Source organism: Streptomyces sp. AC555_RSS877 (genome assembly GCF_019049245.1).
Classification (GTDB): domain Bacteria; phylum Actinomycetota; class Actinomycetes; order Streptomycetales; family Streptomycetaceae; genus Streptomyces.
Window position 1 is genome coordinate 1 of sequence record NZ_JAGMUK010000040.1, and the last position, 57,671, is coordinate 57,671.

Annotated in this window: 48 protein-coding genes and 1 pseudogene (1 of these 49 running past the window's edge); 29 read left to right on the plus strand and 20 right to left on the minus strand. The window is 70.5% G+C overall.

Going from position 1 to position 57,671, the window contains the following annotated elements:
* Positions 1-138 precede the first annotated feature (138 nt).
* Positions 139-839 (plus strand): annotated as a pseudogene (locus KUM49_RS17335) (adenylate kinase).
* 337 nt (positions 840-1,176) lie between these two features.
* Here the strand turns inward: KUM49_RS17335 and KUM49_RS17340 are convergent.
* A complete protein-coding gene (locus KUM49_RS17340) occupies positions 1,177-3,123 on the minus strand; it encodes an RICIN domain-containing protein (protein ID WP_217237749.1) in 1,947 nt (648 codons plus the stop codon).
* 1,295 nt (positions 3,124-4,418) lie between these two features.
* Between KUM49_RS17340 and KUM49_RS17345 the strand changes: the two genes are divergently transcribed.
* A complete protein-coding gene (locus KUM49_RS17345) occupies positions 4,419-4,814 on the plus strand; it encodes a nuclear transport factor 2 family protein (protein ID WP_217237750.1) in 396 nt (131 codons plus the stop codon).
* Positions 4,815-5,025: 211 nt separating this feature from the next.
* Here KUM49_RS17345 and KUM49_RS17350 read toward each other — a convergent pair whose 3' ends face one another.
* Positions 5,026-8,184 (minus strand): DUF1349 domain-containing protein, encoded by a 3,159-nt coding sequence (locus tag KUM49_RS17350; protein ID WP_217237751.1) that lies wholly within the window; start codon positions 8,182-8,184, stop codon positions 5,026-5,028.
* Positions 8,185-8,400: 216 nt separating this feature from the next.
* Positions 8,401-9,168 (minus strand): FadR/GntR family transcriptional regulator, encoded by a 768-nt coding sequence (locus KUM49_RS17355; protein ID WP_217237752.1) that lies wholly within the window; start codon positions 9,166-9,168, stop codon positions 8,401-8,403.
* Positions 9,169-9,296: 128 nt separating this feature from the next.
* Here KUM49_RS17355 and KUM49_RS17360 point away from each other — a divergent pair, with 128 nt between their 5' ends.
* From KUM49_RS17360 to KUM49_RS17420, 13 genes are all read left to right on the plus strand, one after another.
* Positions 9,297-10,412 carry an enolase C-terminal domain-like protein gene (locus KUM49_RS17360; protein WP_217237753.1) on the plus strand — a complete coding sequence of 372 codons (1,116 nt, stop codon included), beginning with the start codon at positions 9,297-9,299 and terminating at the stop codon, positions 10,410-10,412.
* A gap of 94 nt (positions 10,413-10,506) precedes the next feature.
* Positions 10,507-11,871 carry an ABC transporter substrate-binding protein gene (locus KUM49_RS17365; RefSeq protein ID WP_217237754.1) on the plus strand — a complete coding sequence of 455 codons (1,365 nt, stop codon included), beginning with the start codon at positions 10,507-10,509 and terminating at the stop codon, positions 11,869-11,871.
* A 12-nt stretch (positions 11,872-11,883) separates the two neighbouring features.
* Entirely contained in the window at positions 11,884-12,804 is a 921-nt protein-coding gene (locus KUM49_RS17370; protein ID WP_217237755.1) for a carbohydrate ABC transporter permease, read from the plus strand.
* Positions 12,805-12,881: 77 nt separating this feature from the next.
* Complete coding sequence (locus tag KUM49_RS17375) at positions 12,882-13,766, plus strand: carbohydrate ABC transporter permease (RefSeq protein WP_217237756.1); 885 nt, start codon at positions 12,882-12,884, stop codon at positions 13,764-13,766.
* Between the two features lie 164 nt (positions 13,767-13,930).
* Complete coding sequence (locus KUM49_RS17380; RefSeq protein WP_217237757.1) at positions 13,931-14,302, plus strand: L-rhamnose mutarotase; 372 nt, start codon at positions 13,931-13,933, stop codon at positions 14,300-14,302.
* A complete protein-coding gene (locus KUM49_RS17385) occupies positions 14,299-15,150 on the plus strand; it encodes a fumarylacetoacetate hydrolase family protein (RefSeq protein WP_217237758.1) in 852 nt (283 codons plus the stop codon). The genes KUM49_RS17380 and KUM49_RS17385 overlap by 4 nt, the downstream gene beginning before the upstream one ends.
* Before the next feature lie 20 nt (positions 15,151-15,170).
* The gene (locus tag KUM49_RS17390) at positions 15,171-15,929 is read left to right on the plus strand and encodes an SDR family NAD(P)-dependent oxidoreductase (RefSeq protein WP_217237759.1); all 759 of its coding nucleotides are present in this window, start codon (positions 15,171-15,173) and stop codon (positions 15,927-15,929) included.
* Complete coding sequence (locus KUM49_RS17395; protein ID WP_217237760.1) at positions 15,926-16,993, plus strand: aldo/keto reductase; 1,068 nt, start codon at positions 15,926-15,928, stop codon at positions 16,991-16,993. The genes KUM49_RS17390 and KUM49_RS17395 overlap by 4 nt, the downstream gene beginning before the upstream one ends.
* Positions 16,974-17,876 carry an amidohydrolase gene (locus KUM49_RS17400; protein WP_217237761.1) on the plus strand — a complete coding sequence of 301 codons (903 nt, stop codon included), beginning with the start codon at positions 16,974-16,976 and terminating at the stop codon, positions 17,874-17,876. The genes KUM49_RS17395 and KUM49_RS17400 overlap by 20 nt, the downstream gene beginning before the upstream one ends.
* On the plus strand, positions 17,867-18,607 hold the full coding sequence (locus tag KUM49_RS17405; RefSeq protein ID WP_217237762.1) for a (Fe-S)-binding protein: 741 nt from the start codon (positions 17,867-17,869) through the stop codon (positions 18,605-18,607). The genes KUM49_RS17400 and KUM49_RS17405 overlap by 10 nt, the downstream gene beginning before the upstream one ends.
* A complete protein-coding gene (locus KUM49_RS17410) occupies positions 18,604-20,088 on the plus strand; it encodes a LutB/LldF family L-lactate oxidation iron-sulfur protein (protein ID WP_217237763.1) in 1,485 nt (494 codons plus the stop codon). The genes KUM49_RS17405 and KUM49_RS17410 overlap by 4 nt, the downstream gene beginning before the upstream one ends.
* Entirely contained in the window at positions 20,085-20,753 is a 669-nt protein-coding gene (locus KUM49_RS17415) for an LUD domain-containing protein (RefSeq protein WP_217237764.1), read from the plus strand. Before KUM49_RS17410 ends, KUM49_RS17415 begins: the two co-directional genes overlap by 4 nt.
* Positions 20,754-21,199: 446 nt before the next feature.
* A complete protein-coding gene (locus tag KUM49_RS17420) occupies positions 21,200-21,472 on the plus strand; it encodes a hypothetical protein (RefSeq protein WP_217238281.1) in 273 nt (90 codons plus the stop codon).
* A gap of 4 nt (positions 21,473-21,476) precedes the next feature.
* Here the strand turns inward: KUM49_RS17420 and KUM49_RS17425 are convergent, their stop codons facing one another.
* The 4 genes from KUM49_RS17425 to KUM49_RS17440 form a co-directional block, all read right to left on the minus strand.
* Complete coding sequence (locus KUM49_RS17425) at positions 21,477-22,541, minus strand: LacI family DNA-binding transcriptional regulator (RefSeq protein ID WP_217237765.1); 1,065 nt, start codon at positions 22,539-22,541, stop codon at positions 21,477-21,479.
* A gap of 119 nt (positions 22,542-22,660) precedes the next feature.
* Positions 22,661-25,042 (minus strand): beta-galactosidase, encoded by a 2,382-nt coding sequence (locus tag KUM49_RS17430; RefSeq protein ID WP_217237766.1) that lies wholly within the window; start codon positions 25,040-25,042, stop codon positions 22,661-22,663.
* A complete protein-coding gene (locus KUM49_RS17435) occupies positions 25,042-26,802 on the minus strand; it encodes a glycoside hydrolase family 35 protein (protein WP_217237767.1) in 1,761 nt (586 codons plus the stop codon). The genes KUM49_RS17430 and KUM49_RS17435 overlap by 1 nt, the downstream gene beginning before the upstream one ends.
* A gap of 76 nt (positions 26,803-26,878) precedes the next feature.
* Positions 26,879-27,997: a sugar MFS transporter gene (locus KUM49_RS17440; RefSeq protein WP_217237768.1), complete on the minus strand. Its 1,119-nt coding sequence runs from the start codon at positions 27,995-27,997 to the stop codon at positions 26,879-26,881.
* 247 nt (positions 27,998-28,244) lie between these two features.
* On the opposite strand from KUM49_RS17440, the gene KUM49_RS17445 reads away from it, so the two are divergent.
* From KUM49_RS17445 to KUM49_RS17455, 3 genes are all read left to right on the plus strand, one after another.
* Complete coding sequence (locus KUM49_RS17445) at positions 28,245-28,946, plus strand: transcriptional regulator (RefSeq protein WP_217237769.1); 702 nt, start codon at positions 28,245-28,247, stop codon at positions 28,944-28,946.
* A complete protein-coding gene (locus KUM49_RS17450; RefSeq protein WP_217237770.1) occupies positions 28,943-29,920 on the plus strand; it encodes a pyridoxal-phosphate dependent enzyme in 978 nt (325 codons plus the stop codon). Before KUM49_RS17445 ends, KUM49_RS17450 begins: the two co-directional genes overlap by 4 nt.
* A 159-nt stretch (positions 29,921-30,079) precedes the next feature.
* The gene (locus tag KUM49_RS17455) at positions 30,080-30,439 is read left to right on the plus strand and encodes a cupin domain-containing protein (RefSeq protein ID WP_217237771.1); all 360 of its coding nucleotides are present in this window, start codon (positions 30,080-30,082) and stop codon (positions 30,437-30,439) included.
* Between the two features lie 20 nt (positions 30,440-30,459).
* Here the strand turns inward: KUM49_RS17455 and KUM49_RS17460 are convergent, their stop codons facing one another.
* The 11 genes from KUM49_RS17460 to rhaI form a co-directional block, all read right to left on the minus strand.
* Positions 30,460-31,434: an NAD(P)-dependent alcohol dehydrogenase gene (locus KUM49_RS17460; RefSeq protein WP_217237772.1), complete on the minus strand. Its 975-nt coding sequence runs from the start codon at positions 31,432-31,434 to the stop codon at positions 30,460-30,462.
* Positions 31,435-31,548: 114 nt separating this feature from the next.
* Entirely contained in the window at positions 31,549-32,910 is a 1,362-nt protein-coding gene (locus tag KUM49_RS17465; RefSeq protein WP_217237773.1) for a VWA domain-containing protein, read from the minus strand.
* Positions 32,907-33,764, minus strand: a complete 858-nt coding sequence (locus KUM49_RS17470) for a MoxR family ATPase (protein ID WP_217237774.1) — start codon at positions 33,762-33,764, stop codon at positions 32,907-32,909. Before KUM49_RS17470 ends, KUM49_RS17465 begins: the two co-directional genes overlap by 4 nt.
* 137 nt (positions 33,765-33,901) lie before the next feature.
* Complete coding sequence (locus KUM49_RS17475; protein ID WP_217237775.1) at positions 33,902-35,212, minus strand: FtsX-like permease family protein; 1,311 nt, start codon at positions 35,210-35,212, stop codon at positions 33,902-33,904.
* 3 nt (positions 35,213-35,215) lie between these two features.
* A complete protein-coding gene (locus KUM49_RS17480; protein WP_374200166.1) occupies positions 35,216-36,007 on the minus strand; it encodes an ABC transporter ATP-binding protein in 792 nt (263 codons plus the stop codon).
* A 221-nt stretch (positions 36,008-36,228) separates the two neighbouring features.
* Positions 36,229-36,873 (minus strand): LUD domain-containing protein, encoded by a 645-nt coding sequence (locus KUM49_RS17485; protein WP_217237776.1) that lies wholly within the window; start codon positions 36,871-36,873, stop codon positions 36,229-36,231.
* The gene (locus KUM49_RS17490; RefSeq protein ID WP_217237777.1) at positions 36,870-38,357 is read right to left on the minus strand and encodes a LutB/LldF family L-lactate oxidation iron-sulfur protein; all 1,488 of its coding nucleotides are present in this window, start codon (positions 38,355-38,357) and stop codon (positions 36,870-36,872) included. The genes KUM49_RS17485 and KUM49_RS17490 overlap by 4 nt, the downstream gene beginning before the upstream one ends.
* Entirely contained in the window at positions 38,354-39,109 is a 756-nt protein-coding gene (locus KUM49_RS17495; protein ID WP_217237778.1) for a (Fe-S)-binding protein, read from the minus strand. Before KUM49_RS17495 ends, KUM49_RS17490 begins: the two co-directional genes overlap by 4 nt.
* 74 nt (positions 39,110-39,183) lie before the next feature.
* The gene (locus KUM49_RS17500) at positions 39,184-40,632 is read right to left on the minus strand and encodes a rhamnulokinase family protein (RefSeq protein ID WP_217237779.1); all 1,449 of its coding nucleotides are present in this window, start codon (positions 40,630-40,632) and stop codon (positions 39,184-39,186) included.
* Positions 40,629-42,668 carry a bifunctional aldolase/short-chain dehydrogenase gene (locus tag KUM49_RS17505; protein ID WP_217237780.1) on the minus strand — a complete coding sequence of 680 codons (2,040 nt, stop codon included), beginning with the start codon at positions 42,666-42,668 and terminating at the stop codon, positions 40,629-40,631. Before KUM49_RS17505 ends, KUM49_RS17500 begins: the two co-directional genes overlap by 4 nt.
* Positions 42,669-42,818: 150 nt before the next feature.
* Positions 42,819-43,988, minus strand: a complete 1,170-nt coding sequence (gene rhaI, locus KUM49_RS17510) for an L-rhamnose isomerase (RefSeq protein WP_217237781.1) — start codon at positions 43,986-43,988, stop codon at positions 42,819-42,821.
* A 273-nt stretch (positions 43,989-44,261) separates the two neighbouring features.
* Between rhaI and KUM49_RS17515 the strand changes: the two genes are divergently transcribed.
* The 10 genes from KUM49_RS17515 to sigJ all read left to right on the plus strand — a co-directional run bounded on the left by KUM49_RS17515 (position 44,262) and on the right by sigJ (position 55,060).
* Complete coding sequence (locus tag KUM49_RS17515) at positions 44,262-45,779, plus strand: sugar ABC transporter ATP-binding protein (protein WP_217237782.1); 1,518 nt, start codon at positions 44,262-44,264, stop codon at positions 45,777-45,779.
* Positions 45,776-46,816, plus strand: coding sequence for an ABC transporter permease (locus KUM49_RS17520; RefSeq protein WP_217237783.1), 1,041 nt, complete (start codon positions 45,776-45,778; stop codon positions 46,814-46,816). Before KUM49_RS17515 ends, KUM49_RS17520 begins: the two co-directional genes overlap by 4 nt.
* Positions 46,809-47,840: an ABC transporter permease gene (locus tag KUM49_RS17525; protein ID WP_217237784.1), complete on the plus strand. Its 1,032-nt coding sequence runs from the start codon at positions 46,809-46,811 to the stop codon at positions 47,838-47,840. Before KUM49_RS17520 ends, KUM49_RS17525 begins: the two co-directional genes overlap by 8 nt.
* A 69-nt stretch (positions 47,841-47,909) precedes the next feature.
* Positions 47,910-48,995: a rhamnose ABC transporter substrate-binding protein gene (gene rhaS, locus KUM49_RS17530; protein WP_217237785.1), complete on the plus strand. Its 1,086-nt coding sequence runs from the start codon at positions 47,910-47,912 to the stop codon at positions 48,993-48,995.
* A 41-nt stretch (positions 48,996-49,036) separates the two neighbouring features.
* On the plus strand, positions 49,037-49,357 hold the full coding sequence (locus KUM49_RS17535; RefSeq protein ID WP_217237786.1) for an L-rhamnose mutarotase: 321 nt from the start codon (positions 49,037-49,039) through the stop codon (positions 49,355-49,357).
* A gap of 65 nt (positions 49,358-49,422) precedes the next feature.
* Positions 49,423-50,853, plus strand: coding sequence for a BNR repeat-containing protein (locus KUM49_RS17540; RefSeq protein ID WP_217237787.1), 1,431 nt, complete (start codon positions 49,423-49,425; stop codon positions 50,851-50,853).
* Between the two features lie 115 nt (positions 50,854-50,968).
* A complete protein-coding gene (locus tag KUM49_RS17545; RefSeq protein ID WP_217237788.1) occupies positions 50,969-51,994 on the plus strand; it encodes a LacI family DNA-binding transcriptional regulator in 1,026 nt (341 codons plus the stop codon).
* A gap of 101 nt (positions 51,995-52,095) precedes the next feature.
* Positions 52,096-53,397, plus strand: a complete 1,302-nt coding sequence (locus KUM49_RS17550; protein ID WP_217237789.1) for an alpha/beta fold hydrolase — start codon at positions 52,096-52,098, stop codon at positions 53,395-53,397.
* A gap of 114 nt (positions 53,398-53,511) precedes the next feature.
* On the plus strand, positions 53,512-54,084 hold the full coding sequence (locus KUM49_RS17555) for an FxLYD domain-containing protein (RefSeq protein WP_217237790.1): 573 nt from the start codon (positions 53,512-53,514) through the stop codon (positions 54,082-54,084).
* Positions 54,085-54,166: 82 nt separating this feature from the next.
* Positions 54,167-55,060 carry an RNA polymerase sigma factor SigJ gene (gene sigJ, locus KUM49_RS17560; RefSeq protein ID WP_217238233.1) on the plus strand — a complete coding sequence of 298 codons (894 nt, stop codon included), beginning with the start codon at positions 54,167-54,169 and terminating at the stop codon, positions 55,058-55,060.
* A 1-nt stretch (position 55,061) separates the two neighbouring features.
* Here the strand turns inward: sigJ and KUM49_RS17565 are convergent, their stop codons facing one another.
* Positions 55,062-55,262, minus strand: a complete 201-nt coding sequence (locus KUM49_RS17565; protein WP_217237791.1) for a DUF5999 family protein — start codon at positions 55,260-55,262, stop codon at positions 55,062-55,064.
* Positions 55,263-55,461: 199 nt separating this feature from the next.
* Here KUM49_RS17565 and KUM49_RS17570 point away from each other — a divergent pair, with 199 nt between their 5' ends.
* Positions 55,462-56,292 carry a pentapeptide repeat-containing protein gene (locus KUM49_RS17570; protein ID WP_217237792.1) on the plus strand — a complete coding sequence of 277 codons (831 nt, stop codon included), beginning with the start codon at positions 55,462-55,464 and terminating at the stop codon, positions 56,290-56,292.
* Here the strand turns inward: KUM49_RS17570 and KUM49_RS17575 are convergent.
* A protein-coding gene (locus KUM49_RS17575; protein ID WP_217237793.1) for a cytochrome P450 crosses the window boundary here: on the minus strand, positions 56,254-57,671 show its 3' portion. 103 nt of this gene lie beyond the right edge of the window; only the last 1,418 of its 1,521 coding nucleotides appear in the window; its start codon lies off the right edge, out of view; it ends in the stop codon at positions 56,254-56,256. The genes KUM49_RS17570 and KUM49_RS17575 overlap by 39 nt on opposite strands.

The following is a 57,671-nucleotide window of genomic DNA, read 5'->3' on the forward strand; positions in this document are numbered from 1 at the left end:
GCCCCGATCTTCGACCTCGTCGACTACGGCGTCGTCGGCGACCTCTTCGACGTCGTCCCCCAGCTCACCGAGGAGATCACGACCCGCAAGGGCTGATCACGGCCAACTGCCGCACGACCATGAAGGAGTTCTCCGCTGATGCGCATCGTGCTGGTCGGGCTGCCCGGCGCAGGGAAGGGTACGCAAGCCGCGTACCTGGCCAAGAACCTTTCCGTTCCGCACGTCTCCACGGGAGACCTGTTCCGGGTGAACATTCGTCAAGGCACGGAGCTGGGCAAGCAGGCGCAGGAGTACATGCGAGCTGGGCAGTTGGTACCGGACGAGATCACGATCGGCATGGCGAGGTCCCGGATGAAGCAGCCGGACGCCGTCGACGGCTTCCTGCTGGACGGCTTTCCACGCAGTGTGTTCCAGGCCGAAGCGCTCGACCAACTGCTGAAGGACGACGGCACTCGCTCGAGGTGGTCCTGGATCTGGTACTGCCGCACGAGGAGGCCGTCACGCGCATTGCCGGCCGGCGGGTCTGCCGGGACGACAGCAGCCACCTCTTCCACGTGACGCACCACGCGCCGCAGGAGCCCGGGCTGTGCGACGTGTGCGACGTGTGCGGCGGCGGCCTGCACCAGCGACAGGACGACACCGAGGCAACGGTTCGCAAGCGGCTTGAGGTGTTCGACCGTGTTTCCTCGCCGATCACCGAGTACTACCGACTGCGGAATCTCGTGGTCGGGATCTCCGCGCTGGGTTCGGTGGCGGAGGTCACGGAGCGCTCGATGGTGGCTCTGCGTGAGCGTGGTCTGGGAGCGCACAGGGAAGACACACGTGACTGTTATCGGTGAGCTCGGCATCTCACTGGTGAACGTATGGCATATCCGGGAGCGGGTGGTGAAAGATCCGGATCGACCGACCCCGCCGCACTTTCGACGTGTGCGAATTCCCCGGAGGAGTCGGTCGAACGAACATCAGGTCACGCGGAAGGCGCTCCGGTAAGCACCTCCACCCGGCCGGAGTCGAGCGAGTGTTAGGCGCTGACCACCGCAAGAGAGCCCTTCCTCACGAGCGGGCCGAGATATCTGTTGAAGTACCAGGCGCCCAAAGCCCGTCGAGCACGATCGCCTTGTGGCCGTTCGCGTTCAGCAGGGCAGGCCGTGGCGGGGGAGAGGGGCGGAGGGCAGGTCAGGACGGGATGATCTGCCATTGCTGCCGCGTCTGTGACGCGTACGGCTGCTGTTCGATGTTGGCTCCGTCGGCGGTGCTGCCCTCGTCGACGCCGAGGCAAAGCCCGCTGTAGCGGTTGATGAGGAAGTAGGTTCCGTCACCGGTGGGCGTGACGGCCCAGTGCTGCTGGGGGGCGCCGGCGTCTCCCCAGATGCCGACGTTGCCGCCGTCCGCGCGCGAGAGGCCCGCGACCTCCAGAAGCTTGCCGCTGCCCACACCCTTGATCTTGTAGTAGCCGTCGCCGGTACCGGTGAAGGTCCACTTCTGGTTCGTCTGGTTGAGCCATGGCCACTGATCGACGTTGGTGCCGTTGGCGGTGCGCGCGCCCTCCACGTCGGCGACCTTGCCACTGTGCCGGGCGACCAGCCGGTAGACGGTACCGTCGCCGGGCAGCGTGGTGGACACCAGCGCCGGCCTGACCGACCGGCCGCCGATCCTGACGCCGCTGATGTTGGCGTAGCCGCCGGTGGCCGCGTCGACCCGAATCCGTACGAAGCCCACGTTCCGGTTGGGCCACTCGACCAGCTTGGTCTTACGGTTGCCGGCCCAGGTGCCGGTGGCGACCTGAGCGAAGGTGACACCGTCGGTGCTGGTCAGGATGGTGTACGAGGTGATGTCGCCGTCGGTGGAGTCGTCGCGGTTCCACTGCTTGGGCAGGTACTCCAGGGTGGAGACGTTGCTCCACACGCCGCCCAGGTCGATGGTGATGGTCTGCGGTAGTGACAGGCCCCAGGTCGACCAGCAGGTCTCGTAGCGGACGTCGCTGAGTCCGTCGATGGCGTGGAGCGGTCCCTCGCCGGTGTGGAAACCGGTGGCGTACGCGCTGACCGGTGTGACGGGGTGCTCGGCGCGCAGCAGTTGGGCGGGCAGCGGCGGCCGAGAGGTGTTCGGGCTCCAGGCCGCGCCGACCTCGGTGAGCCGGTTGACGACGTTGGTGTCCAGCAGGCCGTTGCGGTTGGGCGGGCAGTTGAGGATGAACGAGGTGTACTTCGGCTCCAGATCGGCCAGGTGCGACAGAATCGCGGCTCTGCTCATCAGGCCCTCGGTCGGGGTGGAGGGGTGCCAGAACCAGCCGTTGCTGATGGTCTGTCCCTGCATGCCGGCGTAGGTGTTGCCCGCCGGCGCCGTGACGCCCAGCGGCTCCTCGAAGAAGATCGCGTCGCTGAGGAAGGGCTCCGACAGCCCGCCGATGTCGATCATGACGCAGTCCGGCTGCAGCTCCTTCACCAGCGAACGGATCCTCTGGTAGGAGACGGCCTGCTGACCCATCTGCCATGCGTAACCATCAGTCATGAACAGGTCGACGGTGCCGTAGTTGGTGAGCAACTCGCGAATCTGGCCGAGCATGAAGGTCATGTGGTCGGGCTTGATGGCATCGGTGATGTCCAGCCCGGTCACCTTGTGCCGGCTCTCCCACGCCTCGACGCCGAAGGTACGGTCCCAGATCGAGTAGTAGAACCCGACCTTCAGCCCCTTCGCCCGGAACGCATCGCAGTACGCCCGCACCACGTCCTGCTTGTAGGAACTGTTCGCGACGTTCTGGGTGCCATAGGCGCTCGGCCACAGGGCGAAACCGTCGTGATGCTTGGTGGTCAGGATGCCGTACCTCATCTTCGCGGCGACCGCCGCGTCAGCCCACTGCGCGCAGTTGACGCTCGGGGGAGCGAAAAGGGTGGGGCTCTGGTGGGGTTCGGCCCACTCCTGGTTCGTGAACGTGCCCAGGCTGAAGTGGTTGAACATGCCGAACCGCATGTCGACCATCTTGCCCAGGTTGGTCTGCGCGTCCGCGGCGGCCGCCTGCGACAGGAGGCCGGAGAAGCCGGGGATGATCGGCAGGGCGGTCGCGGTGGTCGCCGCACCCGCCGCGGCGAGAAGCGTACGGCGAGTCATTCTGCGTGAGGACATGGCCCACTCCTGTGGATCGATGGCATTGACTGCGGTGACGACATCCCAGACGGCAGTCGACGGCCTGGGCGCCGGGGCATGCACGGTGGTCAGAGTTGCTGTGAAACGGTGCTCCGCAGGAACCTGCCGGCCGGGCGGGTGCCTGGCGGAAGCCGCATGGCCGGGTTCGGTCACCGTCGGCGGTGCCGGTGAAACCGGGATGCGCGGTCACGGTGACGGAGCGGCCTGGGCGGACCATCCGGCGATGTGTCGGGAGCGCACTCAGGGAGGCGGTCGGTAGGAGCATGACGGCGCGCAGGGCATCAGGAGCTCCTGCACGGATAAAGGGCACGGATGGAGAGCGAAGCCCGCCCTCGGCGGACCGCCATGCCGGCGGGCATCCCCTCTACGGCTGATCGGCTCTGACAACGTGCCTTCCTAACTCTTCGCGTGACAACGCACCGTGCTGCGGCTCGACAAACCGGGCTGAACGGAGTGGCTAGTCACCTCAGACGGGGAGCAGGGGGGGAGACCACCCGCATGGTGTGTTTCGCCGGAGTGACATCGGATCTATTAACAAGCTTAAGGGCTGAGTCTGTCTAGAGGATCGACAGAAACCTCTTGCTCATGGCCTGTGACCCACTCAATCCTCTGGACCAAGCAACCGGGACACAGTGTGCGAAGGAGTCAATAGATCGGATGAATGGAGGGGGTGAGGCCGTTATGGACGCACCTCGGGATGCGGTAGTCGCCCGCACCGGGCAGCGGCGGACCGGACCCGGGCAGGGTGATGACGCGTCCCCGCGGAGGTCTGCTCCTGAGCCACGAACTGGCGGCGCGCCGGGCCCGGTCGGGGGTGCTGCAAATCCCTGTCACCCGGCGCTTGTTGTCGTCCACGTCTTCGCGCGGGCAGGTGGTCATGGCCTGAGCGCCTTCCGGCCGGTGCTCGCGTCGGCCTGGGCACTGCCGGCGAGTACTCCAGGCCGTCGGAGTCGATGTGTCGTGCGTCACACCACCCCATTGGTTACGTTGAGGTGACTGGTTACCGATGGTGAGTATGGAGCTGCAGCAGGAGCTCGCAGGTCGCGGCACATGTCTACTTCAACGGTGTCGACCTGCTGCGGATCGAGGGCGCGCGCATCCCAGGGTCACGCTCTTCTCGGCGGGCAGGCCGGTCGAGGACGAACCGAGGAGCAGGTCTGCCGAAACCTGACCGCGCGTCGTTGATCCATCCCGAGTCGCGCACGTCGCGCCTCGCACCCCACCCGTAACGGTAGTTGTACCGCCTCCATGTCAGAGGCCTAAGGAGTGTTGTCATGACCAGCAAGAACGTCGACATCGCGCGTGAGTACTTCCAGGCCGTCCAGAAGGGTGACCTCGCCAAGGTGGGCGAGCTTCTGGACGAGGAGATCGTCTGGCATCAGCCGGGCGCCAACCAGTTTTCCGGTGAGCGCAAGGGGCGCGACGCCGTCTTCGCGATGCTCGGCGGGATGATGGAGGCGAGCCGGGGCTCATTCGCCATCGACGCCATCCACGCCCTCATGGGCAACGGCGACATGGTGGCCGCCTCGATCCACTTCGCCGGGCGGCGCGAGGACGCGTCCATGAGCATGGACGGCGTGGATGTTCTGCGCGTCAAGGACGGCAAGATCGTCGAGATGTGGCTGTTCTCCGGCGACCAGGTGGCCGAGGACGCCTTCTGGGGGAAGTAGGTAGCCCGCGTCCTTCCGAGGCGAAAGCCGTCCGGCGAACTCCGGGCGCGCGGGCCGTGGCGGGCCGCTCGGCGTCGGCGCATCCGCTGTCGGCGATCAGGATCCGCCCTGTTTGAACAGGCCGACTCGCCCGGCCGCTGCGGTGGGCCACGCGCGCACCGCAGCGGCCCACGCGGAGCACGTTTCGGGGCTCGTGACCCGGACCGCTTCGTCAGCTGACGGAGAACTGGCTGAAGGTCGCGGTGCCGATACTTCCGGCGTGGGCCGTGGAGAACATGCCCGCGTCCAGGGTGCTGTTCGCCCCGGTCAGTGTCGCGGTTCCGACAGTGGTCCAGGTGGTGCCGTCGGCGGAGTAGGAGCCGGTGACCGACGTGCCGCTCCTGACCAGGCGGAGCCAGACCGGGGCGACGGTGGCGCTTCCGGTCTTGATGGTGTTGGTGTCGAGGTAGCCGTCACCGTTGGAGTCCGACGACAGGGCTATTCCGTTGCCGGGGGTGGTGGCGAGGACGAGGTACCCGGTGGACGAGCCGGCGGAGGCGATGTTGTTTCGCAGCATGAGGCCGGCTTTGGCCCAGCTGTTGGTCTTGTCCTGACTGGCGACGCGGACGGTGACGGTCGAGGACGTTCCGGCGGCCCCCGTCTGGTAGGCGGCGGCGTACTCGTCGTCGTATGCCGTGCCGGAGCGCCATACGTCGATGCCCGCGCTGGTCAGGGAGGTCACTCCGCCGCTTTGGCTGACGGCGGCCGGAATCGAACCGTATGCCTTGTAGGGAGAGGTGACGATGCGCAGGTTGCTGAAGGTCGCGCTGCCGGCGGTGGTGCTGTGGGCCGTGTGGATGACACCGGCGTCCTGGGTGGCGGCCATGGACGGCAGGGTCACCGTCGAGCCGACCTGGGTGAAGGTGGATCCGTCGGTGGAGTAGTGGGCGGACACCTGGGTGGCGGTGCGGGTGAGCCGCAACCAGACCGGTGCCTTGACGGTGGCAGCGGTGTTGGTGAGCTGGTCGAGGTAGCCGTCGGCGTTGGAGTCCCGCTGGAAGCTGACTCCGTTGTTCGGGGTCACCACCACAGCCGCGTATCCGGCGGAGGAGCCGTCGTTCGTGAGGTCGTTGCGCAGGACGACGCCGGCCTTGGCCCAGCCGTTGGTGTTGTCCAGGTTGTCGACCCGGGCGGTCACTGACGTGCCATCGACAGCTGCCCCGTTTCGGAAGACGGTGCCGTACTCGTCGTCGTGCTGTCCGCCGGCACCCCAGATGTCCTTGCCCGCGTCGGTGATCGTGAAGTGGCCGCCGCTCTGGCCGGTGTTGGCGGGGGTGGAGGAGTAGGCGCTGTAGGGGGAGCTGACGGGGTCGGTGGTCAGCGGACGGTACAGGGGCTGGATACCGGCGTTGTTCATGACCGTCTTGGCGGCTGACGGCCAGTTGCCGTTGCTGACGACGACGGTGCCGCTCACCACGTTACCGCGGCCGTCGGTGTTGGTGATGATCGAGGAACTGTTGCTCGTCCAGTTGTCGGTCAGGGTCAGGGCGCCGGTGTTGTTGACCGAGGTGCTGTTCTGCTGGGCCCAGCGGCCGGTGTTGCGGAAGACGTTGTTGGTGTCCGTGAAGTTCCGGGAGCCCTCGTCGTGGTAGAAGCCGAACCAACCGTTGTTGCTGTGGCAGTAGTTGCGTTCGAAGGTGCTGCCCGGTGACGCCGACAGGGTGTACATGCAGCCGCCGTCGGTCATCTGCTGCATGAGGTCGTGGATGTAGTTGTCGGTGACGTCGTTGTTCGCGGCGGTGGTCGCGGTGGTGTAGGTGGGCTGGTAGCTGTACAGGCCCCGGTTGACGTAGTCCTGGCTGCCGCCTATGTCGTTGACGCCCCAGCCGTAGCCGATGGTGATGCCGGAGTAGGGCAGGTTGTACACCTCGTTGTGCGAGACGGTCGCGCCGTTCACGTAGGTGACGAGGATGGCCGACATGTCGCGGTACTCCAACGCCACGTCGTGGATGAGGTTGTTGCTGAGTGTGATGTTCTGGTTGGTCATCCGGCTGTCACTGGGGTGGTGCGCGTTTGCCTGGATGCCGCCGACGACGATGCCGCCGCCCGCGTCCTGGGTGAAGACGTTGCCGGTCGCGGTGATGGTGTCGGCGCCGAGCCCCACGCCGGTGGTGTGGGCGCCCGCGTCGTTGCCGATGCCGAGGCCGCTCTGTCCGAGCTGGGTGAACTGGTTGCCGGTGAACGTGATGTGGTCGGCGGCCGAGACCTGGACGGCGGAGGGCATCTGGTCCCAGTGGGGGCGGGTTGCTTCGAAGAGCGGGCAGCCGCTCTGGCACGAGGTCAGCGCGTCCGACGGGCGGTCCCAGGTACCGGAGATGTACGCGCCGGTCTGCTGGCTGGCGTAGCCGTGGGCGGTGGGGTTCAGCCAGCTGGTGCCCGAGAACTGCAGCCCTGAGAAGGCGATGTGGGTGGCGGGGGAGGAGTACGTGCCTCCGACGCCGATGAGCGACTCCAGCTTCGGCACCTCGACGTCGGCCTCACTCATGTCCTGCCCGGTGAGCGGCTTGTAGTACAGGGTGCCGGTAGCGGTGTCGAGGTACCACTCGCCGGCCGTGTCAAGGAACTCGTAGGCGTTCTCGATGTAGAGGGGGCCGTCGTGGAAGGGGCTCGTCAGGGTGTCGTAGCCGAACGTGTTGTTGTCCCACGAGGGCTGGGCCATGGTGATGGTGCCGCTGCTGATGTTGGTCACCGGGGCATAGCGGTCGGTGAAGGATCCGATGCCGTGGATCTCGGTCCGGCCGGGGTGCGCGAGGCTGTTGAGGTAGCTCAGCGAGCTGTTGGTGAAGGTGTAGCCGTTGGTGGTCGCGGTCAGGTGGGAGCGGGTGACGTCGGCGCGGGCCCTGGTGGCCAGGACGCCGTCGACGGACAGATGGCGGGTGTCGAAGCCGGTGCCGACGTTGCTCTTCCAGATGTTCTTGGCCGAGTCCTGCACGATCCAGCCGGTGGCCTTCTGCGCTCCGGTGATGACGGGATGGGCGCCCAGGGCGGCCTTCCAGTTCACCGTGTGGCCGCCTGTGCCGGAGTCCGCCGAGGTGAAGGCGAGGGGCGAGGAGAGCCGGTAGGTGCCGTCGGCGAGCTCGACCGTGATGTCACCTGTCATGGCGTCGTTGCTCGCCCGCACCTGGGTCTTGGCCTGGGTGAGGGAGCACGGCTGGCTCGTGGAGCAGGCGGTGCCGGAGCCGTTCGGTGCGGCGTAGAGCGTCGTGCCGGCGGCGAAGGCGGGGCCGGCCTGGGTGAGGACTGCCGCGGACGAGGCAGTGAGGACGGCGGCTGTGGCCAGCCATGACCTGAGACGGTCAGGAAGCGCGGGACGTATGCGGGTGGGTCGCATGTGACACCTTCCGGGAGGTTCAGGGGGCCCGGTGCTCTTGGTGGCGGAGAGCCCAGCGGCAAGAGGGGGAAGGGGTAATAGCGATGTAACATTAGACGTCATACGAATTTCGTCAATAGTTCGCGCGCGGCCGACTCGGCCGGACCTGGACACCGGACCTGGGCATGCGAACGCCCCCGGCCTGTCTGGCTCGGGGGCGGATCGGTGGGAGTGCTCTCAGGAGGCGGGGGGGCTCACGTTCGGCAAGCGGCGGCGGCTCCACGCGGTCTGGATGTGGGCCGCCATGGCCTGCGCGGCCCCCTCGGAGTCCCGGTCCAGCAGCCGCTCGGCGACCGCGCGGTGCTCCGCGTTGGCCCGCTCGCACGCGGTCGCGTCCGGGGTGCCGTTGTACAGGAACGTCGTGCGCGCCTGGGCGTGGAGGATCCGGATGATGGAACGCCCGAGCCTGTTGTGGGACGCCTGCATGATCCGGTCGTGGAAGGCCACATCGGTCTCGATGAAGCGCGCCGGCAGGACGGTCTCCTCGTCGAGCCGGGCGAGCAGCCGCTCGATGGCGCGCAGGTCGTCGTCGGTGGCCAGCTCCGCGGCCTGGGCCGTCATCTGGGCTTCCAGCGTCGACCGGATGTCGACCAGCTGGTCGAGGACGACGAGCTGGTCGTCATGCTGGACGGTTGCGGCGAGCACGACGGGGTCGAGGAGGTTCCATTCCTCGGGCGGGGTGACGGTGGTGCCGTAGCCCTGCCGGGCGAGGACCAGCCCCTTGGCCTCCAGGGACTTGACCGCCTCGCGGACGGTGATGCGGCTGACGCCGAACGTCTCGCAGAGCTCGGGTTCGACCGGCAGGGTCGAGCCCGGCGGGATGACGCCCGACACGATCGTGTCGGTGAGGCTCTCCATGACGGCCTGGGCCAGTCGGGCCGGACGCTTGGGCCAGGGCTTGAGGACGGGAGGCTCCCCTGCTCTGCCGGCACTGTCCTTGGCCATGTGGGTCCCCCTTGCTGATGCGGATGGCGGCGAGTCTACTGCGTGGGACTTCTTGACAGCATTCGTATGACGACTTACGTTACACGAAAATTTCGCAGCAGTACTTCCCGCCACAAGGGGTGCAAGCCGTGCGCATTGCCGAAGTCGAGTGCCATCCGGTCCGGGTGCCGGGAGCCAGTCCGCCCTTCGTCTGGCGGGACGGACTCCTGGGCAGCCCGTCCGAGGGTGAGGCCGCGGTGCTGCGCATCTGCACGGACGAAGGGGTCGAGGGGGTGGCGATGTCGCCTCGGCGGGGCAGTGGGGTCATCCTGGCGGACCTGCTGGACCGCGTACTGCGCGCGGAGTTGGTGGGGCAGGATCCCCTGCAGCGGGAATGGCTCTGGCACCGCATGTGGGAGCTGGACCGCACGGAGGAACTGCCGCTCTATCTGCTGGGTCTGGTCGACACCGCGCTGTGGGACCTGGCCGGACGACTCGCCGACCGGCCCACCTGGCAGATGCTCGGCGGTTACCGCACCTCGATACCCGCCTACGCCTCCACTGTCACCTACTCCTCGATCGAGGAGTACCTGGACATTGCCGACCAGGCCCTGGAGCTCGGCTACCCGGCCATCAAGCTCCACGCCTGGGGTGACGCCCGCCGCGACGCCCGCCTCTCGGTGGCTTTGCGTGAACATGTGGGGGACGACATCCCGCTGATGTTCGACGGGTCGGCGGGCTTCGACCTCCCCGACGCGATCCATCTCGGGCACGCTCTCTCGGACGCCGACTACCTCTGGTACGAGGAGCCGATGAGGGAGTTCAGTGTCACCGCGTACAAACGTCTCGCCGACGCGGTGGCCGTCCCCCTCCTCGTGGCCGAGACCTCCGACGGGGCGCACATGAACTCGGCGGATTTCATCCAGGCCGGCGCTGCGACCTTCGGAGTCCGCGCCTCCACCCAACTGCGCGGCGGGTTCACCGGCGCGATGCGCACCGCCCACCTCGCCGACGCCTACCGGCTGCGCGCCGAGGTGCACGGGCCGGAGATCCCCAACCGGCACCTGTGCATGGCCATCTCGAACACCACTTACTACGAGTCGCTGGTCATGGGCAATCCCATCAGCCGTGAGAGCGGCATCGACGCCCACGGCCTCGTCCATGCCCCCACCGGTCCGGGCGTCGCCCTCCCGGCGGGCCTGGACTACCCTCCCGTCCTTCAGGCATTTGTCGACAAGGAGACCGTCACCCCGCCCCGGGCCTGATGACCGGAGCCCCAGGCCCGACCGCCTGTCCCGAACACCCCGAACGCGGCGCCTCTCACCGCTGTGCGCCATTTTCCAAGATCTGAGGTCAGTCATGAACGACGACGTTCCGGTTTCCTCCCGCCGCCAGCTCAGACACACGGCCGTCGCTGTCCTGGGCGCCGTCTCCCTGCTCGCGCTCGCCGCCTGCGGCAGCGCGGACCCCACACCCGCGACGACTGCCTCCCCGGGCGCCTTCAAACCCGTCGCGCAGAAGGAAGGCAGCGAGATCACGGTCTGGGCGGACGCCACCCGTGTGCCCGGCGTGCAGGCGTACCAGAAGGCGCACCCGGACGCGAAGATCAAGATCGTCACATACAGCGGGGACGCCAACGGCGCCAACGACCTGCAGACCAAGGTCCAGCTGTTCGACCGGACCGGCAGCGGGTGGCCCGACGTCGCCTTCAGCGCCAATGTCAACGACGCCAGCTGGGCCTCCCAGGGCAAGACCCCCTATGCCGCACCCGTCAACCAGGACGTGATCTCCCAGTCCACGCTGAAGGGCTTCGCGGACGGCGCGCTGAATCCCTGCACCTTCAACGGCGACACCTACTGCCTGCGCAACGACCTGGCCCAGAACGTGCTCTGGTACAACCAGAGGCTCATGGACAAGTTCGGGTACTCCGTCCCGACCACCTGGGAGGAGTACCAGGCACTCGGCAAGAAGGTCGCCAAGGAGCACCCCGGCTACCTGGTCGGAACCGCCGGGGACGCCTGGAGCCCCGAGGTGTACTTCTGGGCGAGCCAGTGCCCTGCCAGCACGGCGACCGGCGCCAAGAAGGTCAAGGTCGACCTGCAGGATTCCAAGTGCACCCGGATGGCCAAGCTGCTCGACAGCCTGATCGCCAAGGGCTCGGTCTCCAAGGACACCGTCTTCAGCGCCGGCTTCATCAAGAACAAGGCGAGCAAGGTCCTCATGCTCCCCGGCCCTTCCTGGTACGGCCAGGTGCTCTTCAACTCCACCTTCAAGATTCCCAAGGGGCAGATCGCCGCCGCCTCACCGCTGAAGTTCGAGGGCGACGCCAAGAACTACACCGGCAACGTCGGCGGTGGTCTGTGGTTCGTCTCCTCCCACAGCAAGAACCTCAAGGCGGCTTCCGACCTGGTGACCTGGATGGCGACCTCCGACGCCTACCAGAGCACCGCGGCCACCTACCCCGCGTACAAGAAGGCCGCGGTCACCTGGCTCGCCAACCAGAAGAAGACCGGCTACTTCGCCGAGGACGTCGGCCCCGTCTTCAAGGAGTCCGCGGAACTGATCTGGCCCGGCTGGTCCGCCACCCGGTACAGCCAGGAAGCGATCTACTCCTCCACCGTGATCCCGGCCCTGAACTCGGGCAAGACCCTCACCGACACCCTGGGCACCTGGCAGACGGCCATCACCGACAAGGCCAAGTCCCTCGGATACACCGTCAACTAGCGAAGCGGACCGATGACCACCCACCTAGCAACGGAGCGGAGCGGCCGCCGCGGCGGCCGCTCGGCCCGCAACCCGGTCGGACGCGCCGGTTACGTCTTCGTCTCCGGCTATGTCCTCCTCCTGCTCGCCTTCGGCGTCCTGCCCACCTGCTACGCGGTGTGGCTGGCGCTGTCCAACTCCCGCAACCAGCTCGTCGGACTCGGCAACTTCACCCGGACGTTCGCCGACTACCGCTTCGGACCGGCCTTCCTCCACATCGGCCTGTACCTGGTGGTGTGGCTGGCCAGTCTGATGATTCTGGTGGTGCTGCTCTCCCTGATGCTGCACGGCCGCATGCGCAGGGCCTCCACCACCTTGCGGTTCCTGTTCTACCTGCCGGGGGCCCTCGCCGGGGTGGCGAGCGTCCTGCTCTTCCTGATCCTCCTCGACCCGGCGGCCAGCCCCGTCGGCTGGCTGCTGCAGAGCTTCGGCTGGAACACCCTCGCCCAGGTCAACGCCCCCGGTCACCTGCCGGTGCTCTTCACCGTCATCGCCTTCTGGACCGGGGCCGGCGGCTGGATCGTGGTCATGTACGGCGCGCTCAACAGCATCCCCGACGAGATCCTGGAGGCCGCCCGCATCGACGGCGCCAACACGCTCCAGATCGCTCTGCGCATCCAGATCCCGATGATCACCAAGTGGATCGCGTACATGCTGATCCTGGCCTTCGCGGCCGGCACCCAGCTCTTCGTCGAGCCGCAACTGGTCTCCCTCGCCAGCTGGGGCATGATCCCCGACAGCTGGTCACCGAACCAGCTCTCCTACCAGTACGCCTTCCAGGCAGGCGACTTCAACGGCGCGGCGGCGCTCTCCGTCGACCTCCTCATCCTGGGCCTCGCCTGCGCGGCGCTCGTCGTCTTCCGTACCGGCCTGTTCGACAGGGACGAAGGATGACCACAGTTTCCACGGCCACAGCCCGTCGAACCCCGCCGCCCCATGCCGCCGGCGCCCGCACCAGTCCGAGGAAGCCCATGCGCCGCAAGCGCCGCCCAAGCTCACTGGCCGCCCGGCTGGCCTGGCTCATCGTCATGGGCGTGTCCCTGCTGTTCTTCTGTGTGCCGGTGGTGTGGCTCCTGCTGGCCCCGACCAAGACCGACAGCCAGATCGTGCGGGACAGCCCGTTCTCCTTCGGCTCTCTCGGCGCGGTCGCCGACACCTGGCACCACCTCTACGCGTTCCAGGACGGCGCCATCCTCACCTGGCTGCTGAACTCGGCGCTCTACACGTTCGGCGCGCTGGCCGTGACCCTGGTGACGTCGATCCCCGCCGGGTACGCGCTGGCTCTCACCCAGTTCATCGGGCGACGGATGCTGCTGACCATCACGATGCTCGTGATGCTCATGCCGACGGCCGCGATGGTGCTGCCCCTGTACCTGGGAATGAACGCCGTGCACCTGGACGGCACGATCTGGTCGGTGATCCTGCCCTTCTCGTTCTTCCCGTTCGGGGTCTACCTCACCTACATCTACTTCTCCTCCAACGTCCCCTCCGACCTGCTGTCCGCCGCGCGGATCGACGGGTGCTCGGAGTGGCAGGTCTTCCGTCTCATCGCGATGCCGCTGGCCAAGCCCGTGATCGCCCTGGTCGGCTTCTTCAACTTCGTCGGCAACTGGAACAACTTCTTCCTGCCGTTCGTGATGCTGCCCGACAGCTCCCAGTATCCGGCGCAGGTGGGGCTGAACAACCTGCTCGCCGCCTCACCGCTGTTCAACACTTCCAGCGGCACGGGAAGCCAGATCATGCGGCCCGAACTGGCGCTGGCCACCCTGGTGACCATCGTCCCCGTTCTGATCGTGTTCCTCTTCTCCCAACGCGCTCTCGTGTCCGGCATGCTCGCCGGCGCGACGAAGGAGTGAGGCGGCAGCGGCACCCTTGGCGCCGCCGCCGTATTCAACCGGCGTTCCCTGACGTCGGCGTCGTGCCAAGCCCCACGCCGTGCGGACGGCCACGCCAGTGGGTCACCAGCAGGCGCATGGCGGGCTGTCCGGCAACGCCGCCCGCACTCACCGGAAGGACCCCGATGAAACGCGTTGCCCAGACGATCCGCCTGCGGCCGGAGCACCGTGACCTGTATCTGCGCCTGCACTCCGAGGTATGGCCGGGCGTCGAGGCCGCGCTGAGGGCTGCGAACATCCGCAACTACAGCATCTTTCTGCGCGAGAACACGCTGTTCGGCTACTTCGAGTACCACGGCGACGACTTCGCGTCCGACATGGCCGCGATCGGCGCCGACGCGGCCACCCAAGCCTGGTGGAAGCTCACCGGCCCCTGCCAGGAGCCCTGGGCCGATACCGGCACCGGGGGCAACTGGTCCGACCTGACCGAGATCTGGCATCTGACCCCTCGGCGACAGCCACCTGACAACCACCCATGGCAAGGAGACGCCCAGTGAAACTTCTACGAGTCGGCGCCCCCGGACAGGAGCGTCCCGCCGTCCGCACCGACGACGGCCGGCTGCTGGACCTGTCGTCCGTGACGCCGGACATCGACGGCGCCTTCCTGGCCTCGGGCGGAGTCGACCGGGCCCGCGTGGCCGTCACGGCGGGGGAACTGCCCGAGCTGGCCCCGGCCGGCCTGCGCGTCGGCGCCCCCGTCACCCGCCCCGGCAAGATCGTCTGCGTCGGTCTGAACTACCGCGATCACGCCGCCGAGACCGGTGCGGCGATCCCCGCGCGTCCGGTGGTCTTCATGAAAGACCCGGGCACGGTCGTCGGCCCGTACGACGAGGTGCTGATCCCCCGCGGCTCAGTGAAGACCGACTGGGAGGTCGAACTCGCGGTCGTCATCGGACGACGGGCCCGCTACCTCGACGGCCCCGGGGCCGCGCGGGCCGTGATCGCGGGGTACGCGATCAGCCACGACGTCTCCGAGCGCGAGTTCCAGCTGGAGTACTCGTCCCAGTGGGACCTGGGCAAGTCCTGCGAGACCTTCAACCCGCTCGGCCCCTGGCTCGTCACCGCCGACGAGATCGGCGACCCGCGGAACCTAGCCCTGCACCTGAGCGTCAACGGTGTGAAACGGCAACAGGGCCATGCCGGCGACATGATCTTCGCGGTCGACCACCTCGTGTCGTACCTGAGCCAGTACATGGTCCTGGAACCGGGCGACGTGATCAACACCGGTACTCCCGCAGGCGTGGCCCTCGGCCTCCCCGCCACCCCCTACCTCCGCCCCGGCGACACCGTCGAGCTCGCCATCGACGGCCTAGGCGCCCAGCGTCAGACCTTCGCCCAAGCGTGAAAGGCACCCCTTTGAGCAGCATGAGCGGCCTGTCAGGACTCAAGGCCGTCGTCACCGGCGGCGCGTCCGGGATCGGGCTGGCCACGTCCCGGATGCTGGCCGAGCACGGCGCCACGGTGGCCGTCATCGACCTCGACCCCTCCGGTGCCCCCGAGCCGCTGATCGCCCTCAAGGCCGACCTCAGCGACGACGTCTCGGTACGTGTCGCCGTGAAGACCGCTGCCGAGCAGCTCGGCGGTCTGGACATCCTGGTCAACAACGCGGGCGTCGGCGCCGTCGGTACCGTTGAGGACAACCCGGACGACGAGTGGTACCGCGTCCTCGACGTCAACGTCCTCGGAACGGTGCGCACCACCCGCGCCGCCTTGCCGTATCTGCGGCGCTCGTCGCACGCGGCGGTCGTCAACACATGCTCCATCGCGGCCACCGCGGGCCTCCCCCAGCGGGCCCTGTACTCCGCGAGCAAGGGTGCGGTGCTGTCGCTGACCCTGGCGATGGCCGCGGACCATGTCCGTGAGGGCATCCGCGTCAACTGCGTCAACCCCGGCACGGCCGACACCCCCTGGGTGACCCGGCTCCTGAACGCCGCGGACGACCCGGAGGCGGAACGCGCCGCCCTCGACGCGCGCCAGCCCCTGGGCCGCCTGGTCACCGCGGACGAGGTGGCGGCGGCCGTGGTCTACCTGGCGAGCCCCGCCGCGGCGTCCGTCACCGGCATCGCCCTGGCCGTCGACGGTGGCATGCAGGGGCTCCGGCTGCGCCCGGCGGTCGGCTCATGAGAGCGACGAGGCTGGGCGGCACCGGTGTCAGGGTCACCGAGCTGTCGTTCGGGGCCGCCGGCATCGGCAACCTCTTCCGCCCGGTCTCCGACGAGGCCGCGTCCGCCGCGGTGGAGGCCGCCTGGGACGCGGGCGTACGCGCCTTCGACACCGCCCCGCACTACGGACTCGGGCTGTCCGAGCGACGCCTGGGCGCCGCGCTGCGCGGCCGCGACCGCGACACGTACACCGTCTCCACCAAGGTCGGGCGGCTGCTCGAACCGAACCCGGAGGGCGGCCGCGGCGACGATCTCGCCCACGGCTTCGCCGTGCCCGACACCCACCGGCGAGTGTGGGACTTCAGTTCCGACGGCGTCCTGCGCTCCCTGGAAGCGAGCATGGACCGCCTCGGCCTGGACCGTGTGGACATCGCCTTGCTGCACGACCCGGATCACCACGCCGAGCAGGCTCTCACCGAGGCGTACCCGGTGCTGGAACGGCTGCGTGGCGAAGGCGTCGTCAAGGCGATCGGCATCGGAGTCAACCAGTGCGCGCTCCCCGCCCGCTTCCTGCGCGAGACCGATATCGACGTGGTGCTGCTCGCCGGCCGCTACACCCTGCTGGAGCAGGAGGGGCTTGCGGAGGTACTGCCCGAGGCCGCCGCCCGCGGCAGGAGTGTCATCGTCGGCGGGGTGTTCAACTCGGGTCTGCTCACCGACCCGAAACCCGGGTCCACGTACGACTACGCGCCTGCCCCACCCCATGTGCTGGACCGGGCCCTGCGCATGACTGCGGTGACCGAACGCCACGGCGTTCCGCTGCGCGCAGCTGCTCTGCGCTTCCCGCTCGGCCATCCGGCGGTCGCGAGCGTACTGTCCGGCGCGCGTTCCGCCGAGGAGGTCCGCGACACGGTGGATCAGTTGGGGCGAACGGTACCGGCCGCGGTCTGGGACGGACTGCGCGCCGAGGGGCTGCTGCCCCCGCACGTCCCCGTCCCTGCTGCCATGCCGGTCGACGAAGCCGATCGGCCGATGGAAGGGTCGAAAAGTCGTGGGGGTGACCGCCATGGAGGGGAACACCGCTGAGGGCGTCATCGACGCGCACCATCACGTGTGGGACCTCTCCCGCCGTGACCAGGACTGGATCACCGGACGCGAACTCGCCCCACTGCGCCGCGACTTCACGCTCGCCGACCTGGAGCCGGAGGCCCGGGCAGCCGGCGTCACCGCGACGGTCCTGGTCCAGACGATCGATGTGCCGGAGGAAACGCCCGAGTTCCTGGCGTTGGCGAAGGACAGCGACCTGGTGGCCGGCGTCGTGGGCTGGACCGACCTGACCTCCCCGGATGCCGCCCGCGCGCTCGCGGTGCTGCGAGAGGGGCCGGGTGGCGGGCACCTGGTGGGCATCCGCCACCAGGTGCAGGGCGAAGCCGATCCTCGCTGGCTGGTGCGGCCGGACGTGCTGCGTGGGCTCGCCGCAGTGGCCGAAGCGGGGCTCGTGTACGACCTGGTCGTCCGGCCCCACCAGCTCGCGGCCGCGCATGAGGCCGCCCGACTGCTTCCCGGCCTCACCTTCGTACTCGATCACGCGGGCAAGCCCCCCATCGCCTCGGGCGAACTGCGGCCGTGGGCGGACACCGTGCGCCTGCTGGCCTCGCTGCCCAACACCGTCTGCAAGCTCTCCGGCATGGTGACCGAGGCCGACTGGGACCAGTGGAGCGCCGAGGATCTCCAGCCGTACGCCGACACGGTGCTGGACGCTTTCGGACCGCGGCGGCTGATGTTCGGCTCCGACTGGCCCGTCTGCCGACTGGCCGCCACCTACGCCGAAGTCCTCGGTGTCGCACGGGAGTTGACGGCCGCACTCCATCCCTCCGAACGCCACGAGGTCTTCACCGGAACCGCTCTGCGGACCTACGGCCTCACCTCCACCGGCTCCCCGGCCGCTCAGGAAGCACCATGCGCATAGCTCTCTTCATCACCTGTTTCAACGACATGATGTTCCCCCGCACCGGCCGCGCGGTGACCGAACTGCTGGAACGGCTCGGCCACACCGTGGAGTTCCCGCAGGGCCAGACCTGCTGCGGCCAGATGCACTTCAACACCGGGTACCGCTCCGAGACCCTGCCCATGGTGCGCCGTTTCGCGGAGGTCTTCGCGGGCTACGACGCCGTGGTCACCCCTTCCGGCTCCTGCGCGGGCATGGTGCGCGACCACCACCGGGTGGTGGCCGCCCAGTTGGGGGACTCCGCGCTCACCGAGGCGGTCGAGCGGGTGGTACCGACGGTGTACGAACTGTCGGAACTCCTCGTCGACGTCCTGGGTCTCACCGACGTCGGCGCCCACTTCCCACACCGGGTCACCTATCACCCGACCTGCCACTCCCTTCGCATGCTGCGGGTAGGCGAGCGGCCGCTCAGGCTGCTGCGCGCGGTGAAGGGCATCGACCTCGTCGAACTGCCCGACGCCGAGTCCTGCTGCGGCTTCGGCGGCACCTTCGCGCTGAAGAACGCGGACGTGTCCAACGCGATGCTGGCCGACAAGATGCGCCATGTCCTGGACACCGGCGCCGAATACCTGTGCGCGGGCGACAACTCCTGCCTGACGCACATCGGCGGCGGCCTGTCCCGGCTGCGTACCGGCGTCGGCACGATGCACCTGGCCGAGATCCTGGCCTCCACGGAAGGGAACGTACGGTGAGCGGCGCCGACAACGTCGTATGGCTGGGCACCCCGCCCTTCCCCGAGGCGGCGCGCACCGCGCTCGCCGACACCCGGCTGCGCGCGAACCTGCGCCGGGCCACCGGCACCATCCGGGACAGGAGGCTGGCGGTCACCGACGAGCTCGACGACTGGGAGGACCTGCGGGATACGGCGGCAGCCGTCAAGCGCCGCACCCTGCGTCACCTCGACCGCCATCTCCTGCGGCTGGAGGAGACGGTGACCGCCGCCGGAGGCACGGTCCACTGGGCTCCGGACGCGGCCGAGGCGAACGCCATCGTGACGCGGCTCGTGCAGGCGACCGGCGAGAGCGAGATCGTCAAGGTCAAGTCGATGGCGACCCAGGAGATCGGCCTGAACGAGGCGCTCGCCGAAGCGGGCATCCGCGCCTACGAGACCGATCTCGCCGAACTGATCGTGCAGTTGGGCGGCGACCGTCCCTCGCACATCCTCGTACCGGCCATCCACCGGGGCCGCTCCGAGATCCGCGAGATCTTCCGGCGGCAGATGGGGACGTGGGGCCGACCGGCCCCCGAGGGACTCACCGACGACCCGCGCGACCTGGCCGAAGCGGCCCGGCTCCATCTGCGGGAGAAGTTCCTGCGGGCCAAGGTGGCCGTCTCCGGGGCCAACTTCGCCGCCGCCGAGACCGGAACGGTGGTGGTCGTGGAGTCGGAGGGCAACGGGCGGATGTGCCTGGCCCTGCCGGAAACCCTGATCACCGTCATGGGCATCGAGAAGGTCCTGCCCTCCTTCGCCGACCTGGACGTCTTCCTCCGGCTGCTGCCCCGTTCGTCCACGGGCGAACGGATGAACCCGTACACCTCCCTGTGGACCGGCGTCACCGAGGGAGACGGGCCGCAGAACTTCCATCTGGTCCTCCTCGACAACGGCCGCACCGCGACCCTGGCCGACGAGGTGGGCCGGCAGGCGCTGTCCTGCATCCGCTGCTCGGCCTGCCTGAACGTCTGCCCGGTCTACGAACGAACCGGCGGCCACGCCTACGGATCGGTCTACCCCGGCCCGATCGGCGCCGTGCTCACCCCACAGCTCGTCGGCGTGCAGAACGCGGCTTCGCTGCCCTTCGCCTCCACCCTGTGCGGCGCGTGCTACGACGCCTGCCCGGTCAAGATCGACATTCCCGAGGTGCTCGTCCATCTGCGGGCCAAGGCCGTGGAGGCCGAGCGGCGGGACCGGCTGCTGCCCACCCCCGAGGCGCTCGCCATGAAGGCCGCAGGCGCGGTGCTGTCCTCCCCGAGGCGGCTGGCGGCGGTCCAGCGACTCGCCGCCCTCGCCGCCCGGCTGGTGGCCCGCGACGGCCGGATCGGAGTCCTGCCCGGCCCGTTCGCCCGCTGGTCCGGCACCCGTGACACCCCCGCGCCGGCCCGCGAGTCCCTGCGCGCCTGGTGGCGACGGACGAGAGAAGCAGGCCGAACGACGACGGAAGGGAAGGGCCGATGAGCGGCCGCGACACCGTACTGGGCGACATCCGCAGCGCGCTGGCCGACGTACCGGGTGCCGAGAGCCCCGACAGCGACCCCGTCCCGCACGATCCGCGCTCCCATCAGGCGGGGCTGGACACCGTCGAGCTGTTCATCGAACGCGCCGCCGACTATCGCGCCACCGTCGTTCGCGTTCCGCCGTCCGACGCCGTCGCCGCCGTGGGCCGCGCGCTGGCCCGCACCGGAGCGAGGTCGGTTGTACTGCCCCCGGGTTTCCCTGAAGACCTGGTACCCGAAGGGCCCTGGTCCCGGTTGGAGGACACTCCACCGCTCACGGTCCGACAGCTCGACGCGGCGGACGCCGTGCTCACGACCGTCGCCGCAGCGATCGCCCTCACCGGCACCGTCGTCCTCGACAGCGGACCCGGACAGGGACGCCGTGCGCTGACACTGCTGCCGGACCAGCATGTCTGCGTGGTCAGGGCCCGCCAGATCACCGCTGATGTGCCCGAGGCGTTGGGCCTGCTCCGCCCGCGCCGGCCGCTGACCCTCGTCTCCGGGCCTTCTGCCACCAGCGACATCGAACTGGACCGTGTGGAGGGCGTGCACGGACCGCGAACGCTCGACATCGTCGTGATCGCGGACGAGGAAGGCTCGGACACAGGACCGTCCGGTAGCGCATGACGGCCCGCCTCAAGGTGCTCGAGTCCGACGGGTCGGAGGGGCGACCATGAGGAAGCTGGCTCCCCATTCACCCGACCTGTCGATCGACACGGTAAGACTTCCGGACGGGCGAGCGGCACATCGGGGGCCGGACCATCGATGCCGCGGCCCCGCTCGAGCACATGCCGGTCCTCGTGCGGGCCGGCTCGGTTCTTCCGCTCGGCCCCCGTGATGTCCCAGGCCGACGAAGCACCCGACGCTCCGCTGGAGGTCCGTGTCTACCCGGGCGCTGACGGGCAGTTCGACCCGCACGACAATGGTCCGGGGGCCCGGGCGCGCGAGGTACGGACGCGGCGGATCCGCCGCTGTCCATCCAGGTGCGCGGGGCGAAGGTGCACAACCTCATGCCACGCGGCTTCCGTCAGTACGCTGCGGCCCCACTGCGGGGTGGCGATCAGGAGTCTCAGGTGCGGAGCAGGATCCTCGGTGTCGTCGTGGGCGCGGCCGTCGTGCTCGTGCCCCTGCTTGTGTTCACGCATCGGATCAGCCGCACGGAGTCGACCACCGGGCTGGACCGGCACAGCATGGAGACGATCGACGGGCACCAGGCGGACGGCTGCCTCAGCCAGGAGGGCGAGTTCACGCGGCTGACGGTCGGCAGCGCGGGCGTGTACCGGATCGGGTCGTCGTACCTTCCCTCCTCACCCGCGTCATCCTCCTCGGGGGCGGGCGGTTGCTGACCCTTCAGCGGGGCGCCGGTCCGCTGCTGCGCCGGACGACCAGGTCGACCGGGACGAGCGACTCGGGCTGCGCGGGCTCGGCCGGGCCGTCGATGCGGTCGAGCAGGAGCCGCAGGGAGCGGGTGCCGATCTCCGCGAAGTCGGTGCGCACGGTGGTCAGCGGCGGCAGCAGATGCGCGGCCTCCGGGATGTCGTCGTAGCCGACGACGCTGACGTCGCCCGGCACGGAGCGGCCGGCCTCGTGGAGGGCGTGCAGGACGCCGAGGGCCATCTGGTCGTTGGAGACGAACACCGCCGTGACGTCCGGGCGCGCGGCGAGGCGCAGGCCCAGGTCGTATCCGGAGTCGGCGCTCCAGTCACCGACCAGCGGCTCGGGGATCTCGGCGCCGGCCGCCTTCAGGGTCGACCGCCAGCTGTCCAGCCGGTGGTCGGCGGAGGTCCAGCCGGTCGGCCCGGCGATGTGCCACACCGTCGCGTGGCCGAGCCCGAGCAAGTGCTCGGTGGCCTTGCGGGCGCCGGTCCGCGAGTCGCCGGTGACCAGCTCGGTGGCGTCGTCGAGGCCGTTCTCCAGCACCACCAGCGGTGTGTCGAGGTGGGTGTCGGCCAGGGCGCGGCCCACCCACAGCTGCGGGGCGATGGCGATCACGCCGTCCGCGCCCTCGGCGGACAGCCGGTTCACGGCCTCGACGACCGTGTCGTGGTCGGCCGTGTCGAGGGCGATGGAGCTGACCAGATATCCGGCCTTCTGGGCCGCGGTGTTGATCGCGGTGAGGATGGAGGCGGGCCCGTAGCGGGCGGCGTCGAAGGAGATGACCCCGAGCATCCGGGTCCGGCCGCTGGCCAGCGACCTGGCGCTGCGGCTGGGCCGGTAGCCGAGCGTGCGCATGGCCACCAGGACCCCTTCGCGGGTTTCCGGGCGGACGGAGGGGTGGTCGTTCAGCACACGGGAGACGGTCTGCTTGGAGACGCCGGCCAGCCGGGCCACGTCGTCCATCACGGGACGCGAGCCCGCGAAGTTCCGTCTGCTGCGCCCCTTCGGAACGGCCCCGTCGGCGGCGTCTCGGGTCATGGTGGCGGTTTCCTCGACGTCGTTGCGGCGGTGTGGTCCCGCCCGGCAGGACCACAGCATAGGCGGGGGAGTCCCGGGGGCCCGGCGGCGCCGGACCCCCGGCCGGTACGGCCCGGCGGTCAGCCGGCCCGGACGGTCCGGGTGCGGGCGGTGACCCACTCGGCGCTCACCACGGCGGCCGTCTCCCCTGCGCCGCTCGCCTGCTCCGGCACGTACACCGGGGCCTCCGGGTGCAGGGGCAGCAGCCTCAGCCGAAGACCGTCCGCGCGCAGGGTGTCGGCGGGCAGCCGGTCGACGCCGATGTCCCAGACCCGCCCCGAGAAGAACTGGTCGGCGACCAGCGTGTCTCCCACGTACGCCCGCCCCACGTCGCCGGTCCAGTGCAGGCGCAGCAGGGTCCCCGGCGGCAGCTCGTCCGGCACGTCGACGCGGTACTCGGCGGCGACGGTGTCGAAGTACTTGTCCGCGGGCGCGCTCGCCCGGCCCTGCACACCGGTCGTGGTCTCGGGCGCCGGACCGGCGGGCCGGACAAGGGTGACCCTAGGGACGTCTCCTTCGCCTCCGCGCGACGGGACCGGGTAACGGGTGAACACCCCGTCCGCCTCCGGGCTCACCGTCACCCCGTCCACCACCGGCGCCCGTTCCGGCGCGGGCAGCACCGCGAACGAGACAGCCGCCCGCGACCCGTGCAGCCGTACCTCGTCGTGGTCGAAGACGACGCCGTCGCCGCACAGCACCAGCCGCTCGGCACCCCACGCCTCACCCCGGTAGGCGGTACGAGCCGTCGCCGCGTCCAGGACCAGCAGGCCGACCCGGCCCCCGTCCGCCGTCTCCACCTCGACGAGCGCGTCGGTGCCGGGGCGCAGCCCGGTCACCAGCAGCCGATCGCCGACGGGTGTGATGTCCCCGGTCGGCGAGCCGACCGAGGCCACTGTCGCCGCGTCCAGGGCGAGTTCGGGAGCGATGCCGTCGGTCGCGGCCAGCACCAGGACCGTACGACCGTCCACGTCGACCGTGCACACCGGCTGGGCGGTGGCCCACTCCAGCCTGAGCCCGGCCACGTCGAGCCGCAGCGGCCAGCAGAAGTAGGCGCCGCGCGGGACGGTGACGGGGACGCTCGGCAGCGTCAACTGGCCGGAGCCGTTGGGGAATTCGACCGTGAAGGACGTGTCCGGGTGGTCCGGCAGCGGCTCGTGCGGCTGGTGGTTGTTGACGAACAGGAACCCCGAGCCGTCGTCCCCGCGCACGGCCCAGCGCAGGGTGTCCCGGTCGCCCTGCCCGTCGGGCTGCCGCTCGGGCAGGGTGGACCGCATGGGCGCGATCCGGTCGCCGAAGTCCGCCAGGAGCAGGTGCTGCAGGCGCAGTTCGTGGTACGTCCGCCGGTACTGGCCGTACTCGCCGAGCGGGGCCTGGAAGTCGTACGTCAGGGCGGGCAGGTCGTTGGGGTAGCCGGTGGCGTGGGACTCCTGCAGGGTGGTCAGCTCACCGGACGGGTTGGTGCCGCCGTGGAACATGTAGAAGCCCTGCCAGACCGAACCGCAGCCGATCTTGGTGAGGCCGAGCGCGCCGATGTCGTCGGCGTTCACGCGCGGCCGGCGGTGGTACGACACGGCCATGCCGCCGCCCAGCTCGCAGGTGGCCCAGGGGAACCGGTCGGCGAAGGCGTCCGGTTCGCCGCCGCGCACGGTGGTGGGCCTGAGGTCGGCGCCGATGCCCTCGTCGTCCCGCTGGTGGGTGAAGAAGAAGTGCTTGCGGCAGGTGTCGGGCCAGCCGCCGTCCGCCTCGGTCCAGAAGGTCTCGGTGTAGCCGCCGTAGAGCGGAAGCAGCTCGTCGGGCGGGAGCTGGACGCCGCCCCAGGCGGTCGACGTCCACAGCGGGGCGCTCATTCCGGCCTCTTGGGCCATGCGCTTCAGGGTGAGGAGGTGGCCGGGCTGGTCGTAGAGCTCGTTCTCGATCTGGATGGCCACGATCGGGCCGCCGTGTGCCCGGTCGAGGCCGCGCAGCTGCTCGGCGATCGCCGTGAACCAGGCGCGTACCGGCTCCAGGTAGGCGGGGTCGTCGGTGCGCGGGGCGCAGTCGCGGGCCAGCAGCCAGTCGGGCAGGCCTCCGTTACGGACCTCGGCGTGGGACCAGGGGCCGATGCGGGGGATGAAGTCCAGTCCGTGGAGGGTGCACAGTTCGGCGAAACGGCGCAGGTCGCGGTCGCCGTCGAAGCGGACACGGCCCTCGGTCTCCTCGTGGTGGATCCAGATGAGGTAACTGGCGACGGCGGTCACTCCGCCCGCCTTCATCTTCAGCAGCTCCTCCTCCCACTCCCCGGCGGGGTAGCGCGAGTAGTGGAACTCGCCGGAGACCGGGAACCAGGGGCGGCCGCCGCGGGTGAGCCAGCGGCTGGTGACCGCGATCGGGTCGGGCACGCCCGGGGCGTCGGCGAAGGGCAGGTGTCCGACCAGCGGTGGGCCTGCGGGGGAGGGGAGGCGCAGGCGGTGCGGGCGGGTCATCAGTCGTTCTCCGGTCCGAGATCGGCGGTGTCGGTGAGCTGGGCGCGCGTGCCGGTGGTGGCGTGCAGCTCCAGCAGGACGAGTTCGTTGGCGCCCGGGCGCAGGACCGGGCCGGGGACGTACAGGGTGCGCTGGGGGCCGCGGTTCCAGTAGCGGCCGAGGTGGAAGCCGTTGACCCAGGCCTGGCCCTTGGTCCAGCCGGGCAGGGCGAGGAAGGTGTCGGCCGGGGTGCCCACCTCGAACGTCCCCTGGTGGAAGGCCGGTACCGCGTCCGTGGCCGCGTCGGACGGCACGAACGGCACCGCACCCAGGTCGCCCAGCGGCACGGGCCGGCACTCCCAGCCGTGCAGGGCCAGGCCCTGGAAGGACACCGGCCCGAGCAGGCCCTTGGGGGCACCGATGCGCGGCCCGTAGTTGACCCCGCCCTGGTTTTCCACGAGCACTTCCAGGACGGCGCCCGGCTCCGGCACCCGCACGGGCAGCGTCTCGTCGTGACGCTCGCGTTCCAGCACGCCGACGGGGGCGCCGTCCAGGAAGACCTGGGCGCGGTCGCCGACCCCGCCCGAGAAGTGCAGCAGACCGTCGCCCGAACCGGGAACGGTGGTGCGGTACAGGACGTAACCGGCGTCCACCCCGAGGTCGTTCGCCGTCACCGGGTCCTCGCTGCGCACGATGCCGTCCAGTGTGCGCAGATACGGCAGCAGCGGGGCCCGGCGGTGCAACTCGACGGTCGTCGCCGGGAGTTTGGGGCCCGGCACCGGGGCGGGCTCGTCCGGGACCGGTGCGTGCCGGGCGATGACCTCGCGGAACGCGTGGTACTTGGGGCCGGGGTCGCCGCTCTCGGTGAGCGGGGCGTCGTAGTCGTACGACGTGACGGTGGGCTCGTAGGCGTGCTTGTGGTTGGCGCCGTTGCTGAAGCCGAAGTTGGTGCCGCCGTGGAACATGTAGATGTTCACGGAGGCACCGGCGGACAGCAGCCGGTCCAGGTCGGCCGCCGCGTCGGACGCCGACCGCGTGTGGTGGGGTCCGCCCCAGTGGTCGAACCAGCCGATCCAGAACTCCGCGCACATCAGCGGGCCTTCGGGCCGGTGGGCGCGCAGCGCGGCCAGGTGCTCCTCGACCCGGCTGCCGAAGGTCACGGTGGCGAGCGTGCCAGGCAGCGTGCCCGCGCCCAGGTGCTCGGCGTTGGCCTGGTCGCAGGTGAACAGCAGCTCGTCGACGCCCCGGGACCGCAGGGCCTGTTCCACGTGCTTGAGGTAGGCGGTGTCGTCGCCGTACGCCCCGTACTCGTTCTCCACCTGTACGGCGATCACCGGGCCGCCGTTCGCGGCGAGGTGCGGCAGCAGCGGGGGCAGCAGCTGGTCGAGGTAGCGGTCGAAGGCGTCCGTGAAGCGGGGGTCGCTGGTGCGCAGCCGGATGTCGGGGTCCGAGATCAGCCATGCGGGCAGCCCGCCGTCGTCCCACTCGGCGCAGATGTACGGCCCGGGGCGCAGCAGCACGTGCAGGCCCTCCGCCTGTGCGAGCCGCAGGAACCGGGGCAGGTCGAGCAGGCCGTCGAGGGCGAGGGTGCCGGGTGCGGGCTCGTGGAGGTTCCACGGCAGGTACGTCTCGACGGTGTTGAGGCCCATCAGGCGTGCCTTGCGCAGCCGGTCGGTCCACTGTCCGGGATGGACGCGGAAGTAGTGCAGCGCCCCGGAGATGATCCGGAACGGTTCGCCGTGCAGGAGGAAACCGTCGGACGAGGTCGTCAGAGCAGGCATGCGGGTGCTTCCTTTCGGTTCGCTTCGGTTCGGAGCCTCGACAACGCCGGTGCCGGTGCCGGTGCCGGTGCCGGGTTCATTGGGCTCGGGTGCTGCGGACGAGCCAGAGTGTGGCGGCCAGGCACAGTGCCGAGACACCGCCCAGCAGGAGCGGTACGGCCCGGACGTCGGATGCCTCGATGGCCTTGCCGAGCGCCGGTCCCGCCGCGACCCCTCCGGCCATGGACGCGGCGATGACCAGGGCGCCGGCCCGCCGGGCGCGGGGGGCCGACCGGTGCAGCCAGGGCAGGCCGGTGGGGAAGATCGGGGCGATGAACAGACCGACACCGGCGTAGGCGTACGGCGCGAGCGCCGGGACCGACGCCAGCAGCAGACACGCCGTCATGCCCGCGCAGGAGACGGTGATGATGGTCTGGGCGGAGAAGCGCAGCGCGAGGGGAGCGACCAGGAACCGGCCGACGGTCATCATCAGCCAGTACACGGAGGTCGCGGTCGCGGCGATCCCGGCGCTGTATCCCACGGTCTCCAGGTGGGTCGGCTCCCAGCCGCCGACGCCCGCCTCGACGCCCACGTGCAGCACGTAGAGCGCGACGAACACGGCGAGCACCGAGCCCAGACTGCGGCCGAGGGCCCGTCCGTCGTCGGCCCCGGCGCTGTCGGCCGGTTCGGGAGCCAGGTCGCGTACGCCCTTCAGACACAGCAGCAACGGCAGGTTGGCGAGCGCGAAACCGAGGAAGAGCGCCGGATAGTGCGCGGAGCCGATCATGCCGACCAGCGCCGGGCCGAGGATCGCGCCGATCCCGAAGTGCGCGTTGAGGATGTTCAGCATCGCGGTCGAACGGTGACCGAACCCGACCGCGAACAGCTGGTTGAGGCCGTAGTCGATACCGCCGAAGCCGAGCCCCGCCAGCAGCGCCGCGGCGAGTGCGGCCGGCCAGTTCGGTGCCAGTGCGAAGCCCGCCGCGCCGACCGCCATGAGCAGGTACGAGGCGCCGAGGATCTGCCGGTTGCCGAGCCGCCCATAGAGCCGGTCGAACAGCAGTACACCGGCCACTCCGCCGACGAAGTGGGCGCTCAGCCCCAGCCCCGCGGCGGAGGGGGACAGTCCGAACTCCTTGCGCAGCGCCGGAATGGCCGGTCCGTACAGCGCCTGGAGCGCGCCGATCAGGACGAAGCCCACGCACGAGGCGGCCACGGCTGCGGGGCTGAAGGCCGGGGTGTCCGGTCGTACGTGAACGGGTGACCTCGTGCGGCTGTCGACTGCTTGTTCGTCCCCCGGCACAGCACACCCTCTCGTTGACTCCGAGGAGTGATGTTACCGGTAACATTCGGGCCGTCAAGATTCCGGACGGAGATGGGTGCGCAGGGATGGATTGGACTTCCAGTCCAAGTGATGGACGTGTAGTCTAGGACCTCCGGTTGCGGGAAGGACGTGCGTGTCGGTGGGCGAGGCAAGTGTGGAGGCGGAGCGGGACGCGGTCATCGCCGCGCTGGTTCCGGTGATCGAGGGGATCGCGGCGACGTTCGGTCCGGTGTGCGAGGTGGTCCTGCATGACTACCGGCGGCCGGAGGAGTCGGTGGTCGCCCTCGCCGGCTCGGTGACGGGGCGCGCGGTGGGCGGCGCGATGAGTGAGATCGGCATGCGGATCGTCGCCCGGGGCGAGGAGGCGGCCGACGAGCTGAACTACGTCACCCGGACCAGCACCGGGCAGACCGTCAAGTCGTCCACGATGGTGCTGCGGGACTCCACGGGTGCGGTGTTCGGCGCGGTGTGCGTGAACCTCGACGTCACCGCGCTCACCGGTGCCCACACCCTGCTCGAAGCGCTGGCCGGTACGGCACGGCCGGCAACCGAACTCCCGGTCACCACCTTCGGCAACGACATCGACTCCGTCGTCGAGGTCATCCTCGACGACCACCACCCGAAACAGGACCGGGCATGGGCGGCCCTCGACCGGGAGGCCCGCCTGGAGCTGTTCCGCAGCCTTGACGAGCGCGGGGTGTTCGCGGTGCGCCGCTCGGTCGAACAGGTGGCCGCCCGGCTCGGCATCTCCCGCGCCTCCGCGTACAGCTACCTCTCCCAGGCCCGGGCCGCGACGGACGCGACGCCCGGCGCCACCGACACCACTGGAGGACACGCGTGACGACCACCACCCCGCCGGTCACCCTCGCCGACGTCCGTGACGCGGCCGCCCGGCTCAAGGGCGTCGCGCACCGCACGCCCGTGCTGCGCTCGCGCACCCTCGACGCTCTCGTCGGTGCCGAGGTCTTCCTCAAGTGCGAGAACTTCCAGCGCGTCGGCGCCTTCAAGTTCCGCGGCGCCTACCACGCGGCCTCGCGGCTGAGCCCGCAGCAGCTCGCCCGGGGCATCGCCACCTACTCCTCCGGGAACCACGCCCAGGCCGTCGCCCTCGCCGCCCGCGAGCTCGGCACCACCGCGGTGATCGTCATGCCGCACGACGCCCCGGCCTCGAAGCGGGCCGCCACCGCCGGGTACGGCGCCGAGATCGTGACGTACGACCGCTACACCGGCGACCGCGTCGCCATCGCCGAGGCTCTGGCGGCCGAACGCGGTCTCGCGGTCATCCCGCCCTACGAACACCCGCACGTCATCGCCGGGCAGGGCACGGCCGCCCTCGAACTCCTCGAAGATGTGGGGGAGTTGGACATGCTGATGACTCCGGTCGGCGGCGGCGGACTGATCGCCGGGAGTGCCACGGCGGCCAAGGGGCAGTACGCGGACCTGCGGGTGATCGGCGTCGAGCCGGAGGCCGGGGACGACACCAAGCGGTCCCTGGAGGCGGGCCGGCGCGTCGAGATCCCCGTGCCGCACACCATCGCCGACGGACAGGCCCTGCACACCCCCGGCGAACTGACCTTCTCCGTCAACCGGTTGCTCGTCGACGCGATCGCCCTGGTCTCCGACGACGAGATCCGGGAGGCGATGCGGTTCGCGTTCGAGCGCCTGAAGATCGTGGTCGAGCCGAGCGGCGCGACCCCGCTGGCCGCCCTGCTCTCCGGCCGGGCGGGCCGGCTGCCGAGCCGGATCGGGGCGATCATCTCCGGGGGGAACGTCGACGCGGAGCGGTTCGCCCGGCTGTGCGGGGGCACGGCCTGACGGAGTGACGCCGGCGCCGTCCCCACTCGAATGGCGTTCCCGGGTGGACGGGCGGACGATGGAGTGGTGGGGCACGGCCCCCGCCGGTGCCGCTCGCGGTGGGCGGGAGACGGGGGCCGGCCCCGGCCGTGCACTGCCCGGCCGGAAGGGAGAGCCGTCATGATCGAGGTGAAGACGCTCGACAAGCCGGACGAGCGCCGCGATTTCCCCCGGGGTCATCTGGAAGCCGTCCACTTGAGTGGACTCGACTTCGCCGTGGCCACCTTCGAACCGGGCTGGCGCTGGTCCGAGTCCGTGGCCCCGATCGCGGGCACCGAAAGCTGCCAGATCCACCACAACGGCTACGTCGTCCAAGGACGCATGCGCATCCGCATGGACGACGGCGCCGAGAGCGAAGTGGGCCCCCACGACACCTTCGTGTGCCCGCCCGGACACGACGCCTGGGTGGTGGGCGACGAACAGTGCGTGGTGTACGACTTCGCCGGAGGCATGGCCAAGGACTACGCGAAGGCCGACTGACGCCGACCGGAGGGCGCGCCTCACACGGTGACGACCACCTTGGCGCGCGCGTGCTCGACCTCCAGATACCGCATCGCCTCGGGTACCTCGTTCAGGGGGTACGTGCGGTCGACGACCGGGGTGATCTTCCCGGAGTCGACGAGTTCTCGCAGGGTCGCGAGATTGGCCCTGCTCGGTCTGGCGGGGAGTTCGAGCAGGCGCTGACGGACGAAGGGCGACACCAGACGCCGTTTCAGGAAGAGCCCCATCGGGCCGACCAGGCTGCCGCCCTCGAACACGCCCCCGCCGGACAGGACGAGCGTCCCGGTGGGGGTCACGGCGCGCCGGAACGCGCCCAGGGAGTGATTGCCCACCAGGTCCAGGACGACCTCGTACCGACGTCCGGCGCGGGTGAAGTCCTGGCGGGTGTAGTCGATGACGTGGTCCGCGCCGAGTGACCGGACGAGATCGACGTTGCGGGTGCTGCACACGCCGGTCACCTCCGCGCCGAACGCCTTGGCGAGCTGTACAGCGAACGTGCCGACCCCGCCCGACGCCCCGTTCACCAGCACCGTGCGGCCCGCCCCGACCCCGGCCACGTCACGCAGGCCGATGAGGGCGGTGTTCGCGGCCAGGGGGACCGCCGCCGCCTCCTCGAAACTCAGGCCGGCCGGTTTCGGGCCCACCGCGTCGCCGGCGGCGCACACGAACTCCGCGAAGGCGCCGTCGGCCTCGCCGTACACCTCGTCGCCGGGGCGCAGTCCCTCGACCCCGGCGCCCACGGTCTCCACCCGCCCCGCGAAGTCCCGGCCCCGGATCCTCGCCTTCGGCGCGCGCAGCCCCATCACCAGACGGGCGATCTTCGGGTCGCCGTGCAGGAAATGCCAGTCGTAGGCGTTGAGTGCCGCCGCGTGCACCCGTACCAGCACCTCGCCGGCGGCGGGCACGGGCGGGTCGACCTCCCTGACCTCCAGGGTGTCCGCCGAGCCGTATCTGTCCTGGACCACTGCCCTCATGGGCTCCCCCTCCGTTGCTGCGGAGCGTAAGGGCGGGAAGGCGGCAGGAACATCGGGGACAAGCCCTACGTCTGCGGGATGAGCTCATCGACGTCAACCGTGGCCGGCCCGGCGTCAGACCGGCAGCAGACGCCCCACCAGGACGCTGAGCTGGCGGGCGTTGCGGCACTCGTGCATCTCGACGACCTCGGCGTAGTCAGGGGCGGCGGAGTCGCCCGTGCCCCACTGAGGGCGTGCCTCCGGGTTCAACCAGTAGACGCGGCGGGCCCGTCCGGTGATCCGCCGTACGGCGGGCAGGTTCGGGTCGCTCATGTTCGTCCGGGCGTCACCGAGGACGAACACCGTGGTGCGCGGGCCGACTGCGTCGCCGTACCGCTCCGCGAACTCGCCCAGCGCGACACCGTAATCGCTGCTGCCGTGCCACCCCGTCAGGGTCGCCTCGGCGCGGATGCGGGCGCCGAGGCCCTCCGGGTCGGCGGCGCCGTGCACGAGCAGCCGGGTCACCTCGTCGATCCGGTTGACGAAGGCGAACACCCGCACCTTGCTGAACTGGTCGTGCAGCGCCTGCACCAGCAGCATCGTGAAGTCCGAGAACCCGGACACCGAGCCCGACACATCGCACAGCAGGACCAGTTCGGGCCGGGCGGGACGCCGCCGGCGCAGCACGGGCCGCATGGGCACGCCGCCCGTCGACAGCGAGCCGCGCAGGGTGCGCCGCAGGTCGATGCTGCCGCGCGCGGCACGCCGCCGACGCGCGGCGAGCCGGGTGGCGAGCTTGCGGGCCAGCGGCTGCACGGTCCTGCGCAGTTCGGCCAGCCGCTCCTTCCCGGCGAACAGGAAGTCGACCCGGTCGGCGGTCGGGGCCACCGCCCGCCGCGCGAGCTCGTCCCGGCCCCGCCGCTCGGCGACCCGACGCCGCGCCTCCACACCCACCAGCGCGCGGAACGCCTCGATGCGCCGCCGGATCTCGTCCTCCAGCAGCCGGTCCGTGAACCCCGGACCACCGCCGCGCTGCGCCCGCACGTCGTCGCGAACGCGGGCCAGCAGCGTCTGCGGGCGCAGCCGGTCCAGCGCCTGGTACGACGACCAGCCGTCCGACGCGGGCGAGGAACCGTATCCGCCGAAGCCGTCGACCGCCTCGGCCGCCAACCGGGCCATCAGTGCCCGGTCGTTCGCGGCCAGCGCGGCCGCCAGCCGGTCGCGCAGGCCGTCCCGGTCCGCGGCCTCGGTCTCCGGCGCCCCCACCGCCCGCGGAAAGTACAGGTCGAAGACCGGGTCGAACACCGGCCGTTGGGCCGTGCCGTGCAGCAGCGTCGCGGCCAGCCCCTCCCGCAGCAGCTCCCGGTCCGCGAGCCCCAGGGCCACCACCGCCCGCGCCGCGTCCACGGTCTCCCCGGTGCCGACACGGATGCCGTGCGCGCGCAGCGCCCCGACCAGGGACGTCAGCCGGTCCGCGACCCCGGCCGGCGTGCTCACAGAGCTCCCAGGTCCAGCTTGGCCCCGGCCTTCAGGACGTCGTCCTGGTGCTTCAGCAGCACGCCCAGGGTGCCGCGTACAAGGGTCTCGTCGAGTGTGTCCGCGCCCAGCGCGAGGAGTGTGCGCGCCCAGTCGATGGTCTCGGCGACCGACGGCACCTTCCGCAGGTCCATGGCCCTGAGCGCGCCGACCACCCGGACCACCGACTCGGCCAGCACCTCGTCCAGGGCGGGCACCTTCAGCCGGACGATCCGCCGCTCCAGCTCCTCTTCGGGGAACCCGATGTGGAGGAACAGGCAGCGGCGGCGCAGCGCCTCGGACAGCTCACGGCTGGCGTTCGAGGTCAGGACGACGAAGGGGCGGCGGGTGGCGGTGATCGTGCCCAGTTCGGGCACGGTGACCTGGAAGTCGCTGAGCACCTCCAGGAGCAGGCCCTCGACCTCGACGTCCGCCTTGTCGGTCTCGTCGATCAGGAGCACCTTCGGCTCGTCGCCGCGGATCGCGGTCAGCAGGGGACGGGCCAGCAGGAACTCCTCGCTGAAGATGTCCGTACGTGCCTCGTCCCACGTCTCGTCCCGGCCCGCGCTGATGCGCAGCAACTGCTTGGCGTGGTTCCACTCGTACAGCGCCCGGGACTCGTCGACGCCCTCGTAGCACTGCAACCGCACCAGTCGTGCCCCCGCGACCTGCGCGACGGCCTTCGCGAGTTCCGTCTTGCCGACGCCCGCGGGGCCCTCCACGAGGAGCGGCTTGCCGAGGCGGTCGGCGAGGAAGACGGTCGTGGCGACGGCCGGCGAGGCGAGATAGCCGGTTTCGGCGAGACGCGCGGAGACGTCGTCGACGGAAGTGAACAACGGGGGCCTCCAGCACGGCGGCGTTACCTGGACGGATACCTATCTAAGCGCTTGTTCAGCGCCTGTGTCATCAGGAATCCGGTGATCCGACAGCAGCGGGGGGCCGTCTCTCGACGGCCCCCCGCTGAACGAACGCCTCACGCGGCCACCGCGACCGCCCCCACGGCCGGAGTGCGCAGCACCCGCCGGGCCGTCGCCAGGCTCGTCCCCAGTGTGACCGCCGCCGCGACCGCGACGACCGCGAGCCAGATGCCGAGTCCCTGGTCGGGCAGCACCGAGGCGGTGCGTACGACGGTGAACGGAATGATCCCGGCGAGCGCGGCCACCGTGCCGAAGCACAGCCCCGTGACCGTCAGGATCAGCCCCTCCGTGCCCACCGTGCCCAGCACCTGCCCCGGAGTCGCTCCCGCCAGGCGCTGCTGCCCGAACTCCCGGCCGCGGTAAGTGGTCGCCGCGTACAGCGAGTTGACCAGCATCACGCAGACGAACACCGCGATGATGCCGACGACCGTGAGGTTCAGTGTCTCCAGGTTCTTGGCGTCGACCGACTTGGCCAGGCCCGAGGCCTCGACGGCGTCGCTCTCCACCGCCTGCATGTACAGCGTGGCCGTGGCGACCGCCGTGAACAGGATCAGCGACATCAGGATTCCGGAGAGGTGGTCCGCCCGGCGACGCAGGTTGCGCACCGCCAGCCAGCCGCTCGCACCCGTCAGCGGCAGCCGGTCCAGCACGCCCTTCAGCAGTCGCGGCGACAGCAGCGCGAAGCCCACCGACAACAGGATCGCCCCGTACGCGGGCGCCGCCATCAGCGCCGCGTCCGTCGCCGACAGGGCGAAGGTGGTGCACACCGCCGCGGCACCGGCGACCAGAGCGGCGTACGCGAGGAACGTCCGCCCCCGGCCCCGCCGTTCCCGCCTGCGCGTCGCCCGCCGTACGGCGAGGAACGCGGCGCCCGCCGCCGCGAGCAGCGTGATGCCGACGCCCGACACGAGCGCGACCGGACCGAAGGAGTGGTCGACGGAACGGGCGACCTGCCCGCTGTCCTGGAACACGCCCAGCAGCGCCTGCCCGCCGAGCATCGCCGGCCCGATAGCCAGCGCCGCGCCCACCAGGGCCACGGCCACCGCCTCACCCACCACCATCCGCTTGATCTGTGCCGGAGTCGCCCCCGAGCAGCGCAGCAGCTCCAACTCGGCGGCCCGCTGACGGACGTTGACCGTGAGGGTCGAGGCGACGGCGAAGAACACCAGGAGGGTGCCGTAGCCGCCGACCACGCTCGCGGCGGTGGTGAGGGTCTCCGAACTCACCGGGTCGACGCCGCTCTGCGCCGCCGTGTCGTGCATCGAGTTGAACGTCATGATGATCGCCGCGCCCAGGAAGGCGGACAGCAGCGTCGCGAGGAACCGCCCGGGCCGCTGCCTGATCGACCGCATCGCCAGCAGGAACATCGCTCACACCCCCGCCATCAGGTCGTCGCCCAGGTGCGCCAGCCGCTCGGCGACGGCGTCCGCCGTCGGAGCGTCCATCCGCCCCGCCAGCCGGCCGTCGGCGAGGAACAGCACGGAGTCGGCGTAGGAGGCGGCGACCGGGTCGTGCGTCACCATCACCACGGTCCGCCCGTGCACCCGTACCGCCTGCTGGAGCAGCCGCAGCACGTCCCGCGCGCTGCGCGTGTCCAGGGCGCCCGTGGGCTCGTCCGCGAAGATCACCCGGGGTTCGGCGACCAGCGCGCGGGCGATCGCCACACGCTGCCGCTGCCCGCCGGACAACTGGTCCGGGCGGTGGCCCAGGCGGTCGCCGAGGCCGACGGACGTCAGCACCTCGCGGGCCCGCTCACGGTCCACCCGCCGCCCGGCGAGCCTGAGCGGCAGCACCGTGTTCTGGGCGACGGTCAGCGTGTCCAGCAGGTTGTACTGCTGGAACACGAACCCGATCCGGCCGCGCCGGAACCGCGTCAGCTCGGCCTCGCCGCCCCCGGTCAGCTCCGTGCCGTCCACCCGCACGATGCCGCTGTCCGGCACGTCAAGGCCGGCCGCGCACTGCAGCAGAGTCGACTTGCCGGAACCCGACGGCCCCATCACCGCGGTGAAGGTGCCGCGGCCGAGGGTGAGGGTGACCCCGTCCAGCGCGGTCACGGCGCTGTCGTCCGTCCCGTAGGTCTTGCTGACCTTGACCAGCCGCAGTGCTTCGGCGGCGGGTCCCGTGTCGTGCGTACGTCGCGAACCTGCGCGAAACATCGTCATCACTCTCCGTCCGGCACGCCGTGTGCCTCGCTCACGAAGCTACGGAGAGGCCGGGCGGAGCACATGGGGCGCAGAACCCGTATCCGAGGGTGTACTCAGCGACACCCAACGGCCCGATGCGCCAAGGTGGTCTCCCTGACGGACGGAACAGCCTGGCCCGCCGAGCCCCGGTCCACCGCGTGGGGCGGCTACGGCATCGTCCGGGGAGCCGGCAGGGCGGCTCAGGCCGTCACCAGCACCACCTCCAGGGTGCGCGGCCCGTGCACCCCCTCCACGCGGTCGAGTTCGATGTCGCTGGTGGCGGACGGCCCGGAGATCCACGTCAGCGGGCGGGTCGGGTCGAGCCGGTCGAGGGCCTGCGGCACCGACGAGACGACCTGATCGGGGACCCGTACGACACAGACGTGGTGGTCGGGGACGAGCGTGATGCGGCGGCGGCCCTGGTCCGGGCTGCCGTCCAGCACGATCGTGCCGGTCTCGGCGACGGCCACCGCGCACGCGGTCACCACGCTGCCGATCCGGTCGAGTTCGTGCGGGGTGTTCTCCGCCCGGTCCGGGACCTGCTCGGCCTCGGCCGCGGACAGCCACTGCGCGTCCAGGCCCGCCGGTACCAGCACGGTCCTCGAGCCCCGCGCGGCCAGCATCCCGGCCAGGGCCGCCGGCAGGTCGGCGGCGGTGCAGCGGTGCACGACCGCCCGGTAGTCCGCCAGGTTCTCGGCCAGCAGATCCACCGTCTGCTCGACGCTCCGGGAGCCGTGCTCGCGCACATAGTCCCGGGAGAACGCCTGCTCGTACGGCGTGTCGTCCTCAGGGACGTCCGTCAGTGCGCGCCGCACCCGGCCCAGGATCCGCTCCCTGCTGCTCACTTCGCGGCCCCCTTGTCGCCGTTCCCGCCCTGCGTCCGCTGCCACCAGTCGCGGAACGGCTCCGCCGGTACCGGCGGCAGATCCCGCGTCCCGCTCCACGCGCGGCCGGGGCCCGGCAGTGTGCGCGGATGGAAGCGACGGGTCCGGGAGGCGAGCCGCTGGCCGGCGCGCAGTGTTCCCGGACGCCCGAACGCCCAGCGTGCCGCGCGCATCGCCGCCCGCTCGGCCGCATGCCCCTTCGCGGGCTTCAGCACCACCTTGTTGCCCTCCCGCGTCACCGGGCCGCCCTCGACGATCCGCTCCCGCAGATGCACCAGCACTTCGGGGATGTCGATGGCGACCGGGCACACCTCGTAGCAGGCCCCGCACAGCGACGAGGCGTACGGCAGCGAGGCGTCGATCTCGCTCGCCGTGCCCCTCAGCTGAGGGCTGAGGATGGCCCCGATCGGGCCCGGGTAGACCGAGCCGTACGCGTGTCCGCCGGCCCGCTCGTACACCGGGCAGACGTTCAGGCACGCCGAGCAGCGGATGCAGCGCAGGGCCTGGCGGCCGACCTCGTCGGCGAGGGTGTCGGTGCGGCCGTTGTCGAGGAGGACCAGGTGGAAGGTCCGCGGGCCGTCCTCGTCGGTGGTGCCGGTCCACATCGAGGTGTACGGATTCATGCGCTCGGCCGTCGAGGAGCGGGGGAGGGTCTGGAGGAAGACCTCCAGGTCCCGCCAGGTCGGCACGATCTTCTCGATGCCGACGACCGAGATGAGGGTGTCGGGCAGGGTCAGGCACATCCGCCCGTTGCCCTCGGACTCCACGACCACCAGCGTGCCGGTCTCGGCGACCACGAAGTTGGCGCCGGAGATCCCGACCTTGGCGCGCAGGAACTTCTCCCGCAGATGCAGCCGGGCGGCGTCGGCGAGTTCGGCGGGCGTGTCGGTGAGACCGTCGGGGGCCGGGCGGCCCCACTCACCCATCTCGCGCGCGAAGATGTCCCGGATCTCGCCCCGGTTGCGATGGATGGCCGGGACGAGGATGTGCGAGGGGCGGTCCTTGCCCAACTGCACGATCAGCTCGGCGAGATCGGTCTCGTAGGCGTGGATGCCCTCGGCTTCGAGCGCCTCGTTGAGTCCGATCTCCTGCGTCGCCATCGACTTGACCTTGACGACCTCCGACTCGCCGGTCTCCTTGACGAGGTCGGCGACGATCCGGTTGGCCTCGTCGGCGTCGGCCGCCCAGTGGACGATGCCGCCGGCCGCCGTGACCGACTCCTCCACCTGTACGAGGTACCGGTCGAGGTGGCGCAGGGTGTGGTCCTTGATCTGCTTGCCGGCCTCCCGCAGTTCGGCCCAGTCGGACACCTCCGCCACGGCGTTGGCCCGCTTGGTGCGGATGGTGTGCGTGGCGTGGCGCAGATTGCCCCGGAGGGTCTTGTTCCGCACCGCCTCGTGCGCGGCCTCGGGAAAGGCCGGCATCCCTACGAACGTGCCGCTCATACCGCCGGTTCCTCCTCGGTGCTCGCCAGGATCTCCGCGATGTGCACCGGCCGCATGGCCGTGCGGAGCCGGGTCATCGTCCCGCCGATGTGCATCAGACAGGAGTTGTCGGCCGCGCACAGCACCTCGGCGCTCGTCGACTCGGCGTTGCGCACCTTGTCGGCACCCATGGCCGCGGAGACGTCGGCGTTCTTCAGCGCGAAGGTGCCGCCGAAGCCGCAGCACTCGTCGGCGCCCGGCAACGCGACCAGGTCCAGCCCCTTCACGGCCTCCAGCAGCCGCTGGGGCCGCTCGCCGAGGCCCAGACTGCGCAGCCCGTGACAGGTCGGGTGGTAGGTCACCGTGTGCGGGTAGTACGCCCCGACGTCCGTCACCCCCAGCACGTCCACCAGGAACTCGGTGAGCTCGTACGTCTTCGGGATCACCGGCGCCAGGGTGGCGGAGAGCGTGTCCCCGCGCCCCTCGGCCCGGGCCCGCTCACCCATCCTGGGATACAGCTCCCGCACCATCGCCCCGCAGGACCCGGAAGGCGTCACGATCGCCTCGTAGTCCCGGAAGACATCGGAGAAATGCCGGGCCAGCGGTTCCGCCTCATGCCGGTACCCGGTGTTGTAGTGCGCCTGCCCGCAGCATGTCTGCGCCATCGGGAAGTCGACCTCGACGCCCAGCCTGGTCAGCAGTTTCACCACGGCGCGCCCGGTGTCCGGATAGAGCGTGTCGTTGACACAGGTCAGGAACAGGGCGACACGCATCGCGGCTCCTTGTGGTGGTCGGTCATCGGATGAGTGGAAGGGTAGTCCGGGGGCGCGGGGCCCGGGGAGTCCCCTCACCCCACGGCGAGCCGGGCCTGCGCCTCACGCCACCGTGCGGTGTCGCCCCGTGGTTCGTACCGCGTCAGCGGCTGGGTACGGACGAGCAGCCCGCGCATTCCCGCCAGGTCGCCGACGAGCCCGTGGGCCCGCGCCTGCACCAGGACGTTCCCGAGGGCCGCCGCCTCGGTCGGGCCGGCCACCACCGGCAGCCCGCAGGCGTCGGCGGTCAGCTGGCACAGCAGGGCGTTGCGGGTGCCGCCGCCGACGACGTACACGACGTCGACCGGGTGGCCGGCCAGCCGCTGCGCGTCCTCGACGGCCCGGCGATGGGCCAGGGCGAGGGAGTCGAGGATGCAGCGCGTGATCTCGGCGGGGGACCCGGGCACCGGCTGTCCCAAGACCCGGCACGCCTCGGCGATCCGCTCGGGCATCCGGCCCGGCGCCAGGAACGCCGCGTCCCCCGCGTCCACCACGGACCGCAGCGCCGGCACCTTGGCCGCGTCCAGGAGCAGCGCCCCCAGATCGGGGTCGCCCCAGGCCCGTACGCACTCCTGGAGCAGCCACAGCCCCATGATGTTGCGCAGGTAGCGGACCGTGCCGTCCAGTCCCAGCTCGTTGGTGAAGTTCGCGGCGCGGCTCTCCTCCGTCAGCACCGGCGCGTCCAGCTCCAGGCCCGCCAGGGACCAGGTGCCGGTGCAGATGTAGGCGAACCGCTCGCCCCCGGCCGGCACGGCCGCCACCGCGGACGCCGTGTCGTGCGAGCCGACCGCCGTCACCGGCACCGGCCCGCTCAGTCCGGTCTCCTCCAGCACGTCCGGCCGCAGCACGCCCGCTGCGTCCCCGGGCCGGCGCAGCGGCGCGAACAGGGAGAGGTCGATGCCGAGCCGGGAGGCGATGTCGTACGACCACTCGCGCGTGCGCGGGTCGATCAGCTGGGTCGTGGACGCGTTGGTCAGCTCGGTGCCCTGTTCGCCGGTCAGCCAGTAGGAGAGCAGGTCGGGAATGAGCAACAGCCGCCTGGCGTGCGCCAGTTGATCGGAGGAGCGGGCCGCGGTCAACTGGTAGAGGGTGTTGAAGGGGGCGTACTGCAAGCCGGTCGCCGCGTACAGCTCCTCGGCGGGCACGGTCGCCCACACCTTCTCCGCGACGCCCTCGGTCCGCGTGTCCCGGTAGTGCACGGGGTTGCCGAGCAGTGCCCCGTCGGCGTCGAGGAGGCCGTAGTCAACGGCCCAGCTGTCGATGCCGACGGAGTCGACCCGGCCGGCCGCCCGCAGCCCGTCGAGGACACCCCGGTACAGCCCGAGGATGTCCCAGCGCAGCCCTTCGGGCACCCGGACCGGCCGGTTCGGGAAGCGGTGCGCCTCGGTCAGCTCCAGGCTGTCGGGGCCGACGCGGCCGACCATCACGCGCCCGCTGGACGCGCCGAGGTCGACCGCGGCGTACGACTTCACGTTCGCGCTCATCGCAGGAAGGCGGCCGCGACGCCGGCGTCGACCGGGATGTGCAGGCCGGTGGTGTGCGTCAGCTCCCCGCCGGTCAACGCGAACACCGCGTTCGCGACGTGGTCGGGCAGGACCTCCCGCTTGAGGATGGTCCGCTGGGCGTAGTACTCGCCCAGCTTCTCCTCCGGCACGCCGTACACGGCCGCCCGCTTCGCGCCCCAGCCGCCCGCGAAGATCCCGGAGCCGCGCACGACCCCGTCCGGGTTGACCCCGTTGACGCGGATGCCGTGCTCGCCCAGCTCGGCGGCCAGCAGCCGTACCTGGTGGGCCTGGTCGGCCTTGGTCGCGGAGTAGGCGATGTTGTTGGGTCCGGCGAAGACGGCGTTCTTCGACGCGATGTAGACGATGTCGCCGCCCAGCTCCTGCGCGATCATCACCCGGGCCGCCTCGCGGGAGACGAGGAAGGAACCGCGGGCCATGATGTCGTGCTGGAGGTCCCAGTCCTTCGCCGAGGTCTGCAGCAGCGGCTTGGAGATGGAGATGCCGGCGTTGTTGACCACCAGGTCGACCCCGCCGAAGGCCAGCGCCGCCGCCTTGAAGGCCGCGGCGATCTGCTCCTCGGACGTCACGTCCACCGTCACGGCGACGGCCTTGTCCGGACCGCCCAGCTCCTCGGCGACCTGAGACGCGTTCTCGGCGTTGAGGTCCGCGATCACGACACAGGCGCCCTCGGCGACCAGCCGCTCGGCGATCGCCTTCCCGATACCGCTGCCGGCGCCCGTGACGAGCGCGACGCGCGTCGCGAGCGGCTTGGGCTTCGGCATCCGCTGGAGCTTGGCCTCCTCCAGCGCCCAGTACTCGATGCGGAACTTCTCCGACTCCTCGATCGGCGCGTACGTCGAGACCGCCTCGGCCCCGCGCATCACGTTGATCGCGTTGACGTAGAACTCGCCGGCCACCCGCGCGGTCTGCTTGTCCTTGCCGAAGGAGAACATGCCCACGCCCGGTACCAGCACGATCGCCGGGTCGGCGCCGCGCATCGCGGGGGAGTCGGGCTCGGCGTGCCGCTGGTAGTAGGCGGCGTACTCCTCGCGGTACTCGGCGTGCAGCTCCTTGAGCCGGGCGATCGCCTCGTCGAGGGGAGCCGTCGGCGGCAGGTCCAGGACCAGCGGCCGGACCTTGGTCCGCAGGAAGTGGTCGGGGCAGGAGGTGCCGAGCGCGGCGAGCCGCGGGTGCTCGGCCGCGGCGAGGAAGTCGAGGACGACCTCGGCGTCGGTGAAGTGCCCGACCTGCGGCCTGTCCTGGGAGGCGACGGCACGGACGTACGGCGCCAGGGCAGCGGCCCGCTCCCGCCGCTCGCCCTCGGGCAGCGCCCCGTACCCGTCGAGCGCCGGGCCGAACGGCTCGGGCCTGCCACGCTCGGCGAGGAACGCCTCCGCGGTCCGGATGATGTGCAGCGAGTTGCGCTCGCACTCCTCGGCGGTGTCTCCCCAGGCCGTGATCCCGTGTCCGCCGAGGACACAGCCGATCGCCTGCGGGTTGGCCTCCTTCACCGCCGCGATGTCCAGTCCGAGCTGGAAACCGGGCCGCCGCCACGGCACCCACACCACGGTGTCGCCGAAACACTCGGCCGTCAGCTTCTCGCCGTCCGCCGCACAGGCCAGCGCGATCCCGGAGTCCGGGTGCAGATGGTCCACGTGCGCGGCCTCGACGAGCCCGTGCATCGCGGTGTCGATGGAGGGGGCGGCGCCGCCCTTGCCGTGCAGGCAGTAGTCGAACGCGGCGACCATCTCGTCCTCGCGCTCGACGCCCGGATAGACGCCGGTGAGCGCGCGCAGCCGGTCCAGCCGCAGCACGGCCAGCCCGCCCTCGGTCAGCGTGCCGAGGTCACCACCGGACCCCTTCACCCACATCAGCTCGACATCCCCGCCCGTCACGGGATCGGTGTCGGTGCCCTTGGCGGACGTGTTGCCGCCGGCGTAGTTGGTGTTGCGGGGATCAGCGCCGAGTCGGTGAGACCGGGCGAGGAGAGCGTCAGCTTCGGGGTGCGGAGCCATGAACTTCCAGTCCTTACGTGAAAGAGGGTGAGTACGTTTCCCCAGGGGCGCGGGGCTTGATCGATATGCGGCTCCGCCGCGTGGGCGCGACCGGCCACATACGGCCCGCAGCCTGCAGCCGGCATTACCCGGCAGACGCAATGCAGCCGTTCACGCCCCCCAACCCGCCTGCTGTCCGCCGACCCGCTCCGCCACGATCTTCGCGGCCCACCCGGACCGCCGGTACGCGGCCATCGGGTCGGGGTCGAGCCCCATCTCCTCGCGCATCTCGCGAAGCAACGGACGCACGTCCGTGTTGTACGCGTCCATGATCACCGCGTTCGCCTCCAGTACGTCCCCCGACCGCTGCGCGGCATCCAGCGCCTCCCGGTCCACGAGCAGCGCCTTCGCCGTGGCCTCCTGGACGTTCATCACCGACCGGATGATCGCGGGGATCTTCGCCTCGATGTTGTGGCACTGGTCGAGCATGAACGCGACCTCGGGCGTGAACCCGCCCCCGCGGATCACCTCGTACATGATCCGGAACAGCTGGAAGGGATCCGCGGACCCCACCATCAGGTCGTCGTCCGCGTAGAACCGCGAGTTGAAGTCGAACGCGCCGAGCTTCCCCTCCCGCAGCAGCGTGGCGACGATGAACTCGATGTTGGTCCCCGGGGCGTGGTGCCCGGTGTCGACGACCACCTGGGCCTTCTCGCCGAGCCTGAGGCAGTGGGCGTAGGCCGTACCCCAGTCCGGTACGTCGGTGTGGTAGAAGGCCGGCTCGAAGAACTTGTACTCCAGCAGCATCCGCTGGTCGTCGCCCAGCCGCCGGTACACCTCCGCCAGACCTTCCGCGAGCCGGTCCTGCCGCTCCCGGATGTCGTCCTGACCGGGGTAGTTCGTCCCGTCCGCGAACCACAGTTTCAGGTCCCGCGAACCGGTGGCGTCCATGATGTCGACGCACTCCAGCAGGTGATCGAGCGCCTTGCGCCGCACCGCCGGGTCCGCGTGGCAGATGCTGCCCAGCTTGTAGGCGTCGTCCTGGAACGTGTTCGAGTTGATGGCGCCGAGCTTCACGCCTCGCTCCTCGGCGAACTTCGCCAGCTCTGGGTATCCGTCGGAGCCGTCCACCTTGTCCCAGGGAATGTGCAGAGCGACCGTCGGTGCCACGCCCGTGAACTCGTGCACCTTCGCGGCGTCGGCGAGCTTCTCCCATGGATCGCGGGGGACACCCGGTTGCGCGAACACCTTGAAACGCGTCCCCGAGTTCCCGTACGCCCACGACGGCGTCTCCACTGCCTGGGTCTTGAGAGCGGCCTTCACGGCGGCGAGTTCGGTCACTTCGGGGCTCCTGTGACGTCGGGTCGGAAAGCCTTCTGAAAAGGGCTTCGTGATGAAACGATTCAAAAGGCGAAGCTATGAGCCCCCTGAAGGGGTGTCAAGCCCTGTGACCCAGACTTTTGCTCGTGACCACGCCGTGACCTACCCGTATCGAAATGTTTTCGACACGGAACCATTGACGTGACATGCGCTGCATGCCTAACGTCCCGGCAACCGAGTTGAAACCTTTCATGACGCTGAGACGGCCTCCGCCGGCGTTGTCGAGGAGACCCCATGACCCACCCGTCCGAAGCGGGTCCGGCCCCGGTGCTGTCGCTCAAGGACGTTTCCAAGTCCTTCGGAGCGGTGCGCGCACTGCGGGACGTTTCCCTGGAGCTGTTCCCAGGCGAGGTACATGCCCTCGCCGGTGAGAACGGCGCGGGCAAGTCCACCCTCATCAAGACGCTCGCCGGGGTCCACCGACCGGACGCCGGCCAGGTGCTGCTCGATGGCGAGCCCGTCCTCTTCCACGGCCCCGGCGACGCACGCGACGCCGGTATCGCCGTGATCTATCAGGAGCCCACGCTCTTTCCCGACCTGTCGATCGCAGAGAACATCTTCATGGGCCGCCAGCCACGGCGCGCTCTCGGCCGGATCGACCACAAGGCCACGCACGCCGCGACCCTGGCCCTGATGCAGCGCCTGGGCGTCGAGCTCGACCCCGACCGTCCCGCCCGCGGCCTGTCGATCGCCGACCAGCAGATCGTCGAGATCGCCAAGGCGCTCTCCTTCGACGCCCGCGTCCTGATCATGGACGAGCCGACGGCGGCTCTCACCGGCAGTGAGGTGGCCCGGCTGTTCGGCGTCGTCCGCACCCTGCGCGAGCAGGGCTCGGCCGTCCTCTTCATCTCCCACCGCCTGGAGGAGATCTTCCAGATCTGCCGGCGGGTCACCACGCTGCGCGACGGCGCCTGGATATCCAGCGAACCGATCGACGGGATGACCGAGGACGACCTGGTCCGCCGCATGGTCGGCCGCGACCTCGACGAGCTGTACCCCAAGCAGGAGGTCGAGCCCGGCGAAGTGGCGCTGAGCGTACGCCGGTTGACCCGCGAGGGCGTCTTCACCGACGTCTCCTTCGACGTCCGCCGCGGCGAGATCGTCGGCCTGGCCGGCCTCGTCGGAGCCGGGCGTACGGAGGTCGCCCGCGCCGTCTTCGGCATCGACCGCTGGGACGCGGGCGAGGTCGACATCGACGGCAAGGCGCTCACCAACGGCGCCCCCTCCACCGCCATGTCCGCCGGGCTCGCCCTGGTCCCCGAGGACCGCCGCGCCCAGGGCCTGGTGATGGACATGTCCATCGAGCGGAACATCGGGCTCACCGGACTCCGTACGACGGTGAAGGCCGGCCTCGTCGACCGCGGCGCCGAGCGCAGCCGCTCCCTCGACTGGGCCGTCAGGCTCCAGGTGAAGTACGCCCGGATCGCCGACACCGTCAACACCCTGTCCGGCGGCAACCAGCAGAAGGTCGTCCTCGCCAAGTGGCTCGCCACCGGCCCGAAGGTGCTGATCGTCGACGAGCCCACCCGGGGCATCGACGTCGGTACGAAGGCCGAGGTGCACCGCCTCCTCAGCCGGCTCGCCGCCGACGGGGTGGCCGTGCTGATGATCTCCTCCGACCTGCCCGAGATCCTCGGTATGGCCGACCGCGTGCTCGTGATGCACGAGGGCCGGCTCACCGCCGAGATCCCTCGCTCCGAAGCCACCGAGGAATCCGTGATGGCCGCAGCCACCGGGAGGGCCGCCGCATGACGGTGACCACCCCTCAGAACACCCCCGTCACCGAGGTGCCCAAGTCCAGTGGCACCCGGCTGGTGGACCGCGTCTTCAAGATGCGTGAACTGGCCATCCTGGCCGTCTTCCTGGTGATGATCGTCATCACCCAGTTGGGCAACAGCGAGTTCCTGACCGAGCAGGGCATCAAGGACCTGCTGCTCAACGCGACCATCCTGGTGCTGGTCGCCGTCGGCCAGTCGCTGGTCGTGATCACGCGGAACGTCGACCTGTCGGTCGGCTCCACCCTCGGCATCAGCGCCTTCGCCGCCGGTACGTATCTCCAGGGCGGCGGGAACGCGGTCGTGGCCGTGGCCCTGGCGGTCCTGCTGGGTATCGGCTTCGGCCTGCTCAACGGCCTTCTCGTGAGCCTCGGCCAGGTACCCGCACTCGTCGTGACCCTCGGCACGCTCTACATCATCCGGGGCATCGACTCGATCTGGGTCGGCTCCCGGCAGATCACCGCGGCCGACCTGCCCGACGGCTTTGTGGACTTCGGCTCCGGCGGACTCTCCGCGGTGCCGTACCTGGCGCTGATCGCCGTGGTGGTGCTGGTGGCGACGGCGTACTACCTGAAGCACTTCGGCAGCGGCCGCGAGCTGTACGCGCTCGGCTCCAACCCGGAGGCCGCCCGTCTCGCCGGCATCCCGGTGCGCAAGCGGATCCTGGTCGCGTACACCTTCTGCGGCGCCCTCGCCGGACTCGCGGGCGCGCTGTACCTGGCCCGGTTCGGCAACGTCGACTCCGGCACGGGCAACGGCTACGAACTGACCGTCGTCAGCGCGGTCGTGGTCGGTGGCGTCGTGTTCACCGGCGGATCCGGCAGCGTCTACGGGGCGGCCCTGGGGGCCTTGCTGCTGACCTCCATCAACAGCGTGCTGCCCGCCCTCGGCGTCAGCTCGGTCTGGGTGCTCGCGATCAACGGCATCCTGCTCATCCTCGCCATCGCCGTGGACCGTGTGGTCGCGCTGCGGGTGGCGGCCGCTCTGAAGAAGAGGAACGCCCGCCATGGCTGACTCCACCCTGTCGCGCGCGAGGCGCTGGTCCGCCTTGAAGAGGTGGGATTCAGCCGTCGGCGCGCTCCTGATCGTCGTGCTCCTGCTGTCCTTCACCACCGTCGACGGCTTCGGGAACGCGCTCAACCTGTCCTTCCTCATCGGCAACACCCTGCCGATCGCGCTGATCGCCCTCCCGATGACGCTGCTCGTGGTCGCCGGCGAGATCGATCTGTCGGTCGCCTCCACCGCCGGTCTGTCCGGCGCGGTGATGGGCGCCCTGTGGAACCAGGGCATGACCATCGAGGCGATCATCCCGATCTGCCTGCTCCTCGGCGTGGTCTGCGGACTGATCAACGGCCTGCTGGTCACCCGGCTCGGCCTGTCCTCCCTCGCCGTCACCATCGGTACCCTCGCGGCCTACCGGGGCATCGCACAGATCGTGCTCGGCTCCGACGCGGTGACCGACTTCCCCACGCAGTACCTGGACTTCGCGGCCGGCCGGATCGGCGAGAGCTTCGTCCCGCAGGCCTTCATCCCCTTCCTGGTGCTGCTCGTCATCGCCGTGGTCGCCCTGCACCTCACCCCCTTCGGGCGCTCCCTCTACGCGATCGGCGCCAGTGAGGAGGCCGCGCGCTTCTCCGGCATCCGCGTCAAGCGGCAGAAGCTGCTCCTGTTCACGGTGACCGGCCTGATGGCCTCCCTCACCGGCATCTTCTGGGCCCTGCACTACGCCAGTGCCCGCTTCGACAACGCGACGGGCCTCGAACTCTCGGTCGTCGCGGCCGTGTTGCTCGGTGGCATCGACTTCGACGGCGGCAAGGGCACGCTCGGCGGCGCGATCGCGGGAGTCTTCCTGCTGGGCGCCCTGCAGAACGTGATGAGCCTCTCGGACGTCTCCGCCCAGTCGCAGATCGTCGTCACCGGCGTCCTGCTCGTCCTCTCCGTGCTCGGCCCCCGGGTCGCACGTCAGATCTCCGTCGCGAGGGCCGGCCGTAGAGCCGCCTCAGCGCCGGTGCCAAAGGCGCCCACTCCAGTCTCCTGAACGGCTGGCCCCCCACCGCCGACCTCGCACACGCTCACCCGCCCGTCCCTCAGTGACTAAGGAACCCTCATGCGCAAGTCAACCCTCCGCCGCTCCTGTGCGGTCCTCGCCGCCGTCACCTCCCTCGCCCTGGCATCCACCGCCTGCGGCGGCACCACCAAGGAGGACGTGAAGAGCGAGAGCACCGCCTCCGCGGCCTCCGCCGGCAAGGCCGACCCGAACGCCGCCCTCAAGAAGGGCCTGACCGTCGGCTTCCTGCCCAAGCAGGTCAACAACCCGTACTTCACCTCCGCAGACAAGGGCGGCGAGGCGGCCCTGAAGGAGCTGGGCTCCAGCTACAAGGAGGTCGGCCCGTCCAGCGCCACGGACACCTCCGGCCAGGTCTCCTACGTCAACACGCTGACCCAGCAGCAGGTCGACGCGATGGCCGTCTCCGCGCAGGACCCGGGCGCCCTGTGCACCGCGCTCAAGCAGGCCATGAGCAACGACATCAAGGTCGTCACCTACGACTCCGACACCAAGCCGGAGTGCCGCAACGCCTTCGTCTCGCAGGCCAGCGCCGAGGACCTGGGCCGCACCGAGGTCCAGCTGCTCGCCGAGCAGATCGGCTACAAGGGCGAGATCGCGATCCTGTCGGCCGCGCAGACCGCGACGAACCAGAACGTCTGGATCGACTTCATGAAGGACGAGCTCAAGGACCCGAAGTACAAGGACATCAAGCTCGTCAAGACCGTCTACGGTGACGACGACGCCCAGAAGTCCTTCCAGCAGACCCAGGGTCTGCTCCAGGAGTACCCGAACCTGAAGGGGATCATCTCCCCGACCACCGTCGGCATCAAGGCCGCCGCTCAGTACCTGTCGGGCTCCAAGTACAAGGGCAAGGTCAAGCTGACCGGCCTCGGCACCCCGAACGACATGCGCAAGTACGTCAAGAACGGCACCGTCGAGGGCTTCGAGCTGTGGGACCCGTCGAAGCTCGGCGAGCTGGCCGCCCGTACGTCGGTGGCGCTGGTCTCCGGCCAGATCACCGGTCAGGAGGGCGAGACCTTCACCGCCGGTGACATGGGCGAGTTCACCATCGGCAAGGACGGCGTGATCAGCCTCGGCAAGCCGACCGTCTTCACCAAGGACAACATCGACCAGTTCAACTTCTAGTCGTCAGTCCTCTTCCACACCCCGCTAAGGAGCGGTACCTCATGCAGCGCGTCTGTTTCCTGCTCAAAGTCCGACAGGACCGGATCGACGAGTACCGCGAACGGCACGCCGCCGTGTGGCCGGAGATGCTCGAAGCTCTCTCGGCCACCGGCTGGCACAACTACTCGCTCTTCCTGCGCGACGACGGACTGCTCGTCGGCTACCTGGAGACCGAGGACTTCGAGGCCGCCAAGGCGGGCATGGAGGCCACCGAGGTCAACGCCCGCTGGCAGGCCGAGATGGGTGCCTTCTTCGAATCCCTCGACGGCGCCCGGCCCGACGAGGCCATGAAACCGCTCACCGAGGTGTTCCACCTCGCCTGACCCCGCCCGCTCGCCCCCCTGCCTGATCCCCTCGCTCACCTCGCCGACAATGGAGTCCCCCCGAGATGAACAGACGTACGCTGTTGGGCGCCGCCCTCGCCGGAGCCGTGATGACCCCCGTATTCGCCGCAGGCACCGCACGGGCCGCCGACCCCGGCCCCTCGGTCACCCAGACCGGCACCACCACGCTCGACACCCAGGCCCTCTTCTTCGTGTCGTACAACGGCCTGGTCAACAACAACGCGTTCCAAAAAAACGCGATGCTGACCTACAAGGGCTACCAGTACGCCGTCTGGTACACCGCCGACCGCAACGCCGTCGTCGGCCGCCGCGTGTTCGGTTCGAACACCTGGTCCACCGTCAAGGTCGGTCACACCCTCCGGTACGACGACTCCCACAATGTCATCTCCATGGGCATCTCCAAGGTCGACGGCCGGCTGCACCTCAACATGGACTCCCACAGCGACGGCTTCACCTACGTCAAGTCGGTGGCCGGACTCATGGACAACCCCGGCGGACTGAGCTGGACCACGAGCCGCTTCGGCGCTCCCCAGTCCACCCTCGACGGCCTCGCCCTCACCTCGCAGTTCACCTACCCGCAGTTCATCTCGACGCCCGAGGGCAAGCTCCAGCTGAGCTACCGCGTCGCCATCTCCGGCAACGGCCGCAACGCGATCGCCGAGTACGACGGCACGTCCTGGACCAACCTCGGCGAGTGGAGCAGCTCCACCGGCACCTACACCAGCGAGCACGGCTCGAGCACGGCCCGCAACATGTACCTGCACGGCATCGACTACGACACGAACGGGCGCCTGCACTCCTTCTTCACCTGGCGTGAGCAGAACGGCGCCGTGATGTGCAACAGCGGCGGCATCACCAACCACGACACCGGCTACGTCTACTCGGACGACCGCGGCCGCACCTGGCGCAACAACGCGGGCACCGTCGTCGGCACCACCGGAAGCTCCGACAAGGTCGCCGTCACCGACAGCGGACTGGTGATCGACTCGCTGAACCCGGACCACTCCCTGATGAACCAGGAGAGTCAGTGGACCGACTCGGCGGGACGCCCCCACGCCATCATCAGCTACGTCCCCGGCCGTTTCGGGCAGTGCACGACGAACTACGTCACCAACCGCACCAACAGCGGCCGTGCCTTCCACGTCCGCAAGAACGCCTCCGGCACCTGGCAGAAGACCGAGATACCGGTGCCGCTGAACTCCAGCCAGCGCACCAAGCTGTTTCTCGACAAGTACGACAACGCCTACGCGATCTTCCCCTTCCTCCGGATCGCCGCCGCGTCCGCTGCCTCGGGGTACACCGACTGGACGATGCTCTACGACGGCGTCGGCGCCGGCCTGAACGCCTTCGGCGAGGTCGTGTTCGACGAGTCACGGATCGGTGCGGACCACTACCTGTCGGTCATGTACCAGGAGAAGTCCAGCGGCACGACGCCCTCGGCGCTCCGCTCGATCAACTTCAGCCTGCCCGCCTGATCCGTACCGTCGGGACCGGGAAACCGTGACCGACGCAGTGGCGGGCGCGTGACAACCACGAAGGTAGTGTGAACGCGCACCCGCCGCTCCTCATCTCTCTGGAGGTCTCCGCCCGATGGCCCAGTCGGTGGGTATCAAGGACGTCGCCCGTGCCGCCGGAGTCTCCGTCGGCACCGTCTCGAACGTCATCAACCGTCCGGACACGGTCGCCACCGAGACCCGGGCGCGGGTCCTGTCCGCGATAGACCGCCTCGGCTACGTCCGCAGCGAGTCCGCGCGCCAGCTCCGCGCGGGCCGCAGCCGGATCATGGGCCTGCTCGTCCTCGACATGGGCAACCCCTTCTTCGTCGACGTCGCGCGCGGTGCCGAACGGGCCGCCCGCGAGGCCGGCCTGGGCGTGATGGTCTGCAACAGCGCCCAGAGCCCGGGCGAGGAGGCGGACTACCTCTCCCTCTTCGCCGAGCAGCGGGTGCGGGGCGTCCTGCTGACCCCCGCCGACGCGACCGGCCGCAACATCGAGTCGTTCCGGCGCCACGGCATCCCCTTCGTCCTCGTCGACAGGGTCGCCGAGGGCACCACCGAGTGCTCGGTCTCCGTGGACGACGTGGCGGGCGGCGCGCTCGCCGTACGCCACCTCGTCGACGCCGGACACCGCTCCATCGCGTACGTCAGCGGCCCGCCCGGCCTCAACCAGGTCCGCGACCGCCGTACCGGCGCGCTCAACGCGCTGGCCGAGGCCGGACTCGGCCCCGAAGCCCTGCGTGAACTGCCCACCGAACGCCTCGACGTGGCCGCCGGCCGGGACGCCGGTGCCCGCCTGCTCGGCCTCGGCGACCGTCCGACCGCCGTGTTCTGCGCCAACGACCTGCTCGCCCTGGGGGTCCTGCAGGCCATGTACGCGGCCGGTGTCGGCGTCCCCGACGAACTGGCGATCGTCGGCTACGACGACATCGAGTTCGCCGCCGCCGCGGCCGTCCCGCTCACCTCGGTCCGCCAGCCCGCCGTCACCATGGGTGCCCTGGCCGCCGAGCTCCTGCTGGAGGAGACGGAGGAGGAGACCTCGCCGCGGGGGCACGAACACCGGCGGGTCGTGCTCCAGCCGGAACTCGTGGTGCGCCGCTCCAGCCTCTCCGCGCGCTGACCACCCGTTCAGTAGGATTTCATGATCTTGGGGGTCGGTGGCCGGACGAACATGTGCTGAACTGGGACGCGGCCCGCAGTCCGTCCGTCCCGGGAGCCCCGTTGACCCTCACCTACCGTCAGCCCGGCGTCGTCCTCACCGACCGCCACTTCACCGTACCCCTCGACCACGACGACCCGGCGGGGGAGAGCATCGAGCTCTACGCCCGCGAGGTCGTCGCGAGCGACAAGACGGGCCAGGACCTGCCATGGCTGGTCTACCTCCAGGGCGGCCCCGGCTTCGGGGCGAACCGCTTCGTCGGCAAGCCGGCCTGGCTCGGACGCGCCCTGAAGGAGTACCGCGTCCTGCTCCTGGACCAGCGCGGCACCGGCCACTCCACCCCCGCCAACCGCCAGACCCTCCCGCTGCGCGGCGGCCCCGCCGAACAGGCCGACTACCTCACCCGCTTCCGCGCCGACTCGATCGTCCGGGACTGCGAGGCGATCCGCCCCTCCGTCACCGGCGGCGCCCCCTGGACCGTCCTCGGCCAGAGCTTCGGCGGCTTCTGCGCGGTGACCTACCTGTCCACCGCCCCCGAAGGACTGAGCGCCGTCGTCATCACCGGCGGTCTGCCCGCGCTCGACGCGCACGCCGACGACGTCTACCGGGCCGCCTTCCCGCGCATCGAACGCAAGGTCACCGCGCACTACGAGCGCTACCCGCAGGACGTCGACCGCGCCCGCCGGATCGCCGAGTACGTCCTGCCGCACGAGCCGGTCCTGCCGGGCGGCTACCGGCTCACCGCCGAGGCCTTCCAGTCCCTCGGCATCCTCCTCGGCGGCGGCGAGGGCAGCCACCGCCTGCACTTCCTCCTGGAAGGCGCCTTCGTCCGCACCCCGCAGGGCCCCGTCCTGTCCGACGCGTTCCAGGAAGAGGCCCAGTCCCTCCTGTCGTACGCGAGCCACCCCCTGTACGCCCTGGTCCACGAGGCCATCTACGGCCAGGACCGGCGCCCCACCGCCTGGGCGGCCGAACGCGTCCGCGCCGAGTTCCCCGGCTTCGACGCCGCCAAGACCCTCGCGGGCGACAGACCGCTGCTGTTCACCGGCGAGTCCGTGCACCCCTGGATGTTCGACTGCGACCCGGCGCTGCGCCCCCTGCGCGAGACCGCCGAACTCCTCGCCGCCCGCACCGACTGGCCCCCGCTGTACGACCGGGCCCGCCTCGCAGCCAACGAGGTGCCGGTCGCGGCGGCCGTCTACCACGACGACATGTACGTCGACGCGACCCACTCCCTGGAGACGGCCCGCGCCATCCGCGGTCTGCGCACCTGGGTCACCGACGAGTTCGAACACGACGGTGTGCGGGCGGGCGGCCCGCGCGTGCTGGACCGGCTGCTGGCACTCACCCGCGACGAGGCCTGACACCCGGACGAGGTCTGACATCCGCGAGGCCAGAGGCCGGGCCGAGCCGACATGCCGGGCCGGAGATTCCGGCATAAGGTGCGTTTCGTCGGCTCGGCGGCTCAGGAGGCTCGGATGCCCGAACCCATCGTCACTCTCGTCCGGTCCCGGTCGGCCGGTGTCGCACTGGCGGTGGCCGCCGCGCTCGCCCTGGTGTCGTGCGGCACGGACAACGACAGTGCGGACGAGCCGGCCACCGCACGGCCGACCGCCCCCGACACGGCCTCCTTCTCGGGCACGCCGCCGGCCCCCCTCAAGTCGGCGGCGTCCTCCGCCTCGGCCGCCGCGGAGGCCTTCGAGGCCTCGGTGTCGGCCGAGGTGGAGCGTGCCAACCGGGCCGCCGAGACCGAGCTCAAGGACGTCGAGGGGCAGGGCAATGCCATGTCCGACGTCTCCATGACCGGCATGCCGCGCTCGGAGACCGGCGGCCTGCTCGCCGTCGTCGTCACCATCACCAACAAAACCGACACGACCGCGTCGTACGCCGCCCAGGTCGACTTCCTCGACGACTCCGGCAAGGTCGTCGAGAGACGGTACGTCGGCGCCGAGGACCTCGAACCCGGCGAGAAGGCCCAGCCGCTCGCCGTCAGCCGCAAGCCGGCCGAGCCGGTCCTGACGCCGAAACTGGCCAAGGCACAGCGGTATTGAGGAGAAGACGTTCACTGCCCGGTGCGCGTGTGATGGGATCATCATGCCTTCACATGGCACCGGGATCGTCTTGGGGGACGGCATGAACGGCACGGAGCTTCTCGCGGACCGCTTCGAAGAACACCGTGGGCATCTGCGGGCGGTGGCCTACCGCATGCTCGGCTCACTGGCCGAGGCGGAGGACGCCGTCCAGGAGACCTGGCTCAAACTGAGCCGCACCGACGCGGCCGACATCCACAACCTAGGCGGCTGGCTGACCACCGTCGTCGGCCGGGTCTGTCTCGACCTCCTGCGCTCGCGCACCGTGCGCCGCGAGGACCCCCTCGACGACACCTTCGTTCCCGACCCGGTGATCCGGCCCCTGACGCCGAGCGACCCGGAACAGGAGGCACTTCAGGCCGACTCGGTCGGTCTGGCCCTCCTGGTGGTCCTGGAGACCCTGGAGCCCGCGGAGCGCCTCACGTTCGTGCTGCACGACATGTTCGCGGTGCCGTTCGACGACATCGCGTCGATCCTGGAGCGCAGTCCCGCCGCGACCCGCCAACTGGCCAGCCGGGCCCGGCGCCGCGTGCAGGGGGCCGCACCCTCCGCCGAACCCGACCTCGGCAGGCAACGCCAGGTCGTCGAGGCCTTCCTCGCCGCCAGCCGCGCCGGAGACTTCGAGGCGCTGCTCGCGGTCCTCCACCCCGACATCGTGCTGCGGGTCGACTCCGGGGTTCTGGCCGGCGGTGCGGCCGCCTCCAAGCTGGTGCGGGGCGCGAAGGCGGTGGCCGGACAGGCGATGATGTTCCGGCAGTTCGCCCCGTTCGCCCAACTGGCGCTCGTCAACGGCGAGATCGGCCTGCTCCACGCCCACGAGGGGCAGTTGCAGTCGGTCATGGGCGTCACCGTCGTGGACGGCCGCATCGTGCGGATGCAGATCCTGGCCGACCCCGAGCGCCTGGCCGGCCTCGACGTGCCGGGCGCGACCGGCTGAGTCAGGCGGCCACGGCCGGCGTGCCCGGCGTGCGGTGCGGGCTCAACACCCTTCCGTCGGGCAGGAGTTCACCGGTGTCGTCGAAGACGATGGCGCCGTTGCACAGCAGGCTCCAGCCCTGTTCGGGGTGGGCCGCCACGATCACGGCGGACTGGTGGTCGGGGCTGTCGGCGGAAGGACACGGCGACTGGTGGCTGCACATGACGTCTCTCCTCGGTCCGGGTACGGCTCCTGCCACGTTCGGCTCGTATCTCAGTGGTAGCCGAGCTTGTTTTCCGTTGGATGAGGAGGCCCCCACAAGGCCGGAATTCCCTCGGTGAGATTTCCGGCCCACGCACCTCGGCCCGGCGCCGGACGGACGCGGCCCGGGGCATGACCTGCGGGAAAGTACGCTGGAGGTCATGTCAGACCATATGACCGACCGAGCCGGGCTGCGCGGCGACTGCGAGCAGTGCTTCGGTCTGTGCTGCGTCGCCCTGCCCTTCGCCGCGTCGGCGGACTTCGCCATCGACAAGGAGGCCGGGAAACCCTGCCCGAACCTCCGGGGCGACCACCGCTGCGGCATCCACGCCAGGCTGCGCACCGAGGGCTTCACCGGCTGTACGGTCTACGACTGTTTCGGCGCCGGCCAGAAGGTCTCACAGGTCACCTTCGGCGGCCGGGACCGGCGTACGGGCTCGCGCGAGGACGCCCGGCGCATGGCCGACGTCTTCCCGGTCGTCCGTCAGCTCCACGAACTGCTCTGGTACCTCACCGAGGCGCGTGCCCTGCCCGCCGCCCGCCCGGTCCACGCCGACCTCGGCCGGGCGCTGGAGCAGACCGAGGCGCTTACCCGGCAAACCCCCGAGGAGCTCGGCCGGTTGGACGTCGGCGCACACCGGCAGGAGGTCAACGTGCTCCTGCTCAGGACCAGTGAGCTGGCCCGGGCGGGCATACCCGGCAAGAAGAAGAACCGCCGCGGCGCGGACCTGATGGGCGCCCGCCTGGGGGGCGCCGACCTGCGGGGCGCCAACCTGCGCGGCACCTACCTCATCGCCGCCGACCTCACCGGCGCCGACCTGCGCGGCGCGGACCTGATCGGCGCCGACCTGCGTGACGCCGACCTGACGGACGCGGACCTGACCGACGCCTTCTTCCTCACCCAGCCACAGCTGAACGCGGCCCGGGGCAGCGCGGGCACCCGGCTGCCGCAGTCAGTCACCCGCCCCGCGCACTGGACAGCGCGGCTCTGAGGAAGCCGCCTCGACGGCGGTCGCGGCCACCGGGTCCGTGGTGGTGGCTGCCCGCCGTTCCAGGTGCAGCCGCAGCCCCTCCGGCATCAGCGTGAGCCGTTCGGTCACCCGCAGCCGGTAGTCCGGGTCGGGCCGCAGCTCGTAGCGGCGCAGCAGCAGGCCGAGGACCAGGGTGGCCTCGTGCAGCGCGAACTGCCGCCCGATGCACGCCCGCGCCCCCGTCCCGAACGGCTTGAAGGTGTGCGGGGGGCGCGACCGTACGGCCTTCGCCTCGAAGCGGTCCGGGTCGAACTCCTCGGCGTCGGCTCCCCAGACCGCCCGGTCGCGGTGCAGCATCGGCGTGATCACCAGCGTCCAGGCGCCCCGCCGCATGGGATGCGTCCCGGCCAACACCGTGTCGTGCCGGGCCTCCCGGGCGAAGGCGGGCGCCGTCGGCCACAGTCGCAGTGTCTCGTCCAGCACCCGGCGCACGTACCGCAGTTTCGCCACCTGGTCGTAGCCGGGCCGTTCCGTGTCGCCCCAGACCTGGTCGACCTCGGCGCGGGCCCGGGCGGCGACGTCCGGGTGCCGGGCGAGGTAGTGCAGGGCGAAGGAGAGCGCGCCCGACGTGGTCTCGTGACCGGCGACCAGGAAGGTGATGACCTGACGGCGCACGTTCGTCGCGGACAGCCGCTCGCCGGTCTCGGGGCGGGCCGTGTCCAGCATCCGGTCCAGCAGGTCCGAGCCGCCGTCCCCGCCCGCCGTACGCCGGGCGCGGACCAGGTCGTCGACCGTGCGGTTGAGGTACGCGATGTCGGCCTCGTTGCGACGGGCGGCCCGGCGCAGCAACTGCGGGAAGGGCACGCTGTTCAGCTGCTGCGCGTAGGTGAGCGTGCCGATCATCGCGGTCACGAAGGGGTGCGGCCGGGCGCGTTCGAAGGAGCCGAAGTCGTGCCCGAAGCCGGTCCGCGCGATCGTCTCCAGGGTCAGCTTGGTCATGTCGCCGGGCACGTCCACCGCCCGGCCCGCCACCAGCTCGCGGTCCCAGTGGCCGGTGAGCCGGCCGGCCACCGCCAGCATCATCGCGTGGTAGCCCTCCATGGCGTCCCGGCTGAAGCCCGGGGCCAGGACGTCGTGTGCCAGCTGCCAGTTGGGCTCGTGGTTGTACGCGGTGAACAGTCCGTCCCCGGCGACCGGCCGCAGGTTGGCGACGCCGAGACCCACGTGTTTGGCGAACCGGGACTCGTCCGCCAGGTCGGCCACGAGGCCGGCGCCCCAGGTGAACACGAACTCCCGGCCGAACGCCTTGCGCCGGAAGATCGGCCCCAGCTGCCGGGCGTACCGCAAGGTGTCCTGGAGGGGGGTGCGCCTGTCGACGCCGATCACGTCACCGAGCAGGG

What these genes read in the sequence shown, in the direction of transcription:
- KUM49_RS17340 (WP_217237749.1), bottom strand. Translation starts at nt 3,123, where the DNA reads ATGTCCTCACGCAGAATGACTCGCCGTACGCTTCTCGCCGCGGCGGGT.
- KUM49_RS17345 (WP_217237750.1), top strand. Translation starts at nt 4,419, where the DNA reads ATGACCAGCAAGAACGTCGACATCGCGCGTGAGTACTTCCAGGCCGTC.
- KUM49_RS17350 (WP_217237751.1), bottom strand. Translation starts at nt 8,184, where the DNA reads ATGCGACCCACCCGCATACGTCCCGCGCTTCCTGACCGTCTCAGGTCA.
- KUM49_RS17355 (WP_217237752.1), bottom strand. Translation starts at nt 9,168, where the DNA reads ATGGCCAAGGACAGTGCCGGCAGAGCAGGGGAGCCTCCCGTCCTCAAG.
- KUM49_RS17365 (WP_217237754.1), top strand. Translation starts at nt 10,507, where the DNA reads ATGAACGACGACGTTCCGGTTTCCTCCCGCCGCCAGCTCAGACACACG.
- KUM49_RS17370 (WP_217237755.1), top strand. Translation starts at nt 11,884, where the DNA reads ATGACCACCCACCTAGCAACGGAGCGGAGCGGCCGCCGCGGCGGCCGC.
- KUM49_RS17375 (WP_217237756.1), top strand. Translation starts at nt 12,882, where the DNA reads ATGCGCCGCAAGCGCCGCCCAAGCTCACTGGCCGCCCGGCTGGCCTGG.
- KUM49_RS17380 (WP_217237757.1), top strand. Translation starts at nt 13,931, where the DNA reads ATGAAACGCGTTGCCCAGACGATCCGCCTGCGGCCGGAGCACCGTGAC.
- KUM49_RS17390 (WP_217237759.1), top strand. Translation starts at nt 15,171, where the DNA reads ATGAGCGGCCTGTCAGGACTCAAGGCCGTCGTCACCGGCGGCGCGTCC.
- KUM49_RS17395 (WP_217237760.1), top strand. Translation starts at nt 15,926, where the DNA reads ATGAGAGCGACGAGGCTGGGCGGCACCGGTGTCAGGGTCACCGAGCTG.
- KUM49_RS17400 (WP_217237761.1), top strand. Translation starts at nt 16,974, where the DNA reads ATGGAGGGGAACACCGCTGAGGGCGTCATCGACGCGCACCATCACGTG.
- KUM49_RS17405 (WP_217237762.1), top strand. Translation starts at nt 17,867, where the DNA reads ATGCGCATAGCTCTCTTCATCACCTGTTTCAACGACATGATGTTCCCC.
- KUM49_RS17415 (WP_217237764.1), top strand. Translation starts at nt 20,085, where the DNA reads ATGAGCGGCCGCGACACCGTACTGGGCGACATCCGCAGCGCGCTGGCC.
- KUM49_RS17425 (WP_217237765.1), bottom strand. Translation starts at nt 22,541, where the DNA reads ATGACCCGAGACGCCGCCGACGGGGCCGTTCCGAAGGGGCGCAGCAGA.
- KUM49_RS17430 (WP_217237766.1), bottom strand. Translation starts at nt 25,042, where the DNA reads ATGACCCGCCCGCACCGCCTGCGCCTCCCCTCCCCCGCAGGCCCACCG.
- KUM49_RS17435 (WP_217237767.1), bottom strand. Translation starts at nt 26,802, where the DNA reads ATGCCTGCTCTGACGACCTCGTCCGACGGTTTCCTCCTGCACGGCGAA.
- KUM49_RS17455 (WP_217237771.1), top strand. Translation starts at nt 30,080, where the DNA reads ATGATCGAGGTGAAGACGCTCGACAAGCCGGACGAGCGCCGCGATTTC.
- KUM49_RS17460 (WP_217237772.1), bottom strand. Translation starts at nt 31,434, where the DNA reads ATGAGGGCAGTGGTCCAGGACAGATACGGCTCGGCGGACACCCTGGAG.
- KUM49_RS17475 (WP_217237775.1), bottom strand. Translation starts at nt 35,212, where the DNA reads ATGTTCCTGCTGGCGATGCGGTCGATCAGGCAGCGGCCCGGGCGGTTC.
- KUM49_RS17480 (WP_374200166.1), bottom strand. Translation starts at nt 36,007, where the DNA reads ATGACGATGTTTCGCGCAGGTTCGCGACGTACGCACGACACGGGACCC.
- KUM49_RS17490 (WP_217237777.1), bottom strand. Translation starts at nt 38,357, where the DNA reads ATGAGCGGCACGTTCGTAGGGATGCCGGCCTTTCCCGAGGCCGCGCAC.
- KUM49_RS17495 (WP_217237778.1), bottom strand. Translation starts at nt 39,109, where the DNA reads ATGCGTGTCGCCCTGTTCCTGACCTGTGTCAACGACACGCTCTATCCG.
- KUM49_RS17500 (WP_217237779.1), bottom strand. Translation starts at nt 40,632, where the DNA reads ATGAGCGCGAACGTGAAGTCGTACGCCGCGGTCGACCTCGGCGCGTCC.
- KUM49_RS17505 (WP_217237780.1), bottom strand. Translation starts at nt 42,668, where the DNA reads ATGGCTCCGCACCCCGAAGCTGACGCTCTCCTCGCCCGGTCTCACCGA.
- KUM49_RS17515 (WP_217237782.1), top strand. Translation starts at nt 44,262, where the DNA reads ATGACCCACCCGTCCGAAGCGGGTCCGGCCCCGGTGCTGTCGCTCAAG.
- KUM49_RS17520 (WP_217237783.1), top strand. Translation starts at nt 45,776, where the DNA reads ATGACGGTGACCACCCCTCAGAACACCCCCGTCACCGAGGTGCCCAAG.
- KUM49_RS17525 (WP_217237784.1), top strand. Translation starts at nt 46,809, where the DNA reads ATGGCTGACTCCACCCTGTCGCGCGCGAGGCGCTGGTCCGCCTTGAAG.
- rhaS (WP_217237785.1), top strand. Translation starts at nt 47,910, where the DNA reads ATGCGCAAGTCAACCCTCCGCCGCTCCTGTGCGGTCCTCGCCGCCGTC.
- KUM49_RS17535 (WP_217237786.1), top strand. Translation starts at nt 49,037, where the DNA reads ATGCAGCGCGTCTGTTTCCTGCTCAAAGTCCGACAGGACCGGATCGAC.
- KUM49_RS17540 (WP_217237787.1), top strand. Translation starts at nt 49,423, where the DNA reads ATGAACAGACGTACGCTGTTGGGCGCCGCCCTCGCCGGAGCCGTGATG.
- KUM49_RS17545 (WP_217237788.1), top strand. Translation starts at nt 50,969, where the DNA reads ATGGCCCAGTCGGTGGGTATCAAGGACGTCGCCCGTGCCGCCGGAGTC.
- KUM49_RS17555 (WP_217237790.1), top strand. Translation starts at nt 53,512, where the DNA reads ATGCCCGAACCCATCGTCACTCTCGTCCGGTCCCGGTCGGCCGGTGTC.
- sigJ (WP_217238233.1), top strand. Translation starts at nt 54,167, where the DNA reads ATGAACGGCACGGAGCTTCTCGCGGACCGCTTCGAAGAACACCGTGGG.
- KUM49_RS17565 (WP_217237791.1), bottom strand. Translation starts at nt 55,262, where the DNA reads ATGTGCAGCCACCAGTCGCCGTGTCCTTCCGCCGACAGCCCCGACCAC.
- KUM49_RS17570 (WP_217237792.1), top strand. Translation starts at nt 55,462, where the DNA reads ATGTCAGACCATATGACCGACCGAGCCGGGCTGCGCGGCGACTGCGAG.